41 protein-coding genes and 1 pseudogene are annotated in these 48,948 nt (G+C 62.1%); 24 read left to right on the top strand and 18 right to left on the bottom strand.

The window, feature by feature from the left end; all coding sequences use genetic code 11:
• Window positions 1-119: 119 nt before the first annotated feature.
• Entirely contained in the window at window positions 120-1,619 is a 1,500-nt protein-coding gene (locus tag HMPREF3056_RS06205) for an MFS transporter (protein ID WP_070546760.1), read from the bottom strand.
• A gap of 169 nt (window positions 1,620-1,788) precedes the next feature.
• Between HMPREF3056_RS06205 and HMPREF3056_RS06200 the strand changes: the two genes are divergently transcribed.
• Window positions 1,789-3,534: a pyruvate dehydrogenase gene (locus HMPREF3056_RS06200; RefSeq protein ID WP_070546757.1), complete on the top strand. Its 1,746-nt coding sequence runs from the start codon at window positions 1,789-1,791 to the stop codon at window positions 3,532-3,534.
• 66 nt (window positions 3,535-3,600) lie between these two features.
• On the opposite strand, the gene HMPREF3056_RS06195 is transcribed toward HMPREF3056_RS06200, so the two are convergent.
• The gene (locus HMPREF3056_RS06195) at window positions 3,601-4,890 is read right to left on the bottom strand and encodes an MFS transporter (RefSeq protein WP_070754350.1); all 1,290 of its coding nucleotides are present in this window, start codon (window positions 4,888-4,890) and stop codon (window positions 3,601-3,603) included.
• 80 nt (window positions 4,891-4,970) lie between these two features.
• On the opposite strand from HMPREF3056_RS06195, the gene HMPREF3056_RS06190 reads away from it, so the two are divergent.
• The 3 genes from HMPREF3056_RS06190 (at window position 4,971) to HMPREF3056_RS06180 (ending at window position 8,048) form a co-directional block, all read left to right on the top strand.
• Complete coding sequence (locus tag HMPREF3056_RS06190) at window positions 4,971-5,744, top strand: MerR family transcriptional regulator (RefSeq protein WP_046649283.1); 774 nt, start codon at window positions 4,971-4,973, stop codon at window positions 5,742-5,744.
• A 133-nt stretch (window positions 5,745-5,877) separates the two neighbouring features.
• Window positions 5,878-6,582, top strand: a complete 705-nt coding sequence (locus tag HMPREF3056_RS06185) for a response regulator transcription factor (RefSeq protein ID WP_046649284.1) — start codon at window positions 5,878-5,880, stop codon at window positions 6,580-6,582.
• Window positions 6,583-6,593: 11 nt separating this feature from the next.
• Complete coding sequence (locus HMPREF3056_RS06180) at window positions 6,594-8,048, top strand: sensor histidine kinase (protein WP_070546750.1); 1,455 nt, start codon at window positions 6,594-6,596, stop codon at window positions 8,046-8,048.
• A 3-nt stretch (window positions 8,049-8,051) separates the two neighbouring features.
• On the opposite strand, the gene HMPREF3056_RS06175 is transcribed toward HMPREF3056_RS06180, so the two are convergent.
• Window positions 8,052-8,480 carry an HIT family protein gene (locus HMPREF3056_RS06175; protein ID WP_070546747.1) on the bottom strand — a complete coding sequence of 143 codons (429 nt, stop codon included), beginning with the start codon at window positions 8,478-8,480 and terminating at the stop codon, window positions 8,052-8,054.
• Between the two features lie 34 nt (window positions 8,481-8,514).
• Here HMPREF3056_RS06175 and purD point away from each other — a divergent pair, with 34 nt between their 5' ends.
• A complete protein-coding gene (gene purD / locus HMPREF3056_RS06170; RefSeq protein ID WP_070546744.1) occupies window positions 8,515-9,789 on the top strand; it encodes a phosphoribosylamine--glycine ligase in 1,275 nt (424 codons plus the stop codon).
• A 39-nt stretch (window positions 9,790-9,828) separates the two neighbouring features.
• On the top strand, window positions 9,829-11,268 hold the full coding sequence (gene purB, locus HMPREF3056_RS06165; protein WP_070546742.1) for an adenylosuccinate lyase: 1,440 nt from the start codon (window positions 9,829-9,831) through the stop codon (window positions 11,266-11,268).
• 195 nt (window positions 11,269-11,463) lie between these two features.
• On the opposite strand, the gene HMPREF3056_RS06160 is transcribed toward purB, so the two are convergent.
• Together HMPREF3056_RS06160 and HMPREF3056_RS06155 are read right to left on the bottom strand one after the other, a co-directional pair.
• Window positions 11,464-12,765, bottom strand: coding sequence for a hypothetical protein (locus tag HMPREF3056_RS06160; protein WP_070546740.1), 1,302 nt, complete (start codon window positions 12,763-12,765; stop codon window positions 11,464-11,466).
• Window positions 12,765-13,565 carry a serine/threonine protein kinase gene (locus HMPREF3056_RS06155; RefSeq protein ID WP_070754349.1) on the bottom strand — a complete coding sequence of 267 codons (801 nt, stop codon included), beginning with the start codon at window positions 13,563-13,565 and terminating at the stop codon, window positions 12,765-12,767. Before HMPREF3056_RS06155 ends, HMPREF3056_RS06160 begins: the two co-directional genes overlap by 1 nt.
• A 64-nt stretch (window positions 13,566-13,629) precedes the next feature.
• Between HMPREF3056_RS06155 and HMPREF3056_RS13335 the strand changes: the two genes are divergently transcribed.
• Genes HMPREF3056_RS13335 through HMPREF3056_RS06140 form a run of 3 tightly spaced genes read left to right on the top strand, consistent with a single transcriptional unit; the run spans window position 13,630 to window position 17,346 of the window.
• Window positions 13,630-14,487 carry a phosphoribosylaminoimidazolesuccinocarboxamide synthase gene (locus HMPREF3056_RS13335; RefSeq protein ID WP_070546734.1) on the top strand — a complete coding sequence of 286 codons (858 nt, stop codon included), beginning with the start codon at window positions 13,630-13,632 and terminating at the stop codon, window positions 14,485-14,487.
• Window positions 14,488-14,496: 9 nt separating this feature from the next.
• Window positions 14,497-16,605, top strand: a complete 2,109-nt coding sequence (locus HMPREF3056_RS06145; RefSeq protein ID WP_070754348.1) for a S9 family peptidase — start codon at window positions 14,497-14,499, stop codon at window positions 16,603-16,605.
• 54 nt (window positions 16,606-16,659) lie between these two features.
• Window positions 16,660-17,346 (top strand): DUF2334 domain-containing protein, encoded by a 687-nt coding sequence (locus tag HMPREF3056_RS06140; RefSeq protein WP_049154755.1) that lies wholly within the window; start codon window positions 16,660-16,662, stop codon window positions 17,344-17,346.
• A 707-nt stretch (window positions 17,347-18,053) separates the two neighbouring features.
• Here HMPREF3056_RS06140 and HMPREF3056_RS13330 read toward each other — a convergent pair.
• Window positions 18,054-18,470: a hypothetical protein gene (locus HMPREF3056_RS13330; protein ID WP_049154756.1), complete on the bottom strand. Its 417-nt coding sequence runs from the start codon at window positions 18,468-18,470 to the stop codon at window positions 18,054-18,056.
• Complete coding sequence (locus HMPREF3056_RS13005; protein ID WP_158010531.1) at window positions 18,424-19,371, bottom strand: trypsin-like serine peptidase; 948 nt, start codon at window positions 19,369-19,371, stop codon at window positions 18,424-18,426. Before HMPREF3056_RS13005 ends, HMPREF3056_RS13330 begins: the two co-directional genes overlap by 47 nt.
• A gap of 326 nt (window positions 19,372-19,697) precedes the next feature.
• On the opposite strand from HMPREF3056_RS13005, the pseudogene HMPREF3056_RS13325 reads away from it, so the two are divergent.
• Window positions 19,698-19,914, top strand: a pseudogene (locus HMPREF3056_RS13325) (IS256 family transposase); the annotation flags it as partial.
• A gap of 100 nt (window positions 19,915-20,014) precedes the next feature.
• Here HMPREF3056_RS13325 and HMPREF3056_RS06130 read toward each other — a convergent pair.
• Complete coding sequence (locus tag HMPREF3056_RS06130) at window positions 20,015-23,290, bottom strand: ExeM/NucH family extracellular endonuclease (protein WP_246822472.1); 3,276 nt, start codon at window positions 23,288-23,290, stop codon at window positions 20,015-20,017.
• 229 nt (window positions 23,291-23,519) lie between these two features.
• Here HMPREF3056_RS06130 and purS point away from each other — a divergent pair, with 229 nt between their 5' ends.
• The 3 genes from purS to purL are packed head-to-tail and all read left to right on the top strand — an operon-like array spanning window position 23,520 to window position 26,738.
• Window positions 23,520-23,750 carry a phosphoribosylformylglycinamidine synthase subunit PurS gene (purS, locus tag HMPREF3056_RS06125; RefSeq protein WP_039676532.1) on the top strand — a complete coding sequence of 77 codons (231 nt, stop codon included), beginning with the start codon at window positions 23,520-23,522 and terminating at the stop codon, window positions 23,748-23,750.
• Window positions 23,750-24,412: a phosphoribosylformylglycinamidine synthase subunit PurQ gene (gene purQ, locus HMPREF3056_RS06120; RefSeq protein WP_049154757.1), complete on the top strand. Its 663-nt coding sequence runs from the start codon at window positions 23,750-23,752 to the stop codon at window positions 24,410-24,412. Before purS ends, purQ begins: the two co-directional genes overlap by 1 nt.
• A 28-nt stretch (window positions 24,413-24,440) precedes the next feature.
• Entirely contained in the window at window positions 24,441-26,738 is a 2,298-nt protein-coding gene (gene purL, locus HMPREF3056_RS06115; protein ID WP_070680149.1) for a phosphoribosylformylglycinamidine synthase subunit PurL, read from the top strand.
• Between the two features lie 137 nt (window positions 26,739-26,875).
• Here purL and HMPREF3056_RS06110 read toward each other — a convergent pair whose 3' ends face one another.
• Together HMPREF3056_RS06110 and HMPREF3056_RS06105 are read right to left on the bottom strand one after the other, a co-directional pair.
• A complete protein-coding gene (locus HMPREF3056_RS06110) occupies window positions 26,876-27,835 on the bottom strand; it encodes an Abi family protein (protein WP_070511040.1) in 960 nt (319 codons plus the stop codon).
• A gap of 267 nt (window positions 27,836-28,102) precedes the next feature.
• Window positions 28,103-29,140 carry an alpha/beta hydrolase gene (locus HMPREF3056_RS06105; RefSeq protein ID WP_046649318.1) on the bottom strand — a complete coding sequence of 346 codons (1,038 nt, stop codon included), beginning with the start codon at window positions 29,138-29,140 and terminating at the stop codon, window positions 28,103-28,105.
• A gap of 243 nt (window positions 29,141-29,383) precedes the next feature.
• On the opposite strand from HMPREF3056_RS06105, the gene HMPREF3056_RS06100 reads away from it, so the two are divergent.
• A complete protein-coding gene (locus tag HMPREF3056_RS06100; protein WP_046649317.1) occupies window positions 29,384-30,085 on the top strand; it encodes a PAQR family membrane homeostasis protein TrhA in 702 nt (233 codons plus the stop codon).
• A gap of 30 nt (window positions 30,086-30,115) precedes the next feature.
• On the opposite strand, the gene HMPREF3056_RS06095 is transcribed toward HMPREF3056_RS06100, so the two are convergent.
• The 3 genes from HMPREF3056_RS06095 to HMPREF3056_RS06085 all read right to left on the bottom strand — a co-directional run bounded on the left by HMPREF3056_RS06095 (window position 30,116) and on the right by HMPREF3056_RS06085 (window position 34,261).
• The gene (locus HMPREF3056_RS06095) at window positions 30,116-30,751 is read right to left on the bottom strand and encodes a DUF6891 domain-containing protein (protein ID WP_049157184.1); all 636 of its coding nucleotides are present in this window, start codon (window positions 30,749-30,751) and stop codon (window positions 30,116-30,118) included.
• Window positions 30,752-30,846: 95 nt separating this feature from the next.
• On the bottom strand, window positions 30,847-32,931 hold the full coding sequence (locus HMPREF3056_RS06090; RefSeq protein WP_070754347.1) for an acyl-CoA dehydrogenase family protein: 2,085 nt from the start codon (window positions 32,929-32,931) through the stop codon (window positions 30,847-30,849).
• Between the two features lie 31 nt (window positions 32,932-32,962).
• Entirely contained in the window at window positions 32,963-34,261 is a 1,299-nt protein-coding gene (locus HMPREF3056_RS06085; protein WP_070511036.1) for an acetyl-CoA C-acetyltransferase, read from the bottom strand.
• Between the two features lie 185 nt (window positions 34,262-34,446).
• Here HMPREF3056_RS06085 and HMPREF3056_RS06080 point away from each other — a divergent pair, with 185 nt between their 5' ends.
• Window positions 34,447-35,787, top strand: coding sequence for a 3-oxoacyl-ACP reductase (locus HMPREF3056_RS06080; protein ID WP_070754346.1), 1,341 nt, complete (start codon window positions 34,447-34,449; stop codon window positions 35,785-35,787).
• Window positions 35,788-36,717: a MaoC/PaaZ C-terminal domain-containing protein gene (locus HMPREF3056_RS06075; protein ID WP_070754345.1), complete on the top strand. Its 930-nt coding sequence runs from the start codon at window positions 35,788-35,790 to the stop codon at window positions 36,715-36,717.
• A 42-nt stretch (window positions 36,718-36,759) separates the two neighbouring features.
• Here the strand turns inward: HMPREF3056_RS06075 and HMPREF3056_RS06070 are convergent, their stop codons facing one another.
• Complete coding sequence (locus HMPREF3056_RS06070) at window positions 36,760-37,794, bottom strand: acyl-CoA thioesterase (RefSeq protein ID WP_049157174.1); 1,035 nt, start codon at window positions 37,792-37,794, stop codon at window positions 36,760-36,762.
• Between the two features lie 33 nt (window positions 37,795-37,827).
• On the opposite strand from HMPREF3056_RS06070, the gene HMPREF3056_RS06065 reads away from it, so the two are divergent.
• Genes HMPREF3056_RS06065 through purM form a run of 3 tightly spaced genes read left to right on the top strand, consistent with a single transcriptional unit; the run spans window position 37,828 to window position 40,827 of the window.
• The gene (locus tag HMPREF3056_RS06065; RefSeq protein ID WP_070511032.1) at window positions 37,828-38,232 is read left to right on the top strand and encodes a sterol carrier family protein; all 405 of its coding nucleotides are present in this window, start codon (window positions 37,828-37,830) and stop codon (window positions 38,230-38,232) included.
• A gap of 10 nt (window positions 38,233-38,242) precedes the next feature.
• The gene (purF, locus tag HMPREF3056_RS06060) at window positions 38,243-39,760 is read left to right on the top strand and encodes an amidophosphoribosyltransferase (protein WP_070511030.1); all 1,518 of its coding nucleotides are present in this window, start codon (window positions 38,243-38,245) and stop codon (window positions 39,758-39,760) included.
• Between the two features lie 14 nt (window positions 39,761-39,774).
• Complete coding sequence (gene purM / locus HMPREF3056_RS06055; protein ID WP_046649308.1) at window positions 39,775-40,827, top strand: phosphoribosylformylglycinamidine cyclo-ligase; 1,053 nt, start codon at window positions 39,775-39,777, stop codon at window positions 40,825-40,827.
• Window positions 40,828-40,938: 111 nt separating this feature from the next.
• Here the strand turns inward: purM and HMPREF3056_RS06050 are convergent, their stop codons facing one another.
• Together HMPREF3056_RS06050 and HMPREF3056_RS06045 are read right to left on the bottom strand one after the other, a co-directional pair.
• Window positions 40,939-41,166: a DUF3073 domain-containing protein gene (locus HMPREF3056_RS06050; RefSeq protein WP_070511197.1), complete on the bottom strand. Its 228-nt coding sequence runs from the start codon at window positions 41,164-41,166 to the stop codon at window positions 40,939-40,941.
• Window positions 41,167-41,354: 188 nt separating this feature from the next.
• On the bottom strand, window positions 41,355-42,416 hold the full coding sequence (locus tag HMPREF3056_RS06045) for a CAF17-like 4Fe-4S cluster assembly/insertion protein YgfZ (protein ID WP_070511028.1): 1,062 nt from the start codon (window positions 42,414-42,416) through the stop codon (window positions 41,355-41,357).
• Between the two features lie 30 nt (window positions 42,417-42,446).
• Here HMPREF3056_RS06045 and HMPREF3056_RS06040 point away from each other — a divergent pair, with 30 nt between their 5' ends.
• Window positions 42,447-43,334, top strand: coding sequence for an aminodeoxychorismate lyase (locus HMPREF3056_RS06040; RefSeq protein ID WP_070511025.1), 888 nt, complete (start codon window positions 42,447-42,449; stop codon window positions 43,332-43,334).
• Window positions 43,335-43,364: 30 nt separating this feature from the next.
• Here HMPREF3056_RS06040 and HMPREF3056_RS06035 read toward each other — a convergent pair whose 3' ends face one another.
• Entirely contained in the window at window positions 43,365-44,039 is a 675-nt protein-coding gene (locus HMPREF3056_RS06035) for a heme-binding beta-barrel domain-containing protein (protein WP_046649306.1), read from the bottom strand.
• Window positions 44,040-44,102: 63 nt separating this feature from the next.
• On the opposite strand from HMPREF3056_RS06035, the gene HMPREF3056_RS06030 reads away from it, so the two are divergent.
• Window positions 44,103-45,143 (top strand): diacylglycerol/lipid kinase family protein, encoded by a 1,041-nt coding sequence (locus HMPREF3056_RS06030; protein WP_046649305.1) that lies wholly within the window; start codon window positions 44,103-44,105, stop codon window positions 45,141-45,143.
• Here the strand turns inward: HMPREF3056_RS06030 and HMPREF3056_RS06025 are convergent.
• Window positions 45,140-45,976: an LmeA family phospholipid-binding protein gene (locus HMPREF3056_RS06025; RefSeq protein WP_046649304.1), complete on the bottom strand. Its 837-nt coding sequence runs from the start codon at window positions 45,974-45,976 to the stop codon at window positions 45,140-45,142. The genes HMPREF3056_RS06030 and HMPREF3056_RS06025 overlap by 4 nt on opposite strands.
• A 33-nt stretch (window positions 45,977-46,009) precedes the next feature.
• Between HMPREF3056_RS06025 and mshD the strand changes: the two genes are divergently transcribed.
• The 3 genes from mshD to HMPREF3056_RS06010 form a co-directional block, all read left to right on the top strand.
• Window positions 46,010-46,924, top strand: coding sequence for a mycothiol synthase (gene mshD, locus HMPREF3056_RS06020; protein WP_070754344.1), 915 nt, complete (start codon window positions 46,010-46,012; stop codon window positions 46,922-46,924).
• A 173-nt stretch (window positions 46,925-47,097) separates the two neighbouring features.
• Window positions 47,098-48,207 (top strand): phosphate ABC transporter substrate-binding protein PstS, encoded by a 1,110-nt coding sequence (pstS, locus tag HMPREF3056_RS06015; protein WP_046649303.1) that lies wholly within the window; start codon window positions 47,098-47,100, stop codon window positions 48,205-48,207.
• Window positions 48,208-48,350: 143 nt separating this feature from the next.
• A partial coding sequence (locus tag HMPREF3056_RS06010; protein WP_371441527.1) for a PstC family ABC transporter permease occupies window positions 48,351-48,948 on the top strand: 598 nt, incomplete at its 3' end.

Genomic DNA, 48,948 nt, shown 5'->3' with positions numbered 1-48,948 from the left:
GGTAGATGAGCCCAGACTTACTCATACCCGTTGCGGTGGCCAAGGAATCGTAGGTCAGTGCGTGGACGCCATCCTCTTCGATGATGGCGAGCGCCTTTTCGAGCGCCTCGACCTTTTTACTAACGCGTGGCATCGGCACCTCCTGAGGTTGGATTGCTGCGGAAGCACCAGCCGGTGACCGCGGCAAAAATGAGCATGACTACGCCGAGCCCAGCGGCGGTGGCTAGGTAGGCGTCGTTATACGCGGCGCCGGCGGCCTCCGCGAGTGCGGGGTTGTGGAGTGCTTCCATGCCTAAGTCCTGGATGTCCTCGGGGAGCCCGCTCTTGTAGAGCATCGGCAGCACTGATCCAGTGACCGCAATGGACAGCAGCGTACCGAATTCATAAGACACTTCCTCCACGCCCGCGGCCATGCCGGAGCGTGACGCAGGAGCGGCACCGATGATGGCAGTGGAGGACACCGACATCACGAACCCCGCGCCGAGGCCAGTGATGAACAGACCAGCCAGGTATGCGGGGAAGACCTCGTGCGTGCCGCCCCACACCACGCCGCCAATGCCCGCTGCCATGGCGAGGAAGCCGCCGGCGATGATGGGCAAGAAACCCCAGCGGTGCAGGTTAGCCCCGCCCAGCGCGGACATCGGCAGCGCCGCAATCGCGATGAGGGAAATGATGAGCCCAGCGTGCAGCGGGGAGTAGAGGTCCACCAACTGCAGCTTCTGCGTGGTGGTCATTTCCAGCCCTGCCATGCCAAACATGGCGCCGGCTGCGGCCAACACGCCGCCGCTGAAGATGGGCGAGCGGAAGATATCGAAGGTGAGAAGCGGCTCCTTCAGTTTGTGCTGGCGGCGAGTGAAGAGGATGGCACCGATGAGACAGGCAGCCAGCGCGCCGCCAATAAGCATGGCGTTGAGATGGGAGCTGGCGACAGACTTGATGACGAGCACCAGCGAAGCCAGCGTGATCAGCGCGTAAAGGGAAGACAAGAAATCCCACTGCTTCGCCGGGTTCGCCACATTAGGCGGGGCGAGGAAGGCGGTGAGGATGAGCGCGATGATGACGATGGGCACGTTGACCAAAAAGACCGATCCCCACCAGAAATGCTCGAGCAAGAAGCCGCCTACCGTGGGGCCCGCCGCCGCGCCGACGACGGCGATGGAGCCCCAAATGCCGATGGCGGTGTTGCGCTCAATCTCATCCTCAAAGGTCAGGCGAATCAGCGCCAGGGTAGCGGGCATCATGATGGACGCACCGAGACCTAGGAAGGCGCGAGCGGCGACGAGCTCCCACGCGCCGGGGGCGAGTGCGGCGGCCAGCGAAGCGATGCCGAAGACCCACAGGCCGATGACGAACATGCGGCGGTGACCGATCTTGTCACCTAACGTGCCGGTGCCTAGGAGGAGGCCGGCGAGCATGAGCGCGTAGGCGTTGATGATCCACAGCTGCTGCAGCGAGGTGGCGTGCAGCTGCTCGGAGAGCTCCGGCAGGGCAGTGTAAAGGATCGAGTTGTCCAAGCCGATCATGAGCAGACCCAAGGAGATGACACTAAAAAAGATCCACCGTCGGGTCGCTGAGGTGCTTAAGGCCTCTGCGGAGGCTTTCGTGTGAACGTCTGTCATGCTGCGAAACTATAGCGAACGGTCGTTACAGTTTCAAAGTCTTGAATGTTGACTTGTTGTTAAAGTCACAAAGTGCGCGTGACGTGAGAAGGCAGCTTTATGGTGGCGAAACACCACCGGGAGGGAGAACACTGGGGTCCGTTAGCGATAAAAGTTAGAGAGGTACAACATGGCACGCAATTACGCCACGCAACTCGTAGAAACCTTGGAAGCCCAGGGAGTTAAGCGCATCTATGGGCTTGTCGGTGATTCCCTCAACCCCATCGTGGACGCGGTGCGGCAGTCCTCCATCGAGTGGGTCCACGTCCGCAACGAAGAGGCCGCGGCATTCGCCGCTGAGGCGGATTCCCTCACCACCGGCAACCTCGCCGTGTGCGCCGCCTCCTGCGGCCCGGGAAATACGCACCTTATTCAGGGGCTTTACGACGCCCACCGCAACGGCGCCAAGGTCCTTGCCCTAGCCAGCCACATTCCTTCCCGCCAGATCGGCTCGAAGTTCTTCCAGGAAACCCACCCTGAGGCCATCTTTCAGGAGTGCTCCGGCTACTGCGAGATGGTCAACTCCGCTGAGCAGGGAGGCGTGGTCTTGCACCATGCCATTCAGAGCACCATGGCCGGCAAGGGCGTGTCCGTCCTCGTTATCCCGGGTGATGTCTCCACTCAAGAGGCGGAAGAGGACACCTTCACCTCCTCCGTTATTTCCTCCGGCCGTCCGGTTGTCTACCCGGACCCGGCAGAGGCCGCCGCGCTGACCCAGGCCATCAACGAGGCCAAGACCGTCGCCCTCTTCGTCGGTGCTGGCGTCAAGGACGCGCGCGAGCAGGTCCTTGCGCTGGCCGAGAAGATCAAGGCTCCCATCGGCCACGCCCTGGGCGGCAAGATGTACATCCAGTACGACAACCCCTTCGACGTCGGCATGTCCGGCCTGCTCGGCTACGGCGCGGCCCACGAGGCTACCCACGAGGCAGACCTGCTCATCCTGCTGGGCACGGACTTCCCCTATAACGACTTCCTGCCGGATGCCAACGTGGCCCAGGTCGACATCGATGGCTCCCACATTGGCCGCCGCACCCGCATCAAGTACCCGGTGACGGGCGATGTCGCCGCCACCATCGAGAACATCCTGCCGCACGTCGATGAAAAGAAGGACCGCTCCTTCCTCGACAAGATGCTCAAGAAGCACTACGACAAGCTGCATCACGTCGTTGAGGCCTACACCTCCGGCGTCGAGAAGCACACGCCGATCCACCCGGAGTACATCGCCGACCTCATTGACCAGCAGGCCGATGAAGACGCCATCTTCACCGTCGATACCGGTATGTGCAACGTGTGGGGCGCGCGCTACATTACTGCGAACGGTAAGCGCGAGCAGATCGGTTCCTTCCGCCACGGCACCATGGCCAACGCCCTGCCGATGGCCATCGGTGCGCAGGCAGCGCACCCGGACCGCCAGGTCATCACCTTCTCCGGCGACGGCGGGCTGTCCATGCTCATGGGCGAGCTGCTCACGGTGAAGCTGCACAACCTGCCGGTGAAGATGTTCGTGTTCAACAACTCTTCCCTCGGCATGGTCAAGTTGGAGATGCTGGTCCAGGGCCTGCCGGAGCATGAGACCGACCACGAGCACGTCAACTACGCCAAGATTGCGGAGGGTGCGGGCATCAAGCACTTCCGCATCGAGGATCCGAAGGATGCGCCGCGTCTCATCAAGGAGGCCTTGGCCTACGATGGGCCTGCGCTTATCGACGTCGTCACCGACCCCAACGCCCTCTCCCTGCCGCCCACACTGACCTTTGAGCAGCTGCTCGGATTCTCCAAGGCGGCAACCCGCACCGTCTTCGGTGGTGGCGTGGGCCAGATGCTCTCCATGGCGAAGTCCAACCTGCGCAATATTCCGCGCCCGCAGGACTTTTAATGTGTCGGCGTTAAGCGCCGCACATTAAAAGGGACCCACACCCTGCGGTTCCACCCCGCGAAAGCGTTATGCCTTCGCGGGGTCTTTGACTGGGATGAGGACCAGCGCGCCGACGAGCAGGACCAGCCCAATGGCGAGCACGCCTCCTCGGTCGCCCTGGCCCAACAGTGAGACGAAGACACCGAACAGGAAAGGCGTCAACCACGCCACGGCCCGCCCGGTCGTGGCGTAGAGGCCAAACATCTCGCCTTCGCGCCCCGGCGGGGCCACACGCGCCAAGAAGCCGCGGGCGGAAGCCTGGGCTGGCCCCACGCACAGGCACAGGATGAGTCCGCAGATCCAGAAGGCCGTCGGCCCCTGCGCCACAAACATGATCCCGGCCATGAGCGTCAAGATGGCCAGGCAGGTGAGGATGATGGCTTTGGGGCCCACGTGGTCGTCGATCAGCCCGCCGACCACCGCGCCCAGCGCGGCCGCAACGTTGGCGGCAACACCGAAGATGAGGACGTCGCCAGGCGAAAGCCCATAGACGGATACGCCCAGCACGGCCCCGAAGCTAAACACCGCGGACAGGCCATCGCGGAAGATGGCAGAAGCAAAGAGGAACGCAAAGGCATTGCGGTCCTCCCGCCACAGCGTGTGCACCGTCCGCCACAGCTCGCGGTAAGACTCCGCCACACCGCCCGTCGATTCACCCGACGGCGCAATCTCCGGCACGCGCAGCAACACGGGGATGGCAGACAGCCCAAACCACGCCGCCGAAAGCAGTGCCACGAGCCGAATATTCCAGCCACCCTCCGTGGACAGTCCCAGTCCGCCGCCCTCGCTGGAGACGAAGCCGAAGTAGCAGATGAGCAGCAGTACGATGCCGCCGAAATAGCCTGCCGACCAGCCCAGGCCGGATACGCGGCCCACTCTGTCCTCGGTGGCCACCTGGTTGAGTTGGGCAAAGTAATTGACTTCGGCGAATTGGATGGTCACCGAACCTACCGCTAGGCCGATGAGGCCGAGCCAGAAATACGCGGGCGCATCATTGCGGATGAAGAACAGGCTGGCCATGACCAGGAAGGTCAGCAGCGACCAGAAGCCCAGCGCGCGACGCCGCGTGCCCAACCGGTCAGAGCGCTGCCCCATCACGGGGGTCACCGCAAAGATCACCAGGCCCGCCACCGTCATGGACCACGACAGCCACTGCGCCGGGGTGAACTGCGAGTCAATCTGCTGGCCCACCGAGTCCGTGAGGTAGACCGAGAAAATAAACGTCACGAGCACCGCGTTGAAGGCAGCCGAACCCCAATCCCACAGGGCCCAAGCAGCCACGGTGAGGCGGTCAGTGCGCTTCGAGGCTTGCGTCATGCTTCATTATCGTAGGCAAAAACACCTGCCGAGTGGATGGAGTTGCACTTAACGCGACGTGAACTTTTAGGCTCAACGACATGCGTAACGACTACAGCATCGGCGATGTGGCCGGCATTTTGAAAGTCACCACCCGCACCCTGCGGCACTGGGACGACATCGGCCTGCTCAGCCCCCAGTGGCGCACCGGGGGCGATCACCGCCTCTACACCGAAGATGACGTGCAACGCGGGATGGACATCCTGATTTATCGCAGCGTCGGGATTGAGCTGAAAGACATCGCAGTGCTTCTCGACGCCCCTTCCGCAGCCACCCTGGCCCGCCTCCGCGCCCAACACGAGGCCTTGCAGAAGCGGCGAGCCGACGTCGACGCCATGTTGTACGCAGTGGAAAGACTAATTGAGGAGACTGAAATGGATAAGAACCTAAGCCCCAGCCAAAAAGTGCGGAACCTGGGTGACGCATGGCCCCAACTGCAGGAAGAAGCCCACGAGAAGTGGGGCGACAGCAAAGAATGGGCGGCCAGTGCGGCCGTCGTGGAATCGATGGGGAAGAAGGACTGGGAGGGATTCTCCGTGGACCATGAGAACTTTGCGTCCGAGCTAGAGGAGGCCGCGGACGCAGGACTTGAACCGGGCGGCGAGGAGGCGAAGGAGATCGTCGACAAGCACCGCGCCCTCATCGCCCAGTGGTACCCGGTGTCGAGGTCCAAGCAGGTGATCCTGGCGCGCATGTATTGCGAGGACCCGCGGTTTAACGAGACCTACCGCGGTAACGCCGACTATTTACGCCAGCTGATTGAGGCGCAAGCCCAGGCGGAAGGGGTGGATCTGGACAATCTCGCCTGGGACTAGTCGGTTCACAGCGCACGTACAGACTCCGCTCAGTACCCTGGGAAGGCGTAGTGCAATACTTCTCATTCTGAATGAGATATCCCTTGGCGCTTCCTGGCGTCAGGAGAAGCGGAGAAAGGACCAAAGCGGGACCATGGATGATTCAAAGGACGTCAAGGTACTTGTCGTCGATGACGAGCCCAATATCGTTGAGTTGCTCACCGTCTCCCTGAAATTTCAAGGATTCGACGTACACAGCGCCAACTCCGGCAACGAAGCCCTGCGCATCGCTCGGGAGATCAACCCTGATGCCTACATCATGGACGTCATGATGCCGGGCATGGATGGTTTTGAGTTGCTGGGCAAGCTGCGCGCGGAAGGCCTCGACGGCCCCGTGCTCTACCTGACCGCCAAGGACAGCGTGGACCAGCGCATCCACGGCTTGACCATTGGCGCGGATGATTACGTCACCAAGCCCTTCAGCCTGGAAGAGGTCATCACCCGCCTGCGCGTGATTCTGCGCCGCGGTAACGCGGTGGATGACCAGGACGGCGACGCCACCATGACCTATGCCGACCTCACCCTCAACGATGACACCCACGAGGTCACCAAGGCGGGGGAGATCGTGGAGCTTTCGCCCACCGAGTTCAACCTGCTGCGCTACCTCATGCAGAACCGCGAGGTGGTGCTGTCCAAGTCCAAGATTCTGGATAATGTCTGGCACTACGACTTTGGTGGTGACGGCAACGTGGTCGAGTCCTACATTTCCTACCTACGCCGCAAAATTGATACCGGCGATACCCCGCTTATTCACACCGTCCGCGGTGTCGGTTACGTGCTGCGCATGCCGCGCTCGTAGGCTCATCCACTATGAGCGAACCCACCGCGAGTATTCAGGCCCCACAATCCGGGGTGACGCTGGTGCGGGATAAAGCCCCGCGCCGGCGTATGCAGCGCCCCAAAGCGCTGCCCCTGCGCACGTGGCTACTTGTCCTCATGGTGCTGGTATCGGGGCTTGGCCTGGCCATGTCCTCCCTGGCGGTGTCGTCGATCATGCGCAACGTGCTCTACACCCGAGTGGACACCGAGCTTAACGACGCCCACAGCTCCTGGGCCAGCAACCTCGACGAGTCCTTTTATATGCCGCAGGACGGAAGCCGCCGACCCCCGACGGATTATGTGGCGCTGGCGTACTATCCCGATGGCTCCGTGGTGACCACGCGGCCGATCGCGGCGTTGCCCGATGCACGCAACGTGATCGTCGGTGGGGAACCCACCACCGTGCGCTCGATTCAGGGCGAAACCGAATGGCGGGCCGTGGCCAAACTCCAACGGGATGGTTCCGTGGTGGTCGTCGCCAAAGACATGACGACGGAAAACTCCATCCTGAAAGGGTTGGCGATTGTCCAGGTGATCATCGCGGCCTTGGTCATGCTGATCATCGCGGTGGTGGGCATGTGGCTGATCCACCGGGCGCTGCGGCCGCTGCGCGTGGTCGAGAAAACGGCTTCCCAAATCGCGGCGGGCAACCTGGACAAGCGCGTGCCGGAGTGGCCGCTGCACACTGAAGTGGGGCAGCTTGCCGCAGCGCTCAACGTCATGCTGGGGCAGCTGCAGAATTCCGTCGTCGATGCGCAGGAAAAAGAACAGCAAATGCGCCGCTTCGTCGGCGATGCCTCCCACGAGCTGCGCACGCCGCTGACCAGCCTGCGCGGCTACACGGAGCTGTACCGCTCGGGGGCTACCCAGGACGCGGAGTTTGTCTTCAGCAAGATCGATGCCGAGTCTAAGCGGATGTCGTTGCTCGTGGAGGATCTGCTGGCCCTGACGCGCGCGGAGGGCTCACGCCTGGACATGCGCGAGGTTGACATGCTGGAACTTGTGCTGTCAGTGGGTTCCTCGGCGCGGGCGGCTTTTGCGGGCCGCACCATCAACGTCAACAACGAGGCCTCCGGGATTCCAATGGTCAACGGAGACCCGGATCGCCTACACCAGGTATTGCTTAACCTGGTGTCCAACGGTATCCGCCACGGCGGCGAGGAGGCGTCGGTGACGCTGACCTTGCGCGACGACGAGGAGCACGTGCTTATCGACGTTGCCGATGACGGCAAAGGCATCTCCCCCGAAGACGCGGCCCATATTTTCGAGCGCTTCTACCGTGCAGACACCTCGCGCACCCGCGATACGGGTGGCTCGGGTTTGGGCTTGGCCATCGTGAAATCACTCGTCGAGCAGCACGGCGGTTCAATCTCCGTGGATTCGGAGCTGGGCAGCGGATCGGTCTTCACCATCTGCCTGCCCAAAGCGCCAACCGACGGCAGCTAACGCCTAGCTGTCGCGGCGGCCACCCTCGTCCGTGCCGAGGTGCTGGCGGATGCGCGCGGCGGCCTCATCCATGGCGGCGGGGTCGGTGGCGTCGGCAGCGAAGGCCTTCGCGAAGTCGTAGTCTTCCATTTTCTCGGTGGGGAAGAGGTGGATGTGGGTATGCGGCACGTCGAAGCCAGCGATGATGTAGCCCGTACGCGGGGTGTCGAAGGCCGTCTTAATGGCGCCACCGATCTCTAGAGCGATCTCATTGAGGTGCGACCAGGTCTGAGAATCGAGGTCAGTCCACTTATCGACCTCCTCGATCGGCACCACCAAGGTGTGGCCATAACGCAGCGGCTCGATGGACAAAAACGCCACGCACTTCTCGTCGCGGTATACAAAGCGAGCAGGCAGCTCGCCCTCGATGATCTTTGTAAATACGGAAGACATGGCCCCTAGGCTACCGCCAGTTAAGATAGACGGCATGCGCATTCTCGTTATTGGCTCGGGCGGCCGCGAACATGCCCTGCTCACTGGCCTTAAATCTGATCCCTCTGTTACCGATTTGCACATCGCACCGGGTTCCCCGGCGCATAAGATGCAGGCCACCATCCACCCGGAGTATTCCCAGGTGGACGATCCTGCGCGTATGACGGAGCTGGCTGTTGATATTGACGCGGATCTGGTCGTCATCGGCCCAGAGGTGCCGCTGGTGAAAGGCGTGGCGGATGCTCTGCGCGAGCGCGGCATTGCGGTCTTCGGGCCGTCGGCAAGCGCGGCACAGATCGAGGGATCCAAAGCATTTGCCAAGGATGTCATGGCGGCCGCCGGCGTGCGCACCGCCCGCGCGGAGCAGCTCGCCCCCGGCACCAGCGATGAGGACATCGAGGCCGCCCTCGATCGTTTCGGCCCGCACTTCGTGGTTAAGGACGATGGCTTGGCCGGCGGCAAGGGCGTCGTGGTGACCGAGTCCCGCGACGCGGCCCGCGCGCACGTTGATGCGGTCCACGCCGTGGGCAACCCGGTGCTGCTCGAGTCCTTCCTCGACGGCCCGGAGGTCTCCCTGTTCTGCTTGGTGGACGGCGAGACCGTCGTCCCGCTGCTCCCGGCGCAGGACCACAAGCGCGCCTACGACAACGATGAAGGCCCCAACACCGGCGGCATGGGCGCCTACACCCCGCTGCCGTGGCTGCCTGCCGACGGCGTCCAGCGCATCGTCGACGAAGTCTGCGTCCCCGTGGCCAAGGAAATGGTCAAGCGCGGCACCCCGTACTCTGGCTTGCTGTACGCCGGCCTGGCGTGGGGCAAGGAAGGCCCAGCCGTGGTGGAATTCAATGCCCGCTTCGGTGACCCGGAAACGCAGGCGGTGCTCGCTTTGCTGAAGTCTCCGCTCGGAGAGGTCCTGAATGCCACCGCTACCGGACAGCTAGCGGAGCTGGCGCCGCTGGAGTGGGAAGACGGCTATGCCGTCACCGTGGTGCTGGCCGCCGAGGGCTACCCGGCTTCGCCGCGCAAGGGCGATCCGATTGCCTCGCCGGATCTTGATGATCCCACCCGGGTTCTGCACGCCGGTACCACCACGGGGGAGGGCGGCTACGTCTCCAACGGTGGTCGCGTCCTCAACGTTCTCGGCCGTGGTGCCACCCTCGCTGATGCCCGCGCGGCCGCCTACGAGGTTCTCGGCGGCATCGAGCTGGAGGGCAGCTTCTTCCGCACGGACATTGCACTGCCGGCGGAGAAGGGGCAGATTAGCATCTAATCCCCTGATAATGCCTCCTTTGGGGTGCGGCGTGGAATAATGAGCGACGTGGCTGAAAAGAAGAACATTTCCAACGTCCTGTCCGCTCGATACGCCTCCCCCGAGATGGCTGAAATCTGGTCCCCGGAACACAAGATCATCCTGGAGCGCCAGCTGTGGATTGCGGTGATGACGGCGCAGAAGGATCTTGGCGTCAACATCCCTGCCTCGGCTATCGCCGCTTACGAGGCGCAGGTTGAGAACGTCAACCTCGCCTCCATCGCGGAGCGTGAGCGCGTTACGCGCCACGACGTCAAGGCGCGCATCGAGGAGTTCAACGCCCTAGCCGGCTGCGAGCACATCCACAAGGGCATGACCTCGCGTGACCTGACGGAGAACGTGGAGCAGCTGCAGATTCTGCGTTCTTTGGAGCTGGTGCGCGATAAGGCCATCGCGGTGGTCTCGCGCATTGGTGAGCGCGCGGCGCAGTATCAGACGCTGGTCATGGCGGGTCGTTCCCACAACGTCGCTGCCCAGGCCACGACCCTGGGCAAGCGTTTCGCCTCCGCTGCCGACGAGCTCCTGTTGGGCATCGAGCGCGTGGAATCGCTGCTGAGCCGCTATCCGCTGCGCGGCATCAAGGGCCCGATGGGCACCTCGCAGGACATGCTCGACCTCATGGGCGGATCCGAAGACAAGCTCGCCGCGTTGGAGACCCGCATTGCGGATCACCTGGGATTCTCCCGCGTATTCAACTCGGTGGGCCAGGTTTACCCGCGCTCCCTCGACTTCGACGCTGTGTCTGCGCTCGTTGAGCTGGGCGCCGCGCCCTCTTCGCTGGCCACGACCATCCGCCTGATGGCCGGCAACGAGACCGTGACCGAAGGTTTCAAGGAAGGCCAGGTCGGCTCCTCCGCGATGCCGCACAAGATGAACGCCCGCTCCTGCGAGCGCGTGTGCGGTTTCCAGGTCATTCTGCGCGGCTACCTCACCATGGTGGCGGATCTGTCCGGCCAGCAGTGGAACGAGGGCGACGTGTTCTGCTCGGTGGTCCGCCGCGTGGCACTGCCGGATGCCTTCTTCGCCATTGACGGCATGTTTGAAACCTTCCTCACCGTGCTCGCGGAATTCGGTGCCTTCCCGGCGATGATCGACCGCGAACTGGAGCGCTACCTGCCCTTCCTCGCCACCACCCGCATCCTCATGGCGGCGGTGCGCGCGGGCGTGGGCCGTGAGACCGCGCACGAGGTCATCAAGGAAAACGCCGTCGCCGTGGCGCTCAACATGCGTGAGAATGGCGGGGAGCAGGATCTGATTGAGCGCCTGGCTGCCGACGAGCGCCTGCCGCTCGATGCCGCCGCCCTCGAGGCCGCGCTGTCGGACAAGCACGCTTTCATCGGCGCTGCCGAATCGCAGGTGAGCCAGATTCTGGGCCGCATCAAGGCGATTGCTGATCAGCACCCGCAGGCCGCCGCCTACACCCCGGGCGAGATCCTCTAGCCCACGCGGCCAGGGGGCATCCAGTGATCTGGGGCGACCGGGCGTGGTACGTTTTCGCAGACAATCCCTCTCAAACGCGAGTTTTCGGGGCGCTATTTACGAAAACGTACCTCGTTGGCCCGGTCCATGTACGTTTCGATCAAATAAGGTTGCCCAGATCGAATTTTCTGGCCCTTATTTGATCGAAACGACCATCTAGTCACGTTCTGCTTTATCCGGCGCGTTGTCCGCGCCCTTCGTTGCGGACTCGATGGCGCTGCGGGTTGTACCCCAGGCTTGCCGGGCGCGGTTGGTTACGGTTTCGCGGGCTTCTAAGGTGCGTTGCTGCGCAACACCAGCGGCTTCGCGGGCCATGTTGGTGCCGGTGGTGGTGAGCTCGCGGGCCATGTTGGTGCCGGTGGCAGTCAGCTCGCGGAAAGCATCGATGCGCCGGACGGGCTCTAAGCCCTCGGTTCCTTCGACAGCAAGGTTGGCAGCGTCGGCGAAGTCACGCAGTTGGGCAAAGAAGTGGTTGACCTCCGCTACGGCGCGGGGAGAGTTCCAGTCGATGGCTTTGCGCAGCGTCGAGAAGCTGCCCAGCTCGTGGGCAATGTGGGCGATGCTGGTGAGGTCTTCCAACAAACGAGCGGCGCGCCTCTGCCGCGCCCGAGCAACGGCCGCGGCGTAGTCTTTGGCCACCTCGCCCTCCACGGCATTGGCGCGGCTGAGCTGAAGCACATACATCTGGTTCTGCAGCTGCACGGTTCGGGCAAGCTCGTAGATCCACGAGCCTGCGTCGTCGTTAGTCTTCTGGAAGGTCGCGCGCACCTTCCCGGGCGAAGTCTTTGACCTCGCCATCGTCTCCGCCACGGCCCGCAGGTGTCGTAGTACCTGGCCTTGCAGCTTAGCCAGGTCCGCAGTGAGGTGGGCGATGGTTGCCCACTGCGTATCGGTCACCTCAGCGGTGTCCTCGAGGACGAGGGCGGCCTCCGCCAGCATCTCCGCCACGCCATCAATCTCACCAGCCAGCGAATCCTTCTGGAAGCGCAGCACCTCATCGAGCTTGGCGTCGATATGTTCCAGGTAAGCCTGCATCTGCTCCATCTGCTTCTCGACGGCCGCCTGCTGCATCATCGACGCCAGCACCATCGGAGCCGCCGGCGTGAGCAGGCCGGCCTTCTCAAACTGCAGGTGCTTCAGCAGGCTTCCACCGTTGTGCGAAGCAACGCCGCGGCCGACATCCTTGGTGCGGATTACACCGGCGCGGATATCCCCCGGCTTGATGCCCAGGCGCTTGAGGTACGCAGCGGACTCAGCATCGAGCTTGAGCCAACGTCCAGATTCCTTCTGGTAGTCCTCGATACCTGTGAGCACCTGGCTCGCACGGCGGAGGATCTGGGGAGTGACGGGAGAGAGCTCCGCCTGGTCGGAAAGCCGTTTCAGCTCGGATTCGGGGCCGATAACAAGTGCGCCTTCCTCACCGGTAATGACGGTTAGCTCGGCGTCGCTCTCAGCCATTAGGCCATCCCGGGGAGGCGCAGAACCGGCAGCTCAAAGCCGCCGAAAGAGGCGCCGTTGGAGACGAGGTAGCCGCCGATCACCAGCACGGTGAGCACCGTCATGACGCCGAGGACTGCCGCTCCCGTGGACGAGGTCTGCTGCTGCGTCGTCTGCCCCGGAATGGGCAGCTCGGGCACCGGCTGGATGCCCTCCTGAGCGCCGCGCCCGCGCAGCTCCTCTACACACTCCGCGAAGGACTGCGACTGGGCGGCGTTGAAGGCGTCGACGGCTTCTTTTTCCTGCGCCTGGTTTTCTGCCAGAGCGGCGCGCAGCTTAGGGCTGAAATCGCTACCCGTCGACAACAACGGTGCCGGTCCCTTCTCAGTCCGGGACTTCGCCGCATTGATGGAGTATTCGGCATCCCCCGGCAACAGCACCGATTCATCCTCCACCAGGTCCTCCGGGGCGGACGCGCCGACCATGATGATGACCATATCCGCGCCCGTGTAGCCGGCCTTGCCCAGCGCGGCCACCGTCGCCGCGTAGCCCGGAGCCTTGCTGATATCGCGCGAGGTGTACGCGGAGAAATCCAGCTTCGGGAACTGCGCTTGAATCTGCTCCGAGGTCGCCTTGATCGTGGCAATGTACCCGGCCCGAACGTCGCGAGCCAGCTCGCGATCCGACGCCGACATCGTGCACAGCCACTGTCCGTGGGCGGACTCGCGCACGGAGATGTCGGCTGCGTGCGCAGCGGGCACAGACAGGGCGGCGCCCACCAGCGCAGCGGAGGTCAAAAGGGAGGTCAGGCGAGAGTGCACGGGCTTAGCTCCTCGGGATTGGGACGTATCTTGAAGCAGTCTAGACGGGTCTAGAATGTATGTCATGCGTCCAGAACTTTCTTCCTATGCCCACATCGCCTCCGGCAAGGTGCGCGATATCTACGAAATCGATGACAACACCCTGCTCATGGTGGTCTCCGACCGCATTTCCGCCTATGACCACGCTCTCGAGCCGGCCATCCCCGACAAGGGCCGCGTGCTCACGGCGACGTCGAAGTTCTTCTTCGACGCCATCGACTTCCCCAACCACTTGGCCGGACCGCTCGATGACGAGCGCATCCCCGAGGAAGTCCTTGGCCGCGCAATGGTCGTGCAGAAGCTCGATATGCTGCCCTTCGAGTGCGTCGCCCGCGGCTATCTGACCGGCTCCGGGTTGAAAGAATACAAGGAATCCGGAAGCGTGTGCGGCGTCGAGCTGCCGGAGGGGCTGACCGAGGCCTCCCGCCTGCCCGAGCCCATTTTCACCCCGGCTACTAAGGCGGAGCAGGGCGACCACGATGAGAACGTTTCCTTCGACGTCGTTGTGGACAAGCTCGGCCGCGAGCCCGCCGAAGAGCTGCGCGAGGCCACCCTGCGCATCTATGCCACGGCCGCCGCGCTGGCGGAGGAGAAGGGCATTATTTTGGCGGATACGAAGTTCGAGTTTGGCGTCGACAAGCACGGCACTTTGGTCTTAGCCGATGAGGTCCTCACTCCGGACTCCTCGCGCTACTGGCCGGCCGATACCTATGAGGAAGGCAAGGTCCAGCCTTCCTTTGATAAGCAGTACGTGCGCGATTGGCTCACCAACTCCGGGTGGGACAAGGAGTCCACGCCGCCGCGCCTGCCAGACGACGTTGTTCAGGCCACCCGCGCGCGCTACGTTGAGGCCTTCGAGCGCTTGTCCGGAACCACCTTTTAAGGAGGCTGAATGAATGCACCGATTGCTGCTAAGCGCCCCATCACGCGAGAGTTTCACGGCCGCAGCTTCGTCGATGACTACGAGTGGCTGCGCGCGAAAGAAGCCCCGGAGACCCGGGAGTACCTCGAGGCGGAAAACGCCTACACGAAGGAGCGCACCGCACACCTGGAGACCTTGACGGAGAACATCTTCACCGAGGTCAAGTCCCGCATCAAGCAGACGGACATGTCCGTGCCCCAGCGCCGCGGTAAGTACTGGTACTACGGCCGCACCGAGGAGGGCCAGGAGTACGGCTACAGCTGCCGCATCCCGGTGTCGGAAGGCTCCGAGCCGTGGACTCCGCCGACCATCCCGGAGGAGGGTGCTTCAGAAGGGGAGCAGGTGCTTCTCGACGTCAACGCGCTCGCCGAAGGCCACGACTTCTTTGCCCTCGGCGCGTCCTCGGTGAGCGATTCCGGCGACCTGCTGGCCTATTCGGTCGACGTGGCCGGCGACGAGCGCTTTGAGCTCTTCATCAAGGATCTGCGTACCGGTGAGCTGTTGGAGGACCGCCTGGAAGACATCTTTTATGGTGCGACGTGGGTCGGGGAGGAGTTCATCTTCTACACCACCGTCGATGATGCATGGCGGCCGGACACCGTGTGGCGCCACCGCGTGGGTACCCCGCAGTCGGATGATGTTGTAGTCATGCGCGAGGAGGATTCGCGCTTCGGCATCGGTGTGGGCACGACCCGCAGCGAGAAGTACATCATGATTGTCTCCGGCTCGAAGACGACGAATGAAGCGTGGGTGCTCGAGCAGGACAACCCGGAGGGCGATTTCCGCTGCCTGTGGGCGCGCGAGACCGGCGTGGACTACGACGTCGACCACGCCGTGGTGGCAGGCACCGATTATTGGGTTGTCACGCACAATGCCACCGGCCCCAACTTTGAGCTCGGCTACTGTCCGGTTTCTGCAGAGCTACCGGCGCTGCGCGAACTCACCGTCCTCATGCCGCATGATGACACAGTGCGCATTGAGGGCGTGGATTGCTACCGCGACCAGATCGTCGTGGGCTACCGCCGCGGCGGGATCGGCCGTGCAGCGGTGATGGATGTGCGCCAAGGGTGGGCGCGCTTCGACGAGCTTCACTTCAACGAGGAGCTCTACACCGTCGGCGTGGCCGGTAACCCCGAGTGGGACGCGCCGGTGTTGCGCGTGAGCTACACCTCCTTCATCCAGCCAGCCCAGCTCTTTGATTACCGCGTGGCCACCGGGGAGTACACGCTGCTCAAGGAACAGGAAGTCCCGGGCGGCTATGACAAGGACGAGTATGTTGCCTACCGGGTCTGGTCTGAGGCTCCCGATGGGACCAAGGTTCCCGTGTCCATCGTGCACCGCGCGGACTTGGACCGTACGCAGCCGAACCCGACGTTGCTTTATGGCTACGGCTCCTATGAGGCGAATATGGATCCGTACTTCTCGGTCTTCCGTTTGTCCCTCATGGACCGCGGCATGATTTTTGCTATGGCGCACGTGCGCGGTGGCGGCGAGATGGGCCGCAACTGGTACGACGACGGCAAAATGCTGGCGAAGAAGAATACGTTTACGGACTTCATCGCGGTGGCTGATGACCTTATCGCCCGCCGGGTGACCACCCCGGAAACCTTGGTGGCTGAGGGCGGCTCCGCCGGTGGTCTGCTCATGGGCGCGGTGGCCAACATGGCACCGGATAGGTTCAATGCCATCGAGGCGAACGTGCCGTTCGTGGATCCGTTGACGTCTATTCTGATGCCGGAGCTACCGCTCACGGTGGTGGAGTGGGAAGAATGGGGCGACCCGTACCACGACCCGGAGGTCTACGACTACATGGCCTCCTACTCGCCGTATGAAAATATTGCGCCGCAGGAGTATCCCAATATCCTGGCGTTGACCTCGCTCAATGACACCCGCGTGCTCTATGTGGAGCCGGCGAAGTGGGTAGCCAAGCTTCGCGACGTCGCCACCGGCGGCGAGTTCCTCCTCAAGACGGAGATGGCCGCCGGCCATGGTGGTGTGTCTGGCCGCTATGCCAAGTGGCGGCAAGCAGCATTCGAGTATGCGTGGCTGATTAACCAAGCTACGGGGGCGGAGGCTTAAGCATCACCCCCGCTCGGCGCGCGGCGGCGCGGTGGCTATGCGATAATTTTCCTTATGCATGGCCACCTTTTGGTTTCGATTTCCAGTATCTTCGACGACACCCGAAGGCAGGCCGCTGACCTGCTGGAGCAGTTCGATAAAGCGGATATCCCGGTGTCCTTGCTCGTAGCGCCACACATCGATGGCAATTGGCACCTAGCTAAGGATGAGTCGACGCGATCGTGGTTGCGTGATCAAGCGGAGGGCGGCCGCGTGCTCATTCTCAACGGCTTCGACCAAGCAGTTCAGGGCCGCCGCGCGGAGTTCGCGAACTTGGATGCGCACGAGGCACGTCTGCGCCTGAAGGGGGCGACGCGGCAGATGGCAAAGATCGGTTTCGAACCCACTATCTTTGCGCCGCCGCGCTGGCGCATGTCGGAAGGCACGCTCACTGTCCTTCCCGAGTTTGACTTCGACTTCGCCGCCTCTACCCGAGGTATCCATGATTTGCGCTCTGGCGAGCTCCACCAAGCCCGCAACCTGTCCTTTGGTGAGGGTTTTGGTTCTGCGAAGTGGTGGCGCCGCAACATCATCCGCGCCGCGGAGCGCTCCGCCGAGCGCGGCAATACCGTGCGCCTGTCCATTTCGGGACGCAACCTTGATGACCGCAAGGTTGTTTCCGATTTCCTCAAGGCTGCCGAGCGCGCCATGGCAGCAGGTGCCCGCCCCGCCGACTATTCCGTTTTCACGCACGCCGAATAGCCCACCAACCTCTTTTTCTTTGGGGTGTGGCCGAATTAGACGCGGTGTAGGTTTGTGAACCCGTCGGGTGTGCTGGCTGCGTGTTTCACGAGCGCAATCCCCGAATTGCGGTAGCGGACGTAGGTTTCAATTGCCCCACCCGCAATCGGAGCGAGAAAAGCCTCTCTTATGAGGGGCTTGACCTGGCTGAGCAGAGACGAACTTAGCGAGTATTCCGGCGTCGCGGGTCAGTGAGTTAGTGGCAGGAAGCTCCGTCAGTAATGCTGGCGGGTGTCCGGCTGCACTGTTGGCGGCGTCTAGCGCGTACTCGGTACTACATGGGGGTGTTGGAGGCGCCACGACTCGGTGGCGTTGCGTCAACTTCTACTTGGAAAAGCTAGTTCTTGTGGCTAACTTCAAACAGATCATCGCGATGTGCATTGAAGGTGATGGGGTCTTTACAGGTTTACAGCCAACTGCCCGTGTAAACACATGCAGATAAGCGTTTGGCGCTCTTGGGGCAGAGGTTTAAAAGCGTTCATTTGTTTGAAAATGATGTTTTGCTGCTGTCATTAAATGCGCCAGCTTCTCATACGGGCGCGTACGAAAGTACGGTTCCCTCTCGAATTAGGTGTGGTTCATTGAAAAGCGTGTGCCCCCAGGAGGTTTCCCTGGGGGCACACGCGTGTTTCTCTTAGCTCTTTAGAACCAAGAAAGTTAGGGCCAATCTACTTAACAACAATCTTTACCATCACCGGCTCGTCATTCACGGTTACTTCCTGACTACCCTCGAGCGCTCGCGCGGAGGAAAGACTGGAAAGCCCTGAACAAGATGCGTTGATGGTATGCGAACCAGGTTCCAACGCGTAGAAGTACACGCCTTTGGCATTAGTCGTGTGTACCTTTTCCTGCGAAAGGCCAATAAGCTTACATTCGCCTGCCGAGTTACCACTGGAGGTTACAACGCGAATCGTTGATTCTCCTGCATTAGGCTTGGACTGCCCATCGTTGGGGAGGCCTTGGCCGACACTGATTGCAACAACTAGGGAAATAATGCCCAGAACGGTACCAATGAGTCCGAGAAGGTTACTGGGGTTATTAATGAGAGCTTGAACCTGAGCTGGAACCGGGATCTGTGGTTGCATTGTTTTGGATCTCCTTAATGTCATTGAAGGTATTTAGCATGCTTGGGCTGATACGTAGGGCACTGTTTTCAGGGCAGCCGAGATCGCTGATGCCATGCGTGTGAATGCCGATGGCAGCGTTGTCTGTGGTATAGACTGGCGAGCCGCTTTGTCCGCCCGTGGTGTCCAAGTTATAGCAGAGTCGAGTTTGGGTTCCTGGTTGAAGGATTCCGCTCATTGTCCACAGTTGTCCGTAGTCGCGAATCAGGCCCTCGCCTTTTTCTCCTGGAAATCCGGTGACAGTTGCTTTTTGCCCGGAGAAAGCGGAAGAAGTATCGCTCGGTTTAATTCCAAACCAGCTGGAAGAAATCGGCTTTGCAAACTTTACAACTCCCCAGTCGTGATCGGCGGACCCGGTAGTGGGGTATTTGGCGGATACCCACTTTTGGGACGCAAAGGTATAAGACCACTGGCTCCAATCTGATGGACGGAAAATGAGCTTTGGAGTCCATCGCTGCTTATCTTTTTCGTAAAGGCAGTGGGCAGCCGTAATGAGAGTATCTGGTGAAATCATCCAGCCAGTACAATGGTTAAAGCCGTCTCGCTGGATCTGGACGATAGCCGGGTTGGGAGATGCCTTTTGCCGATCATCGGTACCGATAATCGAGTAAGTCCCTACCGTGGTTTCGCGGTCTTGGGAGGTCGCCGTGTTTGGAAATCCGGAAAGTCCAACTGCCTCCGTGCCAGAGTTGAGGTCATCGTTATCAGTTGCAATTGGCAGGAATAGCTCCTCGCCTGTTTCTGACACGCCCACCACAGAGTCGTGAAATGCTTGGGTTTGAGCATTTGCTACGGTGGGGGACAGACAGGTTATTGTAGCCACTATTGCTGCGATAGTAGATTTCCGAAGAGAGAACTTCATGAGTATCCTTTGCAGGTGAGAGATGATGATGTGTGGGGTGAACTGGGGTAATTCCCATTCACCTTGCAGTGAATTATGAGGCATCGAAAAGGGCCGTGCAACCGTCAGGCGGTTTGATGTTGCCTCGTGTTCCCCCAAATAGGGGAGGGGTGGCCTCTTGTTTCATCGGGTCCGACTGGCCGGCTGCGCTGGGGATCCTATATAGGTTGCCAACCTCGTGGGTGGGTTAGTCGGGGTTGGTTTTCTCTGCGGGAGCTATATGGACCTGTTGTCTCCGGGCATGACTTGAAAGCTTATCCATGACGGACAAAACTTGGGACCCTTCAGACTGGTGGCTCGATACCCACACCGAAGAACCTGTAGCGCCACTGGAGTTAGCCAAGTAACAAGACTTCGAACGCCAAGGAGAAAAGCACCACGCGCTACCTGGGCGAAAGAAGAACTCAAACGGCGCGGCCACCCAAACGGCGACCAGCCACATACGACGCCCACATCGACTACGAATGGAACCCCAGCCTAGGCGTAAGAAAAGGCTGGGGCGGGGTTCCTAAATCCACACGAAATGTCCGTTACGCTCGGAGAAAAATGACCTTGAGTCCAAGGCTTACATACAAAACGCACACATTAAACTCGGGAGAGCGCTCTATTCAGACTCGGTTGGGACACAGGCAGCGGCAATGATGCCGAGGACTGCCAGCAGGCCGATACCACCAGCTGCGTACTGAGCCTCGCGTGGGATGTTGCGCGTGACGTTGTACGTCAGCGACTCAATTTGCTTCTGTACCGGCTCAAGGCCCGGGATATTGAACTGCGCGCTGATGTTCCCGAGGAAGGCCAGTGGGATGGCGAGGGCTGCTGGGATGGTGAGGCCGAGGACCGTCGGCAAGCAGCGCTCACTCACAGAGGAACCACCTGCCGGGGCGGCTGGCTTGTCGCCGGACTTGACGGTTTCTGAGGTGCCGTCGGTGTAGGTGATGACGAGGTTACCGTCGGCATCCGTGGTCACGAACTTAATGCCGCGGCCGTCCTTGCCATCGTTACCGTTTGCGCCATCGCGGCCTGGTGCGCCATCGAAGCCATCGCGGCCCGGCGTGCCCTGGTCGCCCTTCGCGTCGGCGAGGGTACCGAGAATCTCAGAGGTGCCGTCGGTGTAGGTGACGACCACCTCGCCCTTGTCGTTGGTCGTCACGGACTTGATGCCACGGCCGTCTTTACCGTCGGCGCCGTCCTTACCGTCCTGGCCGGCGTCGCCCTTGTCGCCCTTAGGGCCCTTGTCGCCGTCCTTACCGTCCTTGCCATCGGCGCCGACGACCTTGCCAGCATCCTCGGTGGTGCTGTCGGTGTAGGTGATGATGAGATGTCCGTTATCGTCAATGGTGACGGACTTGATGCCGCGGGCGTCGTCAGTCGGCGCTGGGTCCTCGGTCTTGTCACAGTCCTTAAGATCGTCAGCAGAGCGGGAAACCTGGGCAAGGTTGAAGCCCACCTTGACCGGGTCGTGGTCGGAGGAGCGGTATGGGTTATCTGCCTCAAAGACGTCCCCGCCGGTGTAGTTGCGGCGGGAGTATTCCATGGCAATCGGCTCATCGGAGTTGATGTTCCAGGTCTGTGCCGCCTTGGCGTCGACGTGCTCGTTGGCCAGGATGTGGTCGAGGGAGCCGAGGCGGCCGGAGAACTGGTAGGAGGCCACGTCCTGCCAGTCCTCTTGTGCGTTGAGCTCCTCAACCGGGATGGTGTAGCCGGCGTTGCGGAAGATGGAGATGGCGTCTTCCTTGGAGTAAGCGTTCAAGTCACCCATGACGAAGGTGGCCTTCTCCTGCCACTGCGGCTGCTTGGACAAACCATCGAGGACAGCCTGGGCGTGGGCATTGCGCACGTTGGGGTTGTTGCCCTGGCCGTCGCCGGTGTCCTTGTCGCCGTTAGCCACCGAACCCTTGGACTTGAAATGTTTGGTGACCACCACGAAGGAATCTGGGCCCTCAGGAGCGCACTTGTCAGCAACCGGCTTGAACTCCGCAGCGAGCGGGGTGCGGGCGGTGCCCTTGAAACGCTCGTCCTCCAGCAAGGTGGCCTCACCTACTGGCTGGACGCGGTCCTTCTTGTAGATGATCGCAGTGCGGATGACATCCGAGTCCGCCGCGGAGTTCGCCGGGGCCTTGACGTAATCCCACTTTTCGGATTCCGCGCGGGTGTTGAGTTCATCTACGAGGTACTTCACAGCATCGTCGTAGGAGCCACCCACGGTATTCGCGGCGTTCTCAATCTCCGACAAGCCAATGACGTCGGCATCGAGGCCCTCCAGCGCGGTGAGGATCTTGCCCTTCTGGTCGTTGAACGCAGACTCCGACCACGCGCCGCGGAAGGTGCCGCTATCAGAACCCACACCGTTACCGAAACGGTCCTTGTACGCCTTCGCGCCGTTGTCCTCACCTAGGTTGATGAAGAAGTTCAGCACGTTAAACGCCGCCACGGTGTAGTCGCCTTCCACCTGCGGGGCCTCCGGACGGGCCGGGTCCCACGTAATCGGCAGGTCTGCGGTGGCAGAGTCACCGGTAATCATCGTGGTGGGCTGGAAGCGCCATTGGTTGTGGCCGTAGCCCAGGATTACGCCGGAGTCCGCAAACTCCACCTGGTTGGTGGTGCGGATGGTCTTGACCTCCGAGCCGTTCTGCATGATGTACGGCAGCTTCGTCGAGGCACCATCGCGGGTGAAGTCACGGGTAGAGCCGTCATCGAGGATGACGTACTTCGCCGCGTTGGACTCTTCCAGAGCATGCATTTCCGCGCTGCCTGGGGCGAACTTGTCCGTCGGCTGGCGCAGCGCCTCCGTACCCGGGGCCAGGCCCAACTCGCCGTAGCGGTTGAGGCCGTAGTTATCGGTCACCGTGTGCACGCCGGGCTTGAGCAGCATGGACTCGAGCTTTTCGCGGGCCTCGTCGCCTTCCGGCAGGGCATCGATGGTCAGCGGGGTGACGGGATCGAGTGCGGTGTCGAGGACGGAGCCTTGGGCTAGGGCGATTTGGGTCTGGCCGTAGTACTCGTCGACGGAGCCAGTAACCTCGACGGATTCCCCAATCTTTGGGTAGAAGCCGGTGCCGCCGGTGTAGACGAAGACGGCCTCAGAGGCCTCGGTCGGCGCAGTTTGACCCGTGCCCGGAGTCTGGATGGTGAAACCGTTGAGGGACTTCTCACCCTGCCACATGGCGGTGACAACACCCTGGGTGGTGACGTTCTGGCCCTTGAGTGGGGACTCCGCGCCGGTGCCCTGGATTTCCGGGATGGTAACGGTAGCGCCCGGCTCGGCCGGCTGCGGGTCCTCCGGTTGCGGGTTCTCCGGCGCGGTGGCGCCGCCGCCGGAGGAGGTAGGAGTCGGGCCGGCGGTGCTGAAGTCGGCGGCGTTGTCGTCGGTGTCGGTGCCGGCGTCATCACGCTGCGCGGAGGTGGTGTTGCTCAAGGAGGAGGTAGGGGAGCCCTCGCTGAGCGACGTCTCCCCGTACCCCACCACGTCGACCTCGGCCCCGGAGGCGTCGTAAAGCTTCACCGAGCCCTTGGAGCCGGACATGCTGAGACCGCCCTCAGCATCCGGGGTGGGCAGCGGCTCGCCTGTGCCGCCGCCACCTTCCTGGATGAGGTAGTAGCCGCCAGCCGGGATGGAACCGTTAAGCGTGGTCTTTCCGCCGGAGTTGCCCTTGGACGAGAAATACTCCACGGACCATCCGGTGAGGTCGATGGCGGAACCCGTTGGGTTGTAGAGCTCGATGAAGTCGTTGGTGAAAGGGGCGTTCTTGTTGCCGCCGCCACCGTAGACCTCCGAGATGACGGCAGTGGAGCCATCCACCGCGGCGCCGGCCTGGGGGACAACGACGCAGGTAGACACTAATGCAGCGATGGCGAGAGAGCCGATGCGTGTGAGGCGCATGAGAGGTTCCTTTAATCAGCGAGAAAATGACAACGCATCTGGTTCTACCTGCCTTCGCCGCCACGGGATACCGGAGGACAACGCGCGAGCTGGGGGTTAAGCCGGGATTCCCCAAGAATTCTTCAGCCGTTTGGTTTGAATTCACCACCCCCAAAGATTCCGAATCTTTCCCGCTGGCGGGATAGACTGGCGGGGCACCTATACTCACGCACAGTAAGGCAGAATTTTCATGGCTCGTGTAGTTGTCAATGTCATGCCCAAGGCCGAGATTTTGGACCCGCAAGGTCAGGCCGTCGTCCGCGCGCTGGGCCGCCTGGGGGTTGCTGGTGTCAGCGACGTGCGCCAGGGCAAGCGCTTTGAAATTGAAGTCGATGATTCGGTCAGCGCCGAGGAACTCGAGAAGGTTGCGTCCACCCTTCTGGCGAACACCGTGATCGAGGACTACGAGGTTATCCAGTAATGAAGATCGGCGTTATTACCTTCCCCGGCACGCTTGACGACGTCGACGCGGCCCGCGCCGCCCGCACCGCCGGCGCCGACGTCGTGTCCCTGTGGCATGCGGATGAGGACCTGCGAGGAGTGGACGCCGTCGTTGTTCCCGGCGGCTTTTCCTACGGTGACTACCTGCGCTCCGGCGCCATCTCTGCGCTGGCCCCGGTCATGCGCGCGGTGGTGGAAGCAGCGAATAAGGGCATGCCGGTGCTCGGCATCTGCAACGGCTTCCAGATTTTGACGGAGGCCGGCCTGCTGCCCGGCGCCTTGACCCGCAACCAGGGGCTGCACTTCCACTGTGTGGATACCTACCTCGAGGTGGCGAACGCGCAGACCTCCTGGACTAGCGAGTTTGAGCAGGGCCAGCGGATCCTGATTCCGGCGAAGCACGGCGAGGGCCGCTTCCAGGCGGATGCGGAGACCGTGGAGCGCCTCGAAGGCGAAGGCCGCGTGGTCTTCCGCTACACGGATAACTTCAATGGCTCCATCAACGACATCGCCGGTATCACCAACGAGGCCGGCAACGTGGTGGGGCTCATGCCGCACCCGGAGCACGCCATCGATCTTCTCACCGGCCCGTCCACCGACGGTCTGGGTTTGTTTGTGTCCGCCCTCAAGGTCGTCGCTTAGTACGCGCCGACGGTTATAAGGAGAAACAATGACCGTACACAACGACACCGTCGAGCAGGCGGCCGCGCAGCCTGAGCTGGAGCAGCCCTACCGCGAGTTGGGCCTGAAGGATGACGAGTACGCGCACATCCGCGAGATCCTGGGCCGCCGCCCTACCGACGCCGAGCTGACCATGTACTCGGTGATGTGGTCGGAGCACTGTTCTTATAAGTCCTCCAAGACGCACCTGCGCTACTTCGGTGAGACCATGACTGAGGAAATGGGCTCCAAGATCCTAGCCGGCATCGGTGAGAACGCCGGCGTGGTGGACATCGGAGACGGCAACGCGGTGACCTTCCGCGTGGAAAGCCACAACCACCCGTCCTACGTGGAGCCGCACCAGGGAGCGGCCACGGGTGTCGGCGGCATCGTCCGCGACATCATGGCGATGGGCGCTCGCCCGATTGCCGTGATGGACCAGCTGCGCTTCGGCCCGGCTGATGCCCCCGACACCAAGCGCGTTTTGCCTGGCGTGGTTGGCGGTATTTCGCACTACGGTAACTGCTTGGGCCTGCCCAATATTGGCGGCGAAACTGTTTTTGACGAGTCCTATGCGGGCAACCCGCTGGTCAACGCGCTGTGCGTGGGCACGCTGAAGGTGGAGGACCTCAAGCTCGCTTTTGCCTCCGGTACCGGCAACAAGGTCATGCTCTTCGGCTCGCGCACCGGCCTCGATGGCATTGGTGGCGTGTCCGTGCTGGCCTCTGACACCTTCGAGGATGGCGCGGAGCGCAAGCTGCCGGCCGTTCAGGTGGGTGACCCGTTCGCGGAGAAAGTCCTCATCGAGTGCTGCCTGGAGCTGTACAAGTCCGGCATCGTCGTGGGCATCCAGGACTTGGGCGGCGCGGGCCTGGCGTGCGCCACCTCCGAGCTGGCCGCCGCCGGTGATGGCGGCATGGAGATCAACCTGGACAACGTCCCGCTGCGCGCAAAGGATATGACCGCCGCGGAGATCCTTGCCTCCGAGTCCCAGGAGCGCATGTGCGCCGTGGTGACCCCGGAGAACGTGGAAAAGTTCAAGGAGATCTGCGCGCATTGGGACGTCACCTGCGCCGAGATCGGTGAGGTTACCACCGGCAAGCACCTCATCATTCGCCATCAGGGCGAGGTCGTTGTGGATGCCCCGGCCGGCACTATCGCGGACGAGGCCCCAGTCTACGATCGCCCCTATGCCCGCCCGGAGTGGCAGGATGCGCTGCAGGAGTTCACGGGCGTCGAGAAGCAGGACCTCACCGTGGCGCTGAAGAAGCTCGTGGCCTCCCCGGCGCTGTGCTCCCGTGATTTCATCACCGAGCAGTATGACCGCTACGTGCGCGGCAACACCGTGCAGTCCCACCACGCGAACGCCGGTGTGCTGCGCATCGACGAGGAGACCGGCCGCGGTATCGCGGTATCGGCTGATGCTTCTGGGCGCTACACCAAGCTGGATCCGAACATGGGCACCCGCCTGGCGTTGGCGGAGGCCTACCGCAACGTCGCTGTGACCGGTGCACGCCCGGTCGCCATCACCAATTGCCTCAACTATGGTTCCCCGGAAAACCCGGACGTGATGTGGCAGTTCCGCGAGTCCGTGCATGGGCTTGCCGACGGCGCCGTGGAACTCGGCATCCCCGTCTCCGGCGGCAACGTCTCCTTCTACAACCAAACCGGCGAGGAGCCGATCTTGCCGACGCCCGTCGTGGGCGTCCTGGGCGTTATCGACGACGTCCACAAGTCCATCGGCAACGAGCTTGGTCTCGTGGAGGAGCCGGAGGTCCTCGTATTGCTGGGTGAGACCAAGGATGAATTTGGTGGCTCCATCTGGCAGCAGGTCAGCGCTCATGAGCAAGGAAATGAGTCGGAGAATGGTTTGAATGGTCTGCCGCCGCAGGTGGACCTGGCCAACGAGCAGCGCCTCGCGGACTTCTTCGTGGGCAACGAAGGCTTGACCGCTGCACACGACATCTCCGAGGGTGGCCTTGCCGTCACCGCATTCGAGATGGCCAAGCGCAGCGGTGTGGGCCTGAGCCTGGACCTGTCCAAGGTTCACGAGGATGCCTTCGTGGCAGCCTTCTCCGAGTCCGCCTCCCGCGTGCTCGTGGCGACGACCGCGGACCGCGTCGACATGCTGCTGCAGCGCGCTGAGGAGTGCGGTGTACCGGCCGTCGTCGTCGGCCAGACCACCGACAACGGTGAACTGGAACTCGGCGGCGAGTCCATCGCCGTTTCTGAGCTGCGTGAGGCCTGGGCTGCAATCCTGCCGGACCTCTTCGGCCACGCGGTCGGGGCAAACTCCGTGGTGGAGTAGGCCCCACTCACGCTGCTTGTCCCGCAGTTTCTAGAAGAAAAGCCCAGCTTCGGCTGGGCTTTTCTTTCCCCGAAGAGCCGCTTCGTAAGACCCACGAAACTCGCAACTGTTTGTTGCTTCAAAGGCATGAAAAGAACTTAAAGTGTCTTTTCATCCCAGTCGCTTTGAATTCCGATACTGGCTTTTTCAACAAGAGGATTCGTGAGGAAGTGCTGGTTTAATGATGCCACTACTTTGTCAGGCCAGGTAGTCCCAGGGGACACGGTTCGTAGCATATGCGCCATGACAATTAAAGCGCCGAATAGCTTTTCACTTTGAATCTCTGGCAGGAGGTAAAGGCTCCCATTGCTACGGATAACTTCAGTTGGAGCCGGAGCAAAAGAACGATTCCATAGCCTTCCATGGTGCGCACACGTATTCCGAATGATAGTTAGCTGCTCGAGCCAACTTGCCAGCGGATGTTTTTTCGTAAGTTTTTGCTTCTGATTCCTATTCAAACTAGCGAAGTCGATCTTTATATCCAGCGCTTCCGAAATCGATCGCTGATCGTTGGATCCTAAGCCTGCATAGAGCTTTGAAATATCCGAAAAATCGAGCACTTCAGCCACAACCCACATGGGATACTGTCCACCGTATTCATCAATGTAGTGCTTCACGGCGTCGTTCTTCTTTGCCCTCGCGAGTCGTCCATACGCTGTACTCAGCCACGACACGTGGTCGAAGTTTGGCCGAAAGTCGTCTGAGCGGAGGTAGAAAGTAGGATCATTGGGGTGTCGAGTACATAGCAGCTCGACGAGCTTGGTTCGCATCGCTACTTCGATTCGCTCCATTCCGTCATGGATCAGGGTGCGGAGTTTCCTATCGGCTTCATATAAGGAGATGACGTGCACAAAATCGGTACCATCGACGAAGTGACTTGAACGACTAGTTCCGTCTTCATTGAATTGTCTGGCTGGATACCAATAGGCAGAAAGTCGGTAGTAGCTAACGTGTGAAAACCATTGTTCAGCTAAAGCTTTGTCGATCTTCATGCCACGGCTTTGCAACCGAATAATATGCTCGTCAATGGTCGCTGCTGGCTTGAGCGATGAAGACATGGGAAGCCAATCTAGAGAGGGGACGAGTTGTTGTGGGGATCGGTTCGGCGGAACGGCGTAAATAGAGATCCAGCCCACTCCGAGTTTCCGAAGAGAAACCGGGCGGGCTGAACTATTAACCAGCATTTTACCGCAGGACCTTGAAATGCGTCAATCCCACTTTTCAGGTAGACGTGCACGTTGAAGGTCTAGTTGTTCATCCGAGGCTCTGTGAAATTAGGGTGCATCGGGGACATCGCCCGAAGTGAGGCGGCAACCTGTTATTACTTAAGCACCGATGGTGCGGGCGATGGTCTGGTCCCAGCTCAGCTTCATCTGGTGAGAGAAGAGGCCGAAGGTGTGCGAGCCTTGGGGGCTGAAGTAACGGTTCACGCGCACCCCGGCGTTGCGGGCGTTGCGGGTGAATTCCTCCGAGCAGTGGTTGGCCACCATCTCTATCGCGCGGGGCCCGAGCCACTGGCTGGGCTTGTTCGTGCCATCGATGGGGCCCGGGGTGCCGGAGGCCGAGCCCACGAAGACCTCGACGTCGCGAAGGCGGCCGGGATTAGCGTTGGGGTCGTGGTCGAACCACTGCGGGGAGCCCGGCAGGCCCCACGCGTTGAAGGAGGAGCCGCCGCCGTAGGCCATCATCGCGGTGGAAGTGGGGAAGCCAATCGCGCCGGAGCGCACCGGGCAGCCGGAGTAGGAGGCCGCGGCCTTGTAGCGCTGTGGGGCGTGGCCGGCGATGTCGAGTGCAGCACCGCCGGTGGAGGAAACACCACCAATGGCATCGCGGCCGGTGCCGTGGAATTCGGCGTCGATCAGCGGGGGCAACTCAGTGGTCATGTAGGTGTTCCACTTGTTGACGCCCAAGATGGGATCCTCGTTATCCCAATCGGTGTAGAGAGAATAGGCGCCGCCGAGTGGCATCACCACGTTGACGTTCTTGCCCACGGCCCATTGGCGAATATCGGTGTGCGTCATCCAGTTCATGCCCGCCTGGCCGCCCTCCACGCCGGGCAGCAGGTAGAAGGAGGGGCGCGGCTTATCGCCCTCGGGGAGCAGGACGTTATTGGAAATCACCGCACGGTTGGCCGGGGACCACACGTCCACCACCCAGTGGTTGCCGCCCATGTGGCGCTGTGAGGTGATGAAAGGCTCGTCGCCCAGCCAGGGCTGCGGGTTGGTCACGCGCGAGGAAACCTCGCCGATCGTGCTGGACTGAGCGGAAGCGGAGCCGACGCCTGCCGACGCCGCCCCCAGCGCCACCATGACGGCCGCGAGCAACGTCGCGGTGCGGCGAGGAACTGAGACATAGGAAAACACAAATAGTGAAGTTTACTTTGTCGGCGCCTTCGAACTGCACATAGCGGCAGAAAACCTGGCGGTAGCTTTCGCTTAGCCCTTGTCCGCTGCAGCGCCCCGCCGTATAGTTACGGGTACGTAAGTTTTGAGGGTGAATGCGTTATTCGCATGACCCTCATTTCAGACAAGGCAAGGGCCCTCACTATGAACGCACCCAGTGCTCACATATCCTCCCCGCAAGAGTTTCCAGTTGAAGACAGCTCTATGCGCGAACACAGCACGATGGAGCAGCTCATCCAGCGCACCTATTGGATGGCGGACCGTGGTCCGCGTCCACTGACGCGCGGCTGGGGCCATTTCTTTGCCGCGATTGCTTCCCTCATCGCATCGACCGTCCTCATTACCTTTGGGTGGATGACGTTGCCGTGGTGGCAGGGTCTCGCGGTGACGGTCTACGGCGTGGGAGTGGTGGGGCTCTTTACGGTCTCAGCCCTGTACCACCGCTGGCCGTGGGTATCGATGCGCGCGGTGCAATGGTGGCGGCGTGCTGACCACGCGACGATTTCTGTGTTTATCGCGGCGACGTACACGCCGCTGTGCGCCATCGTGCTGGAGCCGACGCAGGCGCTATGGATGCTAACTGCGGCGTGGGTGGGCGCCATCATGGGCGTGGTCTTGAATTTGGTGTGGATCAATCATCCGCGGTGGTTGGATGTGGTGGTCTACCTCGTCCTGGGCTGGCTCATTCTGCCGCTGCTGCCAAACCTGTGGCAGTCCGCGGGGCCGGCTGTAGTGTGGCTGCTGTTCGCAGGTGGGGTGGTGTACTCGCTGGGTGCGTTGATGTACGGCTTCAAGTGGCCGGGGCGTAATGCGCGCTGGTATGGCTACCACGAACACTTCCACACCGCGACGATCGCCGCGGCGGTGGTGCACATGGTAGCCATCTGGATGGTTGTGGCGGGCTAGCCCTATACAGGGCTAGCGTTGTGGGGCTATTTACTCGGCATCGGTGAGATCTTCGGCGAGGGGGAATTCGAGAGCGACGTCCTGGCACAGAACGCGCGCTGTCGTCGAGCCATTCCACTCGGGATCAAAGCCCACGGCGCGCAGGGCCTCGACGAGTTGCTCGCCGACCTTGATGGTTGCTTCTTCGTTTTCCTCCATCGCGGAGAAACCGAAGTACAGCTCGCCGTCGTAAATAACTCGGCTGATGTCCTGTCGGTGGCAGTAGGCATAGCCGCTGCGGCCTTCCTTCTCAGCGAGCTTGGAGCCTACCCAGACGCCGTCTGAGAGATCCCAGGCCTCGTTGAACGTGAAGGAGATATCGCGCTGAGCAAGCTCCTCGCGCAGGGCTTCGAGGCGCTTAACATCCTCCGACTTTTCTGTGACCAGCCGGCCGTATTCTGCGGCGACTTCGTCGATGATGGTGTCAAAATCCTCTGGATAAGGTTCCTCGTAGCTGGCCTCCCATTCGGAGGGGTCATCGAGGACTTCAATGTAGTCGTTGTGGATGTCCTGGCGAGATTCGCCGTGGCAGAGGCGCAATGCGATGTCATTGCGAAGCGGACTTGGCTCAAGGAGATCATCGGCGGGTGGGAAGGAACTGGAGAACATCGGATGCTGTGTGGTCATAGCTCAGAGAGTAACCAGCCCCTATCGCTACTTTCAGAAAACTAGGGAGGGCACCCCGCCAGATGGCGAAAGTGCCCTCACTATGCGTGGAGTGACTAGACGTGGAGCGGATCCACTCCGGCCTCGGTCAGCATCGGGATGTTGTGTACCTCAGGCGGAACGCCGAAGGCATCGACGAGCACGACGGACCACGGTGCCAGCGAATCCACGAGGTCGTTGATGGCGGCGCGGGCGGCCTTGATCCGGCCTGCCGGGATCAGGTTGTGTTCCTGGTACCAGCCCGCGTGCTGGACCAAGGTGTCGAAGACGAAGAGGTGGCGCAGCTGCTCAAAGACCTGGCGTGCCAGCGAACCTTCCTCAAGACGCTCCTCTGCCTCAATCATGGCCTGGACCAACAAGGTATCCACGCGGGCCCAGCCGGCGGCGATGAGGTGATCCTGGCACTGATCCACGATGGCGGCGGCCTGCACCTTATCGGCCTTGCGGGCCGGCTGGATGCGGCGCACGAGGGAGAAGAGGATGGACTGGGCACGGTCGTCGATCAGCTTGGCCTGGTAGGTGGCGTCGAAAAGCGAAGCTTCGGAGGGGTTCACGCGGTCCACCAGGCCTTGCAGACGGGTGGTGAACCCGTAGCGGCGACGAACCACATCGGTGGCGGTGGAGGCCGCGTATTTCACGGTGTCCCACGGGCTCATGTCATTCATCGCGCGGCCGTAGGCGGTGAGCAGGTTCTTGCCCACCATCTGGATGAGCACGGTGTTATCGCCCTCGAAAGTGGCGAAGACATCGGAGTCGGCACGGTAGGTAGTCAGGCGGTTCTCCGACATGTAGCCAGCGCCGCCACAAGCTTCGCGGCATTCCTGGATGGTGCGAGTGGCGTGCTGGGTCTGCGCAGTTTTGATGGCCGCGGCCAAGGATTCCATCTCGCGGGAGGCGAACTTCTGCTCTTCGGTCGGCTCCGTGACGGACCACGTGCCGGCCTCGTGCTGGTCGTTTTGCTCCTGGTAGCGCTCCAGAATCTGGTTGTAGAGCAGGTGCAGCGCGTACGTGCGGGCCAGCGGGATGAGCAAGCGGCGGCGGTGCTGACGGTGCTCGATGAGGCGCTTCTCAGCGCCGGTCGCGCCCTCAAACTGGCGGCGGCGGTTGGCGTAGCGGATGGCGATGTCCAGGGAGGCCTCGGTGGCTGCGCCCGCCGCACCGGAGACGCCGATGCGACCGCGGATAAGCGTACCCAGCATGGTGAAGAAGCGGGCATTCTTGGACTCGATGGGGGAGGTGTCCCTGCCATTTTCGTCCACATCGGCGAAGCGGTTGAGGAGGTTCTCGCGCGGCACGCGGACGTTGTCGAAGCGCAGGGTGCCATTGTCGACGCCCACCAAACCACCCTTGTGGCCATGATCGCCCAGGGTGACGCCTGGTAGCTCGTTGCCTTCTTCATCGCGGATAGGGACGATGATGGCGTGGACGCCGTGGGAGCGGCCATCGCTGTCCGGGGTAATGAGCTGGGTGAAGACGACGGCCGCACGGCCGTCCTTGGCGGCGTTGCCGATGTAGTTCTTCACCGCGGAATCGGAGGGGGTGTTGATGACGAACTCGTTGGTCTCCGGGTCGAAGGTGGCGGTGGTTTCCAGGGACTGCACGTCGGAGCCGTGGCCGCGCTCGGTCATAGCGAAGCAGCCTGGCAGCTCCAGGCTGGCGGCTTTCTTGACCCACTCGAGGTGGCGTTCGGTGCCGAGCTGATCCAGGGCGCCGCCCCACAGGCCCCACTGCACGCCGGACTTAATAGCCAGTGAACCATCAACCCAGGCTAGGCCCTCCAGGGTGAAGGTGGACAGGTTCGGCTTACCGGAACCGCCGTTGGCGCGGCGCAGGCCGTGGTTGAAACCGCCGAAGTCGCGGACCTTGGAGAGGTTGTCAAAGGTGTGCTGGCGCTGCTCCGCCATCGGCAGGTCCGGCTTCGGGAAGAGCGAAGGGTCGTTGAGGAAGGTGCGCAGCTCCTGGCGGAAGGCGGCGTGGGGGCCGTCGAGAAGCGCAGCCAGTTCGGTGGCCACTGAGGGCTTCGGGGTGGTGGGCAGGCGGTGCGGGCTGCGGGCCTCGGCCTTGGGGGCGTCGGTCGTGGCCTGGTTGTTGAGTTCTGGTGAGACGGATTTCGTGTCCGAGGAAGACTTGGTGAGTGGCATGGTGGGGGTCCTTTCTGGGGAGGGAAGTTTCTTAACGCTCGACGATGGCTGCAACACCCTGGCCGCCGGCCGCACAGATGGAGACGAGGGCGCGCCCACCACCGTTTTCTTCGAGAATCTTGGCGGTAGTGGCGAGGATGCGGGTGCCGGTGGCGGCGAAGGGGTGCCCAGCGGCAAGGGAGGAGCCCTTGACGTTGAGCTTGGCGCGGTCGATGGGGCCCAGCGCAGACTGCAGGCCGAGGCGCTCGCGGCAGTAGGTCTCGTCCTCCCATGCAGACAGGGTGGCGAGTACCTGGGACGCGAAGGCCTCGTGGACTTCGTAAAAGTCGAAGTCCTGGAGGGTCAGGTTGTTGCGCTCCAGCAGGCGCGGGACCGCGTAGGTCGGCGCCATGAGAAGCCCATCGGGGCCGTGGACAAAATCGACCGCCGCGGTCTCGGAATCGACGAGGAAGGCGCGGGGCTCGATATTGTGCTCGGCTGCCCACTCCTCGGAGCTCAGCAGGGCGACGGAGGCGCCGTCGGTCAGCGGTGTGGAATTGCCCGCGGTCATGGTGGCCTGCGTGCCGTGCTGTTCGGCATCGCGCTTGCCGAAGACCGGCTTGAGCTTGGCTAGGGCCTCCAGGGAGGAATCCGGGCGCAGGTTGGTATCGCGGTTGACGCCGAGGAATCCGGTGGTGAGGTCATCGAAGAAGCCCTCTTCCCAGGCCTGATGGAGGTTCTGGTGGGAGGCGAGTGCCAGCTCGTCCTGGGCTTCGCGGCTCACGTTCATTTCGCGGGCGGTGATGGCGGCGTGATCTCCCATGGACAATCCGGTGCGCGGCTCGCCGTTCTGCGGCTGCTCCGGGGCTAACTGCGAGGGTCGGATGGAACCGATGAGCTGGGCGCGCTGAGCGGCGGTCTTGGCGCGGGTGAGGTTGAGCAGCGTGCGGCGCAGGGTGTCATTGACGGCCAGCGGGGCATCCGAGGTGGTGTCCGTGCCTCCCGCGATGCCGGCGGAAATTCGGCCCTGGGCAATGGCATCGCCGACGTGGATAGCCGCCGCCAGGGAGGTGCAGCAGGCCTGCTGCACGTCAATAGCTGGGGTGGTCGAGTCGAGCGCGGAACCGAGGACCGACTCGCGAGTGAGGTTGAAATCGCGGGAGTGCTTGAGCACGGCACCCGCGGCGACGAGGCCGAGGCGTTCGTCGTGCAGCCCGTAGCGCGCCACGAGGCCGTCGAGCGCACTGGTGAGCATGTCTTGGTTGGACGCGTGAGCGTACTGCTTATTGGAGCGAGCAAAGGGAATGCGGTTGCCACCGAGGATGGCTACGCGGTGCGGGGGGTTGGTCATCAAAAACTCCTTCGCGAGTGGTCTGGTGCGAATCGCCCCAGTGGGAGAGGGTAGCAATCCCACCGCGCGTTTCGCATCACAACTAAGGTGATATTGTTAGTTCTATCACTCAATTAACGGGCCTTGCAACTAGCAAAATAATGCTCGCAAGGTTGTGAAGATCTCAGAAAGGAATGCGTCACCTTATGCCGCACGTCACCATTGCCGAGAAGCTCATCAACTCTCCGCTTGCCGCCAAAGCGGGTGTACCCCAGGGCCACCCCCTGCGTCGTCATAAAGTAGGCGAACCGGCGCTCGATGGCCCCATCGTCATTGGCGGCCAGGGACGCATCGCCGACTTTCTTCGCTCCCAGCTAGCCGTGGATTACCAGATCATCAACGCCTCTGCGGAGGCCCCGCGCGCCGCCCTCGTCTTCGATGCCACCGGCCTAGAGACCCCCGAGCAGTTGCGCGAGCTGTATGACTTCTTCAACCCACAGATGCGAAACCTCCTGCCGTGCGCACGCCTCGTGGTTGTCGGCACCACCCCGGAAGCTGCGGACACTATCGATGCCCGCATTGCCGCCCGCGCACTCGAAGGGTTCACCCGTTCCCTGGCCAAGGAAATGCGCAAGGGCGGCACCGTGAACCTGGTGTGGGTAGACCCTGCGGCCACCGCGGAGATGGAGTCCACCCTCCGCTTCTTCCTCTCCGGGAAGTCGGCCTTCGTGGATGGCCAGGTGGTCCGCGTGGGCGCGCAGAGTGAGGGTTCCCCCGCACGCGGCGGTGAGTCGCCGAAGTGGGAGAAGCCGCTCGACGGGCGCCTCGCGGTGGTCACCGGTGCTGCTCGCGGCATTGGCGCTACCATCGCCGAGGTGCTGGCCCGCGACGGTGCTAGCGTCATCTGTATCGACGTCCCGCAAGCTAGCGAACACCTGGCGAAGACCGCGAACAAGGTCAAAGGCACCGCGCTGCCTCTCGACGTCACTGATCCTCACGCGGCGGACAAGATTGCCCAGCATGCGCAGGAACGCCACGGACCGGCCCTCGACGTCATCGTCCACAACGCTGGAATCACCCGCGACAAGCTGCTGGCCAACATGAACGAGGGGCAGTGGGACGCTGTCCTTGCTGTTAACCTGCTGGCACCGGTACGCATTACCGAGAATCTCCTCGAATCCGGTGCCCTCGCACCGGGCGCGGCCGTAATTGGTGTGTCGTCCATGGCCGGTATTTCCGGCAACCGCGGCCAGACCAACTACGCCACGACGAAGGCAGGCATCATCGGGCTCGTTGACTCCTTGCGCTCCGTCTTGGCAGAGAACGGCTCCACCATCAACGCTGTTGCCCCCGGATTCATCGAAACCGCCATGACTGCGGCGATGCCGACCGGCCCGCGCGAAATCGGCCGCCGTCTGAACTCACTGCAGCAAGGTGGTTTGCCTGTCGACGTCGCGGAGACCGTCGCCTTCTTTGCTGCTTCGGCGTCCGCCGCGGTGAGCGGCAACACCGTCCGCGTGTGCGGCCAGAACCTCATGGGAGCATAAATGAACGTCATCACTGTCAACGAGATTCCTGATCTGCCCGCCCTTTACCGCTCCCTCATGGTGGGCGCGGTGCCCATCCCTGGGCTGGGGGCGGGCAAGCGCAAGGTTGAGGACCCGCAGACCGCGTACCGCGTCGACAGCGTGGGCGTCGACACCGAGCACCTGGCCCGCTACTGCCAGGCCACGGGCCTGCGCCTGAGCAACGAGCTGCCTGCTACCTATCTCTATGCGCTGGCCTTCCCGCTTGCCATCAAGGTGATGGCCGCCCAGGACTTTCCTTTCCCAGCCGTGGGCGTGGTGCATCTGTCCAACCGCATCGAGCAGAAACGCCCGCTGCGCGTCGACGAGCGTTGTAACATCGCCGTGCACGCGGAAAACCTGCGCCCGCACCGCAAAGGGTTGGTCATCGATATGGTGACCACTTACAGCGTTGACGGCGAGGAGATCTGGCGCCAGACTTCGGTTTTCCTAGGCCAGGGCGCGAAATTCACCAAGGACACCCCGCGGCAGGTGCGAACGCGCCCTGAAGCCGAGCGCTTCCTCGACTTCCCTGATGATGAGGCGGGAACGCCCACGGCAACGCTGCGCTTTAGTCCCGAGAGCACCCGCGTTTATGCCGCGGCATCCGGCGATAAGAACCCCATCCACGTCTCCACCGTGGGCGCCAAGCTCTTCGGTTTTCCCGCGCCCATCGCGCACGGCATGTATACGCACGCCCGGATGTTGTCGGTGCTCGACGGCACCCTTTCAAGTGCTGTACGCATCAGCGCGGACTTCTACAAGCCGGTTATTCTTCCAGCGACGACGGGCGTGTTTGTGGCTCCGAGTGTCGCCACAAACACTGAGATCGGAGCGCGCACCGTCACGTTGCGCAAAGCCAAGGATCCGAGCACCCTCCACGTGGCGTGTCGGGTTGAGCCGCTGAACTAGCTGCGGCCCCGCCCTAGTGATGGGGTGGAGGGCTGGCCTAGGTTAGTCCACGTGCTGGTGCTGTGGCGCCACCACCAGAGGCTTCGGGGAGTACTTGCCGCGCAGGCCGCGGAGAATACCGGCGTGCTCCCACAGGCGCTTGTCTTCTTCGGTGCGGGGGACAAACTGGCGGGCGGCGAGCGGCTGCCAGTCAGCGTCCATGCCCATGTAGGCCACAGTGGCGTGGATGGCGGTTTCTAGTTTCTCGCGGCCACCGCGCGGGTTACCCGCGCGGACGTGGATCGACATTTGCATCGAGCGGGTATCCGTGCGCATCATGCGGGCATCGACCTCGATGAGGTCTCCGATATGGATAGGCCGGTAGAAGCGAATGCCGCCGGCATAGACCGCCACTGTGTGCTCTCCTGACCACTCCATGGTGCAGGCAGCGCCGGCCTCATCAATCCATTCCATGGCCGTACCACCGTGGACATTGCCGCCCCAGTTGACGTCAGTGGGCTTAGCCAAGAAGCGGGTGACCATTCGAGGGGCATCGGAAGGGCCATCATAAGTCTGCTTTTCCATCTCCGCTTCGATGGCTTGGCGCAGCTCGATGCGGGATTCCGCGGCTTCCCACACACGCTGGTGCTCTACGGTGTCCGGAACCAGCGGCGGCACGGCGACCGACTTACCTGTTTCCGTGTCCTTGGCCACGAAGATGACGAGGCAGTCGCACGCGCGAGTAAAAATGCCATCGCGCGGGTCGGCGGAAAGCACCTCGTTGACGATGTGCATGGAGGAGCGCCCCGTCATCGCGATGCGCGAGCGCACCTCCACGAGGTGGCCTGAGGGGATGGGGCGCGTGAAGTGAATATGGCCCACGTAGGCAGTCACGCAGTAGGTACCGGACCATTGAACCGCGCACGCATAGGCGGCCTTATCGATCCATTCCAGGACGCGGCCGCCGCCGATGCCCTGGGCGCCGGCGATGGTGAGATCGGTGGGGGCGGCCATAAACCGCAGGGTGAGGGAAGGGGACTTCTCGTGGGGAACGGACTTCTTTTCTTCCGACGAGCTTGATGGCATGGTTGGTGACATGGATAACAAAGTATCAGGGAGCGTGGTGACCAGATGAAGAAGGCCGTTGATGCCGCCACGGCCCGCGCCGCCGTCGAAGCAGTGGCGGAGTGGATCCACGATCCTCAAGGGGCGGAAAAACCAGGTCGCGCTGCGCTTGCGGCCGCTACACGCACCACGGCCCGCCTGGTGGAGGCAGACGCGCCGGGCCACTCCGTGGAGCTGCGGGTCCCCCCATTCGTGGCAGTGCAGTGTATCGCCGGGCCTCGCCATACCCGGGGCACCCCTCCGAACGTGGTGGAGATGGATCCCCTGACGTGGCTGCAGCTGGCTACGGGTGCCATGGGGTGGGAGCAGGCGCTTGGCGACGGCCGTGTGGACGCCTCCGGCTCCCGTGCCCACGAGATTGCTGCCTACTTGCCCGTGATTCCGTTAGTTTTCACTGGCCGGAACGGCTAGGATTAGCGCCGTGGTAGCTGAACACGTCCAGAGCATAACTAAGCCCCTGTCGACGGATCCCAGCCTGGATCCCGAGCCCCGCGAAGAATGCGGAGTTTTCGGTGTCTGGGCACCAGGCGAAGAGGTTTCCAAGCTAACCTACTTCGGCCTCTTTGCCCTCCAACACCGCGGCCAGGAGGCCGCGGGCATCGCGGTGGGGGATGATGACCGCATCGTGGTCTTCAAAGACATGGGCCTAGTGTCCAATGTCTTCGATGAATCCATCCTGACCTCTCTGCACGGAAACGTGGCTGTTGGCCACACGCGGTACTCCACTGCGGGCGGCAAGGAATGGTCGAATGTGCAGCCGATGTTTGGGACGTCGCCCAGCGGCGTCGACATTGCACTCGGCCACAATGGAAACTTGGTGAATTACGTGGAGCTGCGCGCCGAGGCCGTGGAACGCGGGCTCATCAAGCCGCACGAAGAATCCGTCTCGGACTCCATGTGCCTGTCCATCTTGTTGGCGGATGGCGTCAGCGAAAATAATTCAGTCTTCGACTCGGCACTTCAGCTGTTGCCCAGGGTCAAGGGGGCATACTGCCTGACCTTTACCGACGGTCACACGCTGTATGCCGCCCGCGATCCGCACGGCGTGCGTCCGCTCGCCCTCGGCCGCCTTAGCACCGGCTGGGTGGTGGCGAGCGAGACCTGCGCCCTCGATATCGTGGGTGCGCAGTTCATCCGGGAGATCGAACCCGGCGAGCTCGTCGCTATTGATGAGACCGGTATTCGCTCCGAGCGCTTCGCGGAGACCAAGCGCCACGGCTGCGTCTTCGAATACGTCTACCTGGCGCGGCCGGATACAAACATCAAAGGCCGCTCCGTCAATGCCACGCGTGTGGAAATTGGGCGTCGCCTAGCGCGCCAGTACCCAGCGCCCGACGCGGACATGGTGATCCCCGTTCCCGAGTCCGGCAACCCGGCCGCCGTGGGCTATGCCCGCGAATCTGGGCTGACCTTTGCACATGGCTTGGTCAAGAATTCCTACGTGGGCCGCACCTTTATCCAGCCCACGCAGTCTCAACGCCAGATGGGCATCCGCCTCAAGCTCAACCCGTTGCGGGAGGTCATTGACGGCAAGTCCATCGTGGTGGTGGATGATTCGATCGTCCGCGGCAACACGCAGCGCGCCCTGATCCGGATGTTGCGGGAAGCCGGCGCTGCCGAGGTCCACGTGCGCATCGCCTCCCCGCCGGTAAAGTGGCCGTGCTTCTACGGCATCGACTTCGCCTCCCCGGGTGAACTGATTGCTAATGCCAACCCCTCCGATGACCCGGAGGAAGTGGCGCAGACCATCTGCACGGCAATCGGTGCAGATTCGCTGGGCTTCGTCTCCACCGATGAGATGGTGGCGGCCACCGAGCAGCCCCGCAGCGAATTGTGCTGTGCCTGCTTCGATGGCGAGTACCCGCTTGGACTGCCCGCCGGAAACCCCAATGCTGAGGCCGTGCGTACCCTGCAGGGCTCGACGACAACTAACGATTAAGGACTAAGTCACTCATGAGCGAGAACACGTATGCTGCCGCCGGCGTCAACATTGAGGAAGGCGACCGCGCAGTTGAGCTAATCACCCCGCACGCCAAGCGTGCCTCCCGCCCGGAGGTCATGGGCGGGCTGGGCGGTTTCGCCGGCCTGTTTAAGCTGGGCGAGTACAAGGAGCCGGTCCTCGCGGCCGGGTCAGACGGCGTGGGCACCAAGCTGGCCGTGGCTCAAGCCATGGATAAGCACGACACCATCGGCATTGACCTGGTTGCAATGTGTGTTGATGACCTCGTCGTGTGCGGCGCCGAGCCGCTCTTCCTCCAGGACTACATCGCCGTGGGCGAGGTTGTTCCGGAAAAGGTCGCGGACATTGTCAAGGGCATTGCTGAGGGCTGCGTGCAGGCAGGTGCAGCGCTGCTGGGCGGCGAGACCGCTGAGCACCCAGGCGTCATGGGCAAGGATGAGTACGATGTTTCCGCCACCGCCGTCGGTGTGGTGGAGGCCGATGAGCTCCTCGGCCCCGACAAGGTACGTGACGGCGACGTCCTTATCGCTATGAAGTCCTCTGGCCTGCACTCCAACGGCTACTCCTTGGCGCGCTACGTGCTGCTGGAGCAGGCCGGTCTGCCGCTCGATGGCTACATGGAAGACTTGGGCCGCACCCTCGGTGAGGAGCTTTTGGAGCCTACCCGCATCTACGCCAAGGACTGCCTGGCGCTGGTATCTGAGTGCGCGGTGTCGACCTTCTGCCACGTCACCGGCGGTGGCCTCGCGGGCAACCTCGAGCGCGTGATCCCAGAGGGCCTGACCGCTGAGGTTAATCGCTCGACGTGGACTCCGGGCCAGATCTTCAAGACCATCTCCTCCGTGGGCAAGGTTGCCCTCGAGGAAATGGAGAAGACGTTCAACATGGGCGTTGGCATGATCGCCGTCGTTGCGCCGGAGGATCGCGAGCGCGCGTTGGCCATGATGACCGCCCGCCACGTTGAGGCATGGGAGCTGGGCACCGTCCGTGTCGCCGAAGAAGGCGAGCCGCGCGTCCTCATGACCGGCGAGCACCCAGGGTTCTAGGTTCTGAAGAAAAGGAACAGGGCCGGAGGCGCCCCTCACTAAGAGGGGAGGCATCTCCGGCCCTTCGCTTACGTGCTGTGCATGTACAGAATGGGGAAGTGATTCGCGCGCTTAGCGCTCCTCGGAATCATCCTCATCCCACTCGTCCGAGTCCCAGCGATCCGCATAGTCCTCGTAATCCGCGTACTCCGAGTATTGATCCTCGTCCTCATCGCTGGAGCGCTTGGAGTTCTGTGAGGCGAGTTCACGCTGGAGCGAATCCAGATCCATCTCGGGCGAATTGTACTTCAGCTGGCGTGCAACTTTGGTCTGCTTTGCCTTGGCGCGTCCGCGTCCCATGTGCATGACCCCCTTGAGGTGTGTAGGGCGGTCCAGGGATTCTTGGCCGCCCCATCGTCTTAGTCAGATATGTGTATGTTCCTGTAAGACACCATAGCCTGTGTGACGAAAAAATTCCGAACTACCCCCTAGCGGTGTGCTGAAAAGTGCTCCACCCTGCGGCAAATAGTCCATTGTGTAATGTGCCACTATTTTCCGCGCAGGCGATCCACAGCGGCACGGCCGGCCTTCGGGCCTTCATCGGCAGGGATGGAATCCGGCTCGATCGATGCTGCTACCGGACCAATGGCCAGCTCTCCATGGTCGAGGGCGCTGCGCTTTACTAGACCAAGCGCGATGGGGCCATACTCACAGTCCTCCACCACGGTGCCGAGCCTGCCCACGCGACGCCCGCCCGACGTGATGTCCGCTCCGCTCTTCGGTTGCTCCGGGGCGGAGCCGTCGAGGTAGAGCAGCACCAATAAACGGGGAGAGCGCCCAAGGTTTTCTACGCGCGCGACGGTCTCCTGCCCGCGGTAGCAGCCCTTGTCCAAGTGAACGAACGCGGGCTGCTCCTCGCTGCGCCGGATCCAATGCGGAACCTCGTGGGCGATAGTCTTTGCATCGAGATCTGCGGCTAGTTCGGGCTCGCGTGCCCGCACGCGCTCGGCGGTAAAAGCCATGAGCCCCGCTAAGCTTCCGCCCTGGGCCTCCAACTCTTGCACCGCTGCGTCTAGTTTGTCCCGCGGCACGAGGAAGTCCTGGCGCGGGTAGCCCGGCCAGTGCACGGGCCTCTCCACCAGGGCCGTAGAAGGTTTGTCCAGCGCTTGACCGAGGACGCTGATGACCGCCACGTCTACTTCCTCTACGGTGACCTGGGACCAGAACACCATGGCGGTGAGGAAATCTCGCAAAGACTCGAACTGCGCCGCCGGCACATCGAGGTAGAAGGTTTTCCCGTCGAAAGATAGATCCATGTGGTGCAGGACGTGGCCCTGAATATTGAGGTCAAGGGCACCTGCGGAAAAGCCGGCGTCCACGTCATCGAGCTTTTGACTCAGGAGGTTATTCAGGAAGGCTCGGGCATCGGGCCCAGAAACCGCGATGACGCGGCGATGGGAGCGGTCGATGACGGCTGAACCTGTTTCCACCGCGCGCTGCTCGACGAGGGGGTTGCCGTAGTGCCAGGGGACCCCGGAGACATCGACGAGCGTGGTGCCCTGGAACTCAGCGGCTCCGGGCCGGGAAAGAAGTGGCGAAGAGTAACTCACGCCCTCCGATGGTAGGGCATAATCGGGGCTATGAGCCTTCAGCGCAGAAAAGAGCCGGTCATCTACGTCGTGGAGCCGTTTGGGGGATCGGTGCGGCGCCACATGCCGAACCTACCGTTGGTCTACTGGGATGATGCCGCGGTCACGCGCGGAGACGGGATTTTTGAATCCCTTCTAGTGCGTGATGGCAAGGCGGCGAACCTTCACCGCCACGCGGAGCGCTTCCGACACTCCGCCCAGGCTCTGAATTTGCCGGAGCCGCCGATGCACAAGTGGGAGGAAGCCACCGCGCTGGCTATCGCCGATTTTTATGGCCCCGCCGGCGCGGGGGACACGGGTGAATCGCCGCTCGAAGCCAAGTGCACGTGGACCTATACCCGCGGCCGGGCCTCCACCGGGGTGCCCACGGCCTGGGTCGCGGTTCAGGAAATCCCGGAGGATGTGGTGGCGCAGCGTGCGAAGGGCGTCAAGGTCATGAGTACGCCGCGATTGTGGCAGGTGGCGGAGGAGCTGCCGGCCAAGACGTTGAACTATGCGGCAACCATGGCCACACTGCGGCTGGCCCGCGAGCGCGGATTTGATGATGTGATCTTTACCGACCCCGACACGGGGCAGGTCTTGGAGGGGGCTACCTCAACCGTGGTGGCGGTTAAGGGAACCAAGCTGCGCACCCCCGCGGGTAAGGGGATACTCCCCGGAACCACGCAGGCCGCGCTGTTTGAATACGCCTCAGAACAGGGATATCGCTGCAAGGCGAAGGAGCTCAACCTGAGCTACCTCGAGGAGGCTGACTCGGTGTGGCTGGTCTCCTCGGTGCGCACAGCGGTGCGGGTGACGCGCCTCGATGACACGAAGCTCAAGGCGCCGGCGAACGCAGAAGAAATACGCGCGCTGATCGACGTCGCCCTGGCCCGCTAGATTCCCTTATGCGGCTAGCTCGCCTGCTAGCTAGCCTGCCACACGGGTGAGCTCGGCGGACATGAAGGGGCGCATCTCGCCGTCGACAAGCCGCTCATCGACCCAGCCCAAGTTGTTGTTCGGCATCAGGCCGTACATGCGCTTGCCGGGGCCGAGGTTGGCGGGGCCTGTCTCCGTCACCATGGTGGAGGCGGACTCCAGCTGCCAAGCGCGCTCGTTGAACAGGGAGCCGTAGAAGATCTCGTTGACACCATTGGAGGAGGTGTAGGTCATCTCAATCTCGTCCTTGAGAGAGATGCGCCAGAATCCGGATTCGCGCACGTCCGGGCCCGCCGGGTTGCCCTCGGAATCGATCTTCCAGGTGCGGGAGGTGTAGGTCAGGTAGTTCTCACCGTCGTGGGCGATGATGAGCTGCTGGCCAAAGGCGTACTGCTCGCCGTCGGCGCTGTGGGCCTGGCCTTCGCCCTGCCACACGCCGACGAGGGGGAGAAGCCCCAAGAGTCCATCGTGCAGCGACGGACCCTGACGCAGGTTTGCCGTCTCATCGGGCAAAGGATTCTCTGCTACATCAACGGTGGGGATGTTGCGGGAGGCAGCATCCTTCCATGCTTCCGCGGCTTGGTTGACGGCTGCGTTGCCATCAATCTTGCCGTTCTCCGGCTGGGTGTTTTCCGGGTGATTCTCATTATTCGTCTGTTCGCTCATGCTGCCCCAGCGTAGTCGTGGGGGCGCCGCGGAAACCACTAGGCTCCAGTAGTCTAGGGGGTCATGCGCGCATTGCTGATCTCAAACCCGAACTCCACGAGCCAGAATTCGGCCCTTTTCCGTGAGGTTCTGCCCGTCATTCGGGACGTGGAGGGGCTGCAGCTGCTTGCTCGCTTTACGCATTATCCGGGGCACGCGGAGGATATAGTGCGGGGCATGACCAGGGAAGACTTCGATGTCATCTTGGTTTTCGGGGGAGATGGCACGGTGAACGAAATTGTGAACGGGCTGTTGGGCCCCGCAGATTCCGCGGAACGTCCCAGCCCCCAGGACATTCCGGCTCTCGCGGTGATTCCCACGGGCTCCGCCAACGTCTTCGTCCGCGCCCTCGGCTTCCCCAATACTCCAGTCGAGGCAGCACACGTGCTGGCTCGGATGCTGGAACGCAATACGCGCCGCACCGTGTCCTTGGGGGTGTGGAATGACCGGTGGTTCGCGGTCAACGCTGGTTTCGGATTGGATGCCGACGTGCTCGCTCGCGTGGACCGTGCTCGGGAAATGGGCTTTGCAGCTACCCCGTTGCGCTATTTGGCCGTGGCCTTTCAGGCCTATCAGCGCGCCCGCATTCGCCCACCGCGCATTAGCGTGCGTGCGCGCTCCGGCTCGGGAGACACCTTCTCGGCTGATGACGTGCCCGTCATGTTCACCTCGAATACCAACCCGTGGACCTTCCTCGGACCGCTGCCGGTGGTGACGAATCCGCGCAACTCTTTCGACCAAGGCCTTGGCCTCTTCGGGGTGTCAGACCTCGGTGGCATTGATGGTCTTGTGGGCGTGCTCCACCTCTTTGGCGTGGATCACCGCCACTGGCTGAATAAGGTCACGGATGCCCGAACGCTGCACTTTGAGGATGCCGTCGAGGTGGATTTGGTGTGCCCGAAGCCGCACCGCTTCCAGGCAGACGGAGAGTCGGAGGGAACCTTCACGGAGGTGCATCTGGAATCGGAGGCGGACGCGTTGGAAGTCTTCGCTCCTACCGATCCGGCCCCGCCCATACACCGCAACGTCCGCAGGATCCTGCGCGACCTCGTTCGCATCAACTAGTTTTGGCGCCAACTCGGCGGCGTCGTCGGTGCGCTGCCTACTTCGTTGGCGGTGTCCTGTGCCTTTTGCGCTGCATCCTCGACGGCCTTTTCCTCCGATCCATCGATTTCGAGAGGGGAGAGCTGCGCCGTCTTCAAAGTGATGTTGCGGCGCTGCACCTCGAACGTAATGGAACCGCCGTGCAGCTTCACGGAGGTGGCCTGGGCAGGCAACGGTAGTTGACGGGTATCCAAGACCAACCCGAATGCTTTCTTGAGGCGCTCATCATCGGTCCCGTAGACGCTCATGCGAAATTCCGGCCCAACGAGGCGCAACGTTACCGTCGCCGTGGACTTGGTGGTGTCTCCCGGCAGCGTGCCGGTGAGCTCCGCTTCGGCAGACGGGCCGCCGGTGGGGGACATGTCATCTGGGTTGGCGATGGATAGGTCCGTAATGCCCAGCAGGCGGCCGAGGGCTACTCCGTCGATGCTAATGCTGCGCGTGTAAGTGGAGACCGGTGCACCTTCTAGGTCCCCGCTGAAGAGCTGTTCGGGACGAATGGTGATATCGCGCAGCGTCGTGGAGGCGTTGACCATCCCGAGCTTGGGCACCTCCACGTCGGAGGAGTTGACCTCGAGGTAAGGAACCTCTTTGGTCAGAGCGCCGAGGGTAAAAGGAACGCCGCCGATATACACATTGGGGCTATTTTCCAGCTGGGAACTGGCTTTCGCCTTCTGTGCCACGGTGTGCTCGGCATGCATCGCCACCGCGGAATCCGCCAGCCATGCGGTCAGAACCACTCCCGCGACGGCGGCGAGTCGGACGACGGGGCGGCTGAGGTAGATGACGGTCACCCTTCTATTACTACCGCACGTAAGCTGGGAAACATGAATATTGGGACCCTTACCCTGCCGCAGAATCCGGATTTGGCACAGCGCGTGGAGGAGCTGGCCACACGCGCCGAAACGCACGATGGTTATGCGCCGTTCTCCGAGCAGTTTGTGGTCGGCCTGCGAGATGGTCGCCTTGGGCACCGCCACCTGCTCGCACTTGAAGACGGTGAGATAACAGGTGTGGCTGCCGTCGAAGGGCAGACGGTAGAGCTCGTCGTCGACGTCGAACACCGCGGGCGCGGGGTGGGGCAGGCGCTTGTCGACGCCCTCCCAACCTCCCCCCAGATCTGGGCTCATGGCAACCTCCCGGCCGCCCAGGCGCTGGCGAAGCGCAATGGGATGGACGTCGTCAGGCGCCTGCTCGTCATGGCGATTGAGGGACGGGACCTACGCGCGGCGGAGGAAGCGTCCGCAAAGGTCGAAGGCCTAGAGATCTGCACGTACACGGAGTCGGTCGAGCGTTTCGGGCGCGAGTACGTCGAGGCGGAGTGGTTACGAGCCAACAACGAGGCTTTTTCCTGGCACCCAGAGCAAGGTGGGTGGGACCTAGAGCGCCTACACCGTGGGATGGAAGCCGAATGGTTCGATCCGGCCGACGTGCTCTTCCTGTGGGATTCGCACGGTGGTGAGCACAGTGCCCCAACAATGGCCGGCTTTCACTGGCTGAAATGGCATGAGGAGGACATCCCAGCCTTCGGTGAGGTCTATGTTGTGGGGCTGAGCGAGGCCTATCGCGGGCGCGGGCTCGGCGGCCCGTTGCTCACCGCTGGCTTGCAGCGCATGGTGGCTAAAGGAGCGGACAAGGTCATCTTGTACGTCGAGGCGGACAATGAGCCGGCAGTAAAGGCCTATGAGAAGCTCGGCTTTGGTACTGCGGAGGAGCACTGCGTCTGGGCGAAAAGTGACTAGTCTCACCGCCTTTTGGTACAAGTTAACCGATTGTTCACCTCTTGATCCCTGTGGGGTTAACCCTCCCCATATAGCTTTACTTCCCGTGAGTTAATCGCGCTTGCCTTTGGAGAGGGTAGGGGGCGATTTCCTCGAAAAATCATTCTCTTGTATCCGTACCGGAAAGGTTCCCCGTGATTCGCAACTTCAAGCGCACTGCCGCTATCTTCGGCATCGTCGCCGCCACCTCCACCGCTCTCGTTGCCTGCTCCGAGTCCAACGAGTCTGATTCCGCCGATGGCGGCTCCGACTCCGTAGAGGTCTCCGGTGACCTCTCTGGTGAGGGCGCTTCCTCCCAGAAGTCCGCAATGTCCGTCTTCGAGAAGGCCTTCCTGAACGAGTACCCGGATGCTAACTTCTCCTACACCTCCTCCGGTTCCGGCGCTGGTGTGAAGGCCTTCAACGGTGGCACCGTTGACTTCGCTGGTTCCGACTCCGCCCTGAAGGAGGACAAGGGTGAGGTTGAGGCTGCTAAGGAGCGTTGCGACGGCAACGACGCATGGCACCTGCCGACCACCATCGGCCCGGTTGCTATCGCCTACAACCTGGGTGACACCGAGGTCAACCTCTCCACCGACACCCTGGCCAAGATCTTCAAGGGCGAGATCACCAAGTGGAATGATGACGCCATCAAGGCTGAGAACGAGGGCACCGACCTGCCGGACAAGAACATCACCGTTATCTTCCGCTCTGATGAGTCCGGTACCTCCGACAACTTCCAGAAGTTCCTGACCGCCGCTACCGGCAACTGGGACAGCGAGGGCAAGCAGTTCCCGGATGCTGTTGGTGAGGGCGCTAACGGTTCCTCCGGTGTGGCTGACCAGGTCGCTTCCATCGAGGGTGCTATCACCTACGTTGAAGCTGGCTACGCTCACCAGAAGGAAGCCGATGGCGTCAAGATTGCCAAGATTGACTTCGGCAACGGCCCGGTTGAGCTCAACGCTGAGTCCGTCGGTGTTGCTCTGGACCACCTTGCTTTCAAGGACACCGGCTCCGAGCACAACATGGTTGTTGACTCCGACAAGCTCTTTGCTTCCAACGACGAGGGCGCCTACCCGCTCATCCTGACCACTTACAACATCGTCTGCTCTGCTGGCTACGATGAGGAAACCTCCGCTCTGGTGAAGGCATTCTTCAACACCGTTCTGGACAACCAGAATGACGAGCTGGAGAACGCAGGCTTCATCCCGGTTGCTGGTGACCACCTCGAGCGCCTGAAGGCAGCTGTCGACGCTATCCAGTAAGCGCCGCTGACTGCGGGCCTTAGTTCCGTAGTTGCCGTTTACATACACACTTCCGCCCCCAATCCGCCGTTAACGAGCGCTTTGGGGGCGGTAGCGTGTCCCGCATTTTTCATTGATCCCGTTGAAAAGGATTCCCTAGTCTCATGGCAGACAATAATCTCACCACAGCGTCATCCACGAAGGAGGATGCCGTTTCGGCGATCCGTCCCAGCGCGCATGCATCCACCGCTGATGCTGCCCCTACTCCGGCCGTTAAAACGGGTGTCAAGCGCCCGGGCGATCGTGTCTTTGAATTCCTGTCCACTGCGTCCGCCACGCTAATCACGGTGATGATCGCTGCCATCGCAGTCTTCCTTGTGTGGCAAGCGGTCCCTTCCCTTGCCGTCAACGAGGGCGGCATCGTAGGTTTCTTCACCTACGGTGAGCGTTGGGAAACCACCGATACCGACGCAATGAAGTTCGGTATTCCGACCATGTTCGGCCACACCGTGCTGATTTCCATCGTGGCTCTCATCATCGCGATGCCGGTAGCACTCGGTATTGCTATCTTCTTGTCCAACTACGCACCAGCCAAGCTGGTGAAGCCGCTGGGCTTCCTCGTCGACATGCTCGCTGCCGTGCCGTCCATCGTGTACGGCCTGTGGGGCTGGCAGGTTCTCGGCCCCGCATTGTCCGGCTTCTACACGTGGCTGCACTCCTGGGCAGGTGGCTTCTTCCTGTTCAAGGTCTATGACAACTCCC

Source organism: Corynebacterium sp. HMSC056F09 (genome assembly GCF_001815785.1).
Classification (GTDB): Bacteria; Actinomycetota; Actinomycetes; order Mycobacteriales; family Mycobacteriaceae; genus Corynebacterium; species Corynebacterium hiratae.
Note: the sequence above shows the minus strand (reverse complement) of the source record. Positions and strands in the feature narration are given on the sequence as shown.

What these genes read in the sequence shown, in the direction of transcription:
- HMPREF3056_RS06100 (WP_046649317.1), top strand. Translation starts at nt 29,384, where the DNA reads ATGCGCGAACACAGCACGATGGAGCAGCTCATCCAGCGCACCTATTGG.
- HMPREF3056_RS06095 (WP_049157184.1), bottom strand. Translation starts at nt 30,751, where the DNA reads ATGACCACACAGCATCCGATGTTCTCCAGTTCCTTCCCACCCGCCGAT.
- purQ (WP_049154757.1), top strand. Translation starts at nt 23,750, where the DNA reads ATGAAGATCGGCGTTATTACCTTCCCCGGCACGCTTGACGACGTCGAC.
- HMPREF3056_RS13335 (WP_070546734.1), top strand. Translation starts at nt 13,630, where the DNA reads ATGCGTCCAGAACTTTCTTCCTATGCCCACATCGCCTCCGGCAAGGTG.
- purL (WP_070680149.1), top strand. Translation starts at nt 24,441, where the DNA reads ATGACCGTACACAACGACACCGTCGAGCAGGCGGCCGCGCAGCCTGAG.
- HMPREF3056_RS06035 (WP_046649306.1), bottom strand. Translation starts at nt 44,039, where the DNA reads ATGAGCGAACAGACGAATAATGAGAATCACCCGGAAAACACCCAGCCG.
- HMPREF3056_RS06130 (WP_246822472.1), bottom strand. Translation starts at nt 23,290, where the DNA reads ATGCGCCTCACACGCATCGGCTCTCTCGCCATCGCTGCATTAGTGTCT.
- HMPREF3056_RS06190 (WP_046649283.1), top strand. Translation starts at nt 4,971, where the DNA reads ATGCGTAACGACTACAGCATCGGCGATGTGGCCGGCATTTTGAAAGTC.
- HMPREF3056_RS06050 (WP_070511197.1), bottom strand. Translation starts at nt 41,166, where the DNA reads ATGGGACGCGGACGCGCCAAGGCAAAGCAGACCAAAGTTGCACGCCAG.
- HMPREF3056_RS06145 (WP_070754348.1), top strand. Translation starts at nt 14,497, where the DNA reads ATGAATGCACCGATTGCTGCTAAGCGCCCCATCACGCGAGAGTTTCAC.
- HMPREF3056_RS06040 (WP_070511025.1), top strand. Translation starts at nt 42,447, where the DNA reads ATGAGCCTTCAGCGCAGAAAAGAGCCGGTCATCTACGTCGTGGAGCCG.
- HMPREF3056_RS06075 (WP_070754345.1), top strand. Translation starts at nt 35,788, where the DNA reads ATGAACGTCATCACTGTCAACGAGATTCCTGATCTGCCCGCCCTTTAC.
- HMPREF3056_RS06175 (WP_070546747.1), bottom strand. Translation starts at nt 8,480, where the DNA reads ATGTCTTCCGTATTTACAAAGATCATCGAGGGCGAGCTGCCTGCTCGC.
- HMPREF3056_RS06065 (WP_070511032.1), top strand. Translation starts at nt 37,828, where the DNA reads ATGAAGAAGGCCGTTGATGCCGCCACGGCCCGCGCCGCCGTCGAAGCA.
- HMPREF3056_RS06160 (WP_070546740.1), bottom strand. Translation starts at nt 12,765, where the DNA reads ATGGCTGAGAGCGACGCCGAGCTAACCGTCATTACCGGTGAGGAAGGC.
- HMPREF3056_RS06205 (WP_070546760.1), bottom strand. Translation starts at nt 1,619, where the DNA reads ATGACAGACGTTCACACGAAAGCCTCCGCAGAGGCCTTAAGCACCTCA.
- HMPREF3056_RS13330 (WP_049154756.1), bottom strand. Translation starts at nt 18,470, where the DNA reads ATGCAACCACAGATCCCGGTTCCAGCTCAGGTTCAAGCTCTCATTAAT.
- HMPREF3056_RS06140 (WP_049154755.1), top strand. Translation starts at nt 16,660, where the DNA reads ATGCATGGCCACCTTTTGGTTTCGATTTCCAGTATCTTCGACGACACC.
- HMPREF3056_RS06200 (WP_070546757.1), top strand. Translation starts at nt 1,789, where the DNA reads ATGGCACGCAATTACGCCACGCAACTCGTAGAAACCTTGGAAGCCCAG.
- mshD (WP_070754344.1), top strand. Translation starts at nt 46,010, where the DNA reads ATGAATATTGGGACCCTTACCCTGCCGCAGAATCCGGATTTGGCACAG.
- HMPREF3056_RS06180 (WP_070546750.1), top strand. Translation starts at nt 6,594, where the DNA reads ATGAGCGAACCCACCGCGAGTATTCAGGCCCCACAATCCGGGGTGACG.
- HMPREF3056_RS06030 (WP_046649305.1), top strand. Translation starts at nt 44,103, where the DNA reads ATGCGCGCATTGCTGATCTCAAACCCGAACTCCACGAGCCAGAATTCG.
- HMPREF3056_RS06090 (WP_070754347.1), bottom strand. Translation starts at nt 32,931, where the DNA reads ATGCCACTCACCAAGTCTTCCTCGGACACGAAATCCGTCTCACCAGAA.
- HMPREF3056_RS06080 (WP_070754346.1), top strand. Translation starts at nt 34,447, where the DNA reads ATGCCGCACGTCACCATTGCCGAGAAGCTCATCAACTCTCCGCTTGCC.
- purD (WP_070546744.1), top strand. Translation starts at nt 8,515, where the DNA reads ATGCGCATTCTCGTTATTGGCTCGGGCGGCCGCGAACATGCCCTGCTC.
- HMPREF3056_RS06085 (WP_070511036.1), bottom strand. Translation starts at nt 34,261, where the DNA reads ATGACCAACCCCCCGCACCGCGTAGCCATCCTCGGTGGCAACCGCATT.
- HMPREF3056_RS13005 (WP_158010531.1), bottom strand. Translation starts at nt 19,371, where the DNA reads ATGAAGTTCTCTCTTCGGAAATCTACTATCGCAGCAATAGTGGCTACA.
- purB (WP_070546742.1), top strand. Translation starts at nt 9,829, where the DNA reads ATGAGCGACGTGGCTGAAAAGAAGAACATTTCCAACGTCCTGTCCGCT.
- purS (WP_039676532.1), top strand. Translation starts at nt 23,520, where the DNA reads ATGGCTCGTGTAGTTGTCAATGTCATGCCCAAGGCCGAGATTTTGGAC.
- HMPREF3056_RS06070 (WP_049157174.1), bottom strand. Translation starts at nt 37,794, where the DNA reads ATGTCACCAACCATGCCATCAAGCTCGTCGGAAGAAAAGAAGTCCGTT.
- HMPREF3056_RS06110 (WP_070511040.1), bottom strand. Translation starts at nt 27,835, where the DNA reads ATGTCTTCATCGCTCAAGCCAGCAGCGACCATTGACGAGCATATTATT.
- HMPREF3056_RS06185 (WP_046649284.1), top strand. Translation starts at nt 5,878, where the DNA reads ATGGATGATTCAAAGGACGTCAAGGTACTTGTCGTCGATGACGAGCCC.
- purM (WP_046649308.1), top strand. Translation starts at nt 39,775, where the DNA reads ATGAGCGAGAACACGTATGCTGCCGCCGGCGTCAACATTGAGGAAGGC.
- HMPREF3056_RS06195 (WP_070754350.1), bottom strand. Translation starts at nt 4,890, where the DNA reads ATGACGCAAGCCTCGAAGCGCACTGACCGCCTCACCGTGGCTGCTTGG.